43 protein-coding genes and 3 pseudogenes are annotated in these 45009 nt (G+C 72.6%); 29 read left to right on the plus strand and 17 right to left on the minus strand.

The annotated features are described in order from the left end of the window. Positions 1-96: 96 nt before the first annotated feature. The 6 genes and pseudogenes from ABZV94_RS20335 to ABZV94_RS20360 all read left to right on the plus strand — a co-directional run. A pseudogene (locus ABZV94_RS20335) lies at positions 97-453 on the plus strand (hypothetical protein); the annotation flags it as partial. A 202-nt stretch (positions 454-655) separates the two neighbouring features. Further along, positions 656-997, plus strand: coding sequence for a hypothetical protein (locus ABZV94_RS20340; RefSeq protein WP_356342098.1), 342 nt, complete (start codon positions 656-658; stop codon positions 995-997). A 137-nt stretch (positions 998-1134) separates the two neighbouring features. Beyond that, positions 1135-1743: an RNA polymerase sigma factor gene (locus ABZV94_RS20345; RefSeq protein WP_356342014.1), complete on the plus strand. Its 609-nt coding sequence runs from the start codon at positions 1135-1137 to the stop codon at positions 1741-1743. 366 nt (positions 1744-2109) lie between these two features. Next, a complete protein-coding gene (locus ABZV94_RS20350) occupies positions 2110-2871 on the plus strand; it encodes a hypothetical protein (protein WP_356342016.1) in 762 nt (253 codons plus the stop codon). A 293-nt stretch (positions 2872-3164) separates the two neighbouring features. Then, positions 3165-3827: an RNA polymerase sigma factor gene (locus ABZV94_RS20355; protein ID WP_356342018.1), complete on the plus strand. Its 663-nt coding sequence runs from the start codon at positions 3165-3167 to the stop codon at positions 3825-3827. Further along, a complete protein-coding gene (locus ABZV94_RS20360) occupies positions 3827-5002 on the plus strand; it encodes a hypothetical protein (RefSeq protein ID WP_356342021.1) in 1176 nt (391 codons plus the stop codon). Before ABZV94_RS20355 ends, ABZV94_RS20360 begins: the two co-directional genes overlap by 1 nt. A gap of 224 nt (positions 5003-5226) precedes the next feature. On the opposite strand, the gene ABZV94_RS20365 is transcribed toward ABZV94_RS20360, so the two are convergent. Next, positions 5227-6129 (minus strand): L,D-transpeptidase family protein, encoded by a 903-nt coding sequence (locus ABZV94_RS20365; RefSeq protein ID WP_356342023.1) that lies wholly within the window; start codon positions 6127-6129, stop codon positions 5227-5229. Positions 6130-6210: 81 nt separating this feature from the next. On the opposite strand from ABZV94_RS20365, the gene ABZV94_RS20370 reads away from it, so the two are divergent. Together ABZV94_RS20370 and leuE are read left to right on the plus strand one after the other, a co-directional pair. Continuing rightward, on the plus strand, positions 6211-7803 hold the full coding sequence (locus ABZV94_RS20370) for a methylmalonyl-CoA mutase family protein (protein ID WP_356342025.1): 1593 nt from the start codon (positions 6211-6213) through the stop codon (positions 7801-7803). A gap of 60 nt (positions 7804-7863) precedes the next feature. Next, positions 7864-8514, plus strand: coding sequence for a leucine efflux protein LeuE (gene leuE, locus ABZV94_RS20375; protein WP_356342027.1), 651 nt, complete (start codon positions 7864-7866; stop codon positions 8512-8514). A 15-nt stretch (positions 8515-8529) separates the two neighbouring features. Here the strand turns inward: leuE and ABZV94_RS20380 are convergent, their stop codons facing one another. The 3 genes from ABZV94_RS20380 to ABZV94_RS20390 all read right to left on the minus strand — a co-directional run bounded on the left by ABZV94_RS20380 (position 8530) and on the right by ABZV94_RS20390 (position 12215). Further along, positions 8530-9672 carry an acyltransferase gene (locus tag ABZV94_RS20380; RefSeq protein ID WP_356342029.1) on the minus strand — a complete coding sequence of 381 codons (1143 nt, stop codon included), beginning with the start codon at positions 9670-9672 and terminating at the stop codon, positions 8530-8532. 234 nt (positions 9673-9906) lie between these two features. Further along, positions 9907-11241 carry a polysialyltransferase family glycosyltransferase gene (locus ABZV94_RS20385; RefSeq protein ID WP_356342032.1) on the minus strand — a complete coding sequence of 445 codons (1335 nt, stop codon included), beginning with the start codon at positions 11239-11241 and terminating at the stop codon, positions 9907-9909. Beyond that, entirely contained in the window at positions 11238-12215 is a 978-nt protein-coding gene (locus ABZV94_RS20390; RefSeq protein WP_356342034.1) for a glycosyltransferase family 2 protein, read from the minus strand. Before ABZV94_RS20390 ends, ABZV94_RS20385 begins: the two co-directional genes overlap by 4 nt. Positions 12216-12413: 198 nt before the next feature. Here ABZV94_RS20390 and ABZV94_RS20395 point away from each other — a divergent pair, with 198 nt between their 5' ends. The 5 genes from ABZV94_RS20395 (at position 12414) to ABZV94_RS20415 (ending at position 17774) form a co-directional block, all read left to right on the plus strand. Then, positions 12414-13733, plus strand: a complete 1320-nt coding sequence (locus ABZV94_RS20395) for a DUF6716 putative glycosyltransferase (RefSeq protein WP_356342036.1) — start codon at positions 12414-12416, stop codon at positions 13731-13733. Between the two features lie 23 nt (positions 13734-13756). Then, entirely contained in the window at positions 13757-14986 is a 1230-nt protein-coding gene (locus ABZV94_RS20400) for an N-acylneuraminate cytidylyltransferase (protein ID WP_356342038.1), read from the plus strand. 12 nt (positions 14987-14998) lie between these two features. Next, positions 14999-15937, plus strand: a complete 939-nt coding sequence (locus ABZV94_RS20405; protein WP_356342041.1) for an N-acetylneuraminate synthase family protein — start codon at positions 14999-15001, stop codon at positions 15935-15937. A gap of 35 nt (positions 15938-15972) precedes the next feature. Beyond that, positions 15973-17118, plus strand: a complete 1146-nt coding sequence (locus tag ABZV94_RS20410; RefSeq protein WP_356342043.1) for a hypothetical protein — start codon at positions 15973-15975, stop codon at positions 17116-17118. A 290-nt stretch (positions 17119-17408) separates the two neighbouring features. After that, on the plus strand, positions 17409-17774 hold the full coding sequence (locus ABZV94_RS20415) for a hypothetical protein (RefSeq protein WP_356342044.1): 366 nt from the start codon (positions 17409-17411) through the stop codon (positions 17772-17774). A 24-nt stretch (positions 17775-17798) separates the two neighbouring features. Here ABZV94_RS20415 and ABZV94_RS20420 read toward each other — a convergent pair whose 3' ends face one another. Next, positions 17799-18452, minus strand: a complete 654-nt coding sequence (locus ABZV94_RS20420; RefSeq protein WP_356342047.1) for a class I SAM-dependent methyltransferase — start codon at positions 18450-18452, stop codon at positions 17799-17801. A 232-nt stretch (positions 18453-18684) separates the two neighbouring features. Here ABZV94_RS20420 and ABZV94_RS20425 point away from each other — a divergent pair, with 232 nt between their 5' ends. The 9 genes and pseudogenes from ABZV94_RS20425 to ABZV94_RS20465 all read left to right on the plus strand — a co-directional run bounded on the left by ABZV94_RS20425 (position 18685) and on the right by ABZV94_RS20465 (position 27776). Next, complete coding sequence (locus ABZV94_RS20425; RefSeq protein ID WP_356342049.1) at positions 18685-19920, plus strand: M20 family metallopeptidase; 1236 nt, start codon at positions 18685-18687, stop codon at positions 19918-19920. 300 nt (positions 19921-20220) lie between these two features. Next, a complete protein-coding gene (locus ABZV94_RS20430; RefSeq protein ID WP_356342051.1) occupies positions 20221-21276 on the plus strand; it encodes a BMP family ABC transporter substrate-binding protein in 1056 nt (351 codons plus the stop codon). A gap of 199 nt (positions 21277-21475) precedes the next feature. Continuing rightward, positions 21476-23002 carry an ABC transporter ATP-binding protein gene (locus tag ABZV94_RS20435; protein ID WP_356342100.1) on the plus strand — a complete coding sequence of 509 codons (1527 nt, stop codon included), beginning with the start codon at positions 21476-21478 and terminating at the stop codon, positions 23000-23002. Beyond that, positions 22999-24126: an ABC transporter permease gene (locus ABZV94_RS20440; protein ID WP_356342054.1), complete on the plus strand. Its 1128-nt coding sequence runs from the start codon at positions 22999-23001 to the stop codon at positions 24124-24126. The genes ABZV94_RS20435 and ABZV94_RS20440 overlap by 4 nt, the downstream gene beginning before the upstream one ends. Then, entirely contained in the window at positions 24126-25412 is a 1287-nt protein-coding gene (locus ABZV94_RS20445; protein WP_356342056.1) for an ABC transporter permease, read from the plus strand. The genes ABZV94_RS20440 and ABZV94_RS20445 overlap by 1 nt, the downstream gene beginning before the upstream one ends. Further along, positions 25409-25813: a cytidine deaminase gene (locus ABZV94_RS20450; RefSeq protein ID WP_356342059.1), complete on the plus strand. Its 405-nt coding sequence runs from the start codon at positions 25409-25411 to the stop codon at positions 25811-25813. The genes ABZV94_RS20445 and ABZV94_RS20450 overlap by 4 nt, the downstream gene beginning before the upstream one ends. A gap of 80 nt (positions 25814-25893) precedes the next feature. Continuing rightward, on the plus strand, positions 25894-27171 hold the full coding sequence (locus ABZV94_RS20455; protein ID WP_356342103.1) for a thymidine phosphorylase: 1278 nt from the start codon (positions 25894-25896) through the stop codon (positions 27169-27171). A gap of 104 nt (positions 27172-27275) precedes the next feature. Next, a pseudogene (locus tag ABZV94_RS20460) lies at positions 27276-27356 on the plus strand (Uma2 family endonuclease); the annotation flags it as partial. Positions 27357-27389: 33 nt separating this feature from the next. Further along, on the plus strand, positions 27390-27776 hold the full coding sequence (locus ABZV94_RS20465; protein WP_356342061.1) for an STAS domain-containing protein: 387 nt from the start codon (positions 27390-27392) through the stop codon (positions 27774-27776). Here the strand turns inward: ABZV94_RS20465 and ABZV94_RS20470 are convergent. Further along, positions 27660-28673 (minus strand): sigma-70 family RNA polymerase sigma factor, encoded by a 1014-nt coding sequence (locus tag ABZV94_RS20470; RefSeq protein ID WP_356342064.1) that lies wholly within the window; start codon positions 28671-28673, stop codon positions 27660-27662. The two genes, ABZV94_RS20465 and ABZV94_RS20470, sit on opposite strands and share 117 nt — an antisense overlap. A gap of 180 nt (positions 28674-28853) precedes the next feature. After that, positions 28854-30143 carry an MFS transporter gene (locus ABZV94_RS20475; RefSeq protein ID WP_356342066.1) on the minus strand — a complete coding sequence of 430 codons (1290 nt, stop codon included), beginning with the start codon at positions 30141-30143 and terminating at the stop codon, positions 28854-28856. Positions 30144-30205: 62 nt separating this feature from the next. Between ABZV94_RS20475 and ABZV94_RS20480 the strand changes: the two genes are divergently transcribed. Next, positions 30206-31159, plus strand: a complete 954-nt coding sequence (locus tag ABZV94_RS20480) for a LysR family transcriptional regulator (protein WP_356342068.1) — start codon at positions 30206-30208, stop codon at positions 31157-31159. Between the two features lie 43 nt (positions 31160-31202). Here the strand turns inward: ABZV94_RS20480 and ABZV94_RS20485 are convergent, their stop codons facing one another. Next, on the minus strand, positions 31203-31964 hold the full coding sequence (locus ABZV94_RS20485; protein ID WP_356342071.1) for an alpha/beta hydrolase: 762 nt from the start codon (positions 31962-31964) through the stop codon (positions 31203-31205). Positions 31965-32098: 134 nt separating this feature from the next. Here ABZV94_RS20485 and ABZV94_RS20490 point away from each other — a divergent pair, with 134 nt between their 5' ends. Beyond that, a complete protein-coding gene (locus tag ABZV94_RS20490; protein WP_356342073.1) occupies positions 32099-33262 on the plus strand; it encodes an adenosine deaminase in 1164 nt (387 codons plus the stop codon). A gap of 151 nt (positions 33263-33413) precedes the next feature. Further along, on the plus strand, positions 33414-33797 hold the full coding sequence (locus ABZV94_RS20495) for an ATP-binding protein (RefSeq protein ID WP_356342076.1): 384 nt from the start codon (positions 33414-33416) through the stop codon (positions 33795-33797). Positions 33798-33891: 94 nt separating this feature from the next. On the opposite strand, the gene ABZV94_RS20500 is transcribed toward ABZV94_RS20495, so the two are convergent. The 5 genes from ABZV94_RS20500 to afsQ1 form a co-directional block, all read right to left on the minus strand. Then, positions 33892-34092, minus strand: a complete 201-nt coding sequence (locus tag ABZV94_RS20500) for a PspC domain-containing protein (protein WP_189817805.1) — start codon at positions 34090-34092, stop codon at positions 33892-33894. 109 nt (positions 34093-34201) lie between these two features. Next, a complete protein-coding gene (locus tag ABZV94_RS20505) occupies positions 34202-34765 on the minus strand; it encodes a VanZ family protein (RefSeq protein ID WP_356342078.1) in 564 nt (187 codons plus the stop codon). A gap of 176 nt (positions 34766-34941) precedes the next feature. After that, complete coding sequence (locus ABZV94_RS20510) at positions 34942-35544, minus strand: hypothetical protein (protein ID WP_356342080.1); 603 nt, start codon at positions 35542-35544, stop codon at positions 34942-34944. Then, entirely contained in the window at positions 35541-37130 is a 1590-nt protein-coding gene (locus ABZV94_RS20515) for a HAMP domain-containing sensor histidine kinase (RefSeq protein WP_356342082.1), read from the minus strand. Before ABZV94_RS20515 ends, ABZV94_RS20510 begins: the two co-directional genes overlap by 4 nt. After that, positions 37127-37804 carry a two-component system response regulator AfsQ1 gene (afsQ1, locus tag ABZV94_RS20520; RefSeq protein WP_015493330.1) on the minus strand — a complete coding sequence of 226 codons (678 nt, stop codon included), beginning with the start codon at positions 37802-37804 and terminating at the stop codon, positions 37127-37129. The genes ABZV94_RS20515 and afsQ1 overlap by 4 nt, the downstream gene beginning before the upstream one ends. Positions 37805-38046: 242 nt before the next feature. On the opposite strand from afsQ1, the gene ABZV94_RS20525 reads away from it, so the two are divergent. Beyond that, a complete protein-coding gene (locus ABZV94_RS20525; RefSeq protein ID WP_356342085.1) occupies positions 38047-38781 on the plus strand; it encodes a SigE family RNA polymerase sigma factor in 735 nt (244 codons plus the stop codon). Between the two features lie 172 nt (positions 38782-38953). Here ABZV94_RS20525 and ABZV94_RS20530 read toward each other — a convergent pair whose 3' ends face one another. Next, positions 38954-39586, minus strand: coding sequence for a uridine kinase (locus ABZV94_RS20530; protein ID WP_356342087.1), 633 nt, complete (start codon positions 39584-39586; stop codon positions 38954-38956). A 127-nt stretch (positions 39587-39713) separates the two neighbouring features. Here ABZV94_RS20530 and ABZV94_RS20535 point away from each other — a divergent pair, with 127 nt between their 5' ends. Next, positions 39714-40115, plus strand: a complete 402-nt coding sequence (locus ABZV94_RS20535; RefSeq protein WP_356342089.1) for a hypothetical protein — start codon at positions 39714-39716, stop codon at positions 40113-40115. Between the two features lie 90 nt (positions 40116-40205). Here ABZV94_RS20535 and ABZV94_RS20540 read toward each other — a convergent pair whose 3' ends face one another. Genes ABZV94_RS20540 through deoC form a run of 3 tightly spaced genes read right to left on the minus strand, consistent with a single transcriptional unit; the run spans position 40206 to position 43479 of the window. Further along, positions 40206-41090, minus strand: a complete 885-nt coding sequence (locus tag ABZV94_RS20540; protein WP_356342091.1) for an aldehyde dehydrogenase family protein — start codon at positions 41088-41090, stop codon at positions 40206-40208. Next, the gene (locus ABZV94_RS20545; RefSeq protein WP_356342094.1) at positions 41083-42513 is read right to left on the minus strand and encodes an aldehyde dehydrogenase family protein; all 1431 of its coding nucleotides are present in this window, start codon (positions 42511-42513) and stop codon (positions 41083-41085) included. The genes ABZV94_RS20540 and ABZV94_RS20545 overlap by 8 nt, the downstream gene beginning before the upstream one ends. Positions 42514-42519: 6 nt before the next feature. Continuing rightward, entirely contained in the window at positions 42520-43479 is a 960-nt protein-coding gene (gene deoC / locus ABZV94_RS20550; protein WP_356342105.1) for a deoxyribose-phosphate aldolase, read from the minus strand. A gap of 137 nt (positions 43480-43616) precedes the next feature. On the opposite strand from deoC, the gene ABZV94_RS20555 reads away from it, so the two are divergent. Both ABZV94_RS20555 and ABZV94_RS20560 read left to right on the plus strand, forming a co-directional pair. After that, positions 43617-44291 carry a PH domain-containing protein gene (locus ABZV94_RS20555; protein WP_356342096.1) on the plus strand — a complete coding sequence of 225 codons (675 nt, stop codon included), beginning with the start codon at positions 43617-43619 and terminating at the stop codon, positions 44289-44291. A gap of 345 nt (positions 44292-44636) precedes the next feature. Next, positions 44637-45009, plus strand: a pseudogene (locus ABZV94_RS20560) (hypothetical protein); the annotation flags it as partial.

Here is a 45009-nt window from a genome sequence, read left to right on the forward strand (position 1 = left end):
GTAGGCGCAGACCACCCATGTCTGGTCCGTGGTACTGAACTTGAGGGCGACCTGATTGTGCGGGAGCGCGTTATTCACAATCGTCGCGTCGAGGTCCGGCGCATGCTGGAGTCGGCCCCGGCCGAGCGCACCGCCGGCGCGGTGCGGCCCTGGGCCGACGCCTGCTCGGTCGCCTCGTTGCGCGTCCAGCGGCTGCTCGACCCCGCGGCGGACGGCGCCCCGGCCCCCGACGGCCTCGACGCCGGGCGCGCGGGCGCCACGGCGGGCCTGCCGCCGCTCGTCGCCGCCGAACTGCGCCGCCAGGCCACCGTGCTGGAGATCCTCGCGGGACACGGCGCGCAGGGGCTGCGCCGGGCGCTGGAGGTGTCCGTGGAGGGCCGCCGGGTGCTGCGCGCGGTGGTCTCGCGCCGGGCGCGCGGTGTCGCGGAACCGGGGCGTGAGGGGGCGCTGTGACTTTCGTGCGGCGGACGTGGGGTGGTCCTGCGACGGTTGGCCGAACGTCGGGAGAAACGTTTCGAACAGTGGTGACGGAACCCCGCCCCGGCTCGCTCCTTTCTATGTGACAGCCGAAGTGACGACTCATGTGACAGCTCGTGCGGCCACCCGGTCCCCGGCAGCACCGCAGGAGACGAGGCCCAGTGCCGCGGCCAAGCCCGTGCGGTGGGCGGCGGACGCCGTGGCGACCATGCGCGAGGGCGCGCGGGTACGGCTCGACTACTCGGCGCAGAGCCTGTGGCGGGTGGACCGGATGATCGAGGAGATACGCCGGGAGGGCGCCCCGTACGCGGCCGTCGAGAGCGTGCTGCGCGGCTTCGGCGCCTACGCCGGAGAGGTGATCGTCCGGCAGGCCGGCGCCGAGTGGTGGGCGACCGGTGGCGAGCACTGGGTGCGCACCCCCGACGGCCGGCTGTGGGACCCCATCGACGAGGCCCGCCGCTGCTACGGCGGCCACGGCTCGCTGCGGCTGCTGTGCCGGGACGCGACCGCCCCCGGCTGACCGGCCCCGCCCGGCTGTGACACTTCCGTCGGGGCCGACGCTGATGATCGTGGAGGGCGGGGACACGGCCGGAGCGTGTCGCACCGTGAGGCAGGCGCCACGCAGTGGCCAGGAACTCGGCACGAACGAGGACGGTCTTGGGCCAGGGAGGGGAACCCCGCCGCCCGCAGCCGCGGGACGGTGAGCTGGGCGCGGCCGTCGCGCGGGCCCAGGACGGCGACGAGACCGCGTTCGCCGTGGCCTACCGGATCGTGCAGCCCGGCCTGCTGGGCTATCTGCGGAGCCTGGTCGGCGAGGACGCGGAGGACGTCGCCTCCGAGGCCTGGCTGGAGATCGCGCGCGACCTCGGCCGGTTCCGCGGCGACGGCGCGGGCTTCCGCGGCTGGACCGCGACCATCGCCCGGCACCGCGCGCTGGACCATCTGCGCCGGCAGCGGGTACGGCCCCGGGCGGCGCAGTTGGAGCAGGACGCCCTGGAACTGCCCGGCCGGCACAGCACCCCCGACCAGGCCCTGGAGTCCCTCTCCACCGCACGCGCGCTGGAACTGGTCCGCGCCCTGCCCCGGGACCAGGCCGAGGCGGTGCTGCTGCGGGTGGTCGTCGGCCTCGACGGCCCGGCCGCGGCCCGCGTCCTCGGCAAACGCCCCGGCGCCGTCCGCACGGCCGCCTACCGGGGCCTGCGGCGCCTGGCCCGCCAGCTCGGAACGGAGGGCGCGGATCCGTCGACGCGGGACGAGCCGGGGTGAACGCGCCGGCGGGTGCGGGCCGTATGGAGGGGGCGGGTCGTCGGCCCGCCGGACGCTTCCGGCGGCGCGCGGGGGTGTCCGGCGTCTGGGCTCCGGGGCGTGCGGGGTGGGGTGGTCCGGGGTCCGCTGGGCGCCGGGTCCGAGGCCGACGGGGCCGAGGCCGACGGCGGCCGGTGGTCGTGGCGTACGGCTCCCGGACCGGGGTCACCGGCGGCCGGTGGTCGCGGGCGTACGGCTCCGGGAGCCCTGGGGCCGGGCACGGGGCCGTGGTGGCCGGCAGGTGTGGGCGCCCCGGGCCCCGAAGCATGGGTGCGGGTGGATCGGCGTACGGAGTTCCGGGTGGACCGGATGAGGGCGGGAACGGGCATGGGTGAACGGCACAGCGGCGGCGGGACCGGTCGTCGGCGCGCGCAGCCCGGCGGTGCCGTCGCCGTACCGGACCCGGCCGACGCCTCCGCGCTGGAGCAGCGGTTCGCCGCCGCGCTGCGCGCCGACCGCGTGGACGCCGAGGCCGAGCGCAGCGCCGTCGCCGCCTTCCGGGCCGCGCGCGACGCGGGGGCGCACGACGCGCGGACCCGCGCCCGCGACGACTGGCGGCCCGGGCGGCCCGCGCCCGCCCGCCGCTCGCTGCGGACCACCCTCACGCTCGCGCTGGCGAGCCTCACGTTGGGCGGGGTCGCCGTCGCGGCCATCGGCTCCGCCGGGTCCGGCACGCACGCCACCGACCGGGGCCGGTCCCAGCGGTCCACGCGGCCGGTGGCGAGCGCTCCGCCCGCCCCGGCCGACACCGGGCCGGCCGGGACCTCGGACACCGGCACCGCATCCGCGGACCGCCCGCGGCACCCGGCCACCGCCCGCGACACCCTCGCCCACTGCCGTGCCTACACCCGGGCCGGCGAACGCGGCGACGCTCTGCCGGCGGCGGCTTGGAAGCGGCTCGTCACGGCGGCCGGGGGAGCGCGGAAGGTCACCGCCTACTGCGCCGCCCGCGGGGAGGAGACGCCGGGCACGAACGCCGGCAAGAGCGATACGTCCGGCAACAAGAGCGGCAGCGGCGACAACGGCGGCAGCGGCGACAAGGGCGCCAACGGCAGGGGCGAAAGGAAGGCCCCCGGCGGCAGGGGCTAGGCGCTCACCTGCCCCGCGAAGGCAACGGCCGGGGCCGCCACCCCCCACAGGAGAGGCCCCGGCCGTCGCGCGGACGGGCCGCGCGCGGCCCGTACTTCCTTCAGCGCCGTGGATGCGGTTTCTGTCACACCCCGCCACAGCGCGGCCACATCACGACCCCGTCCCGGCCTCACGCTGCGCACATCCGAACCCGGTCACGAGTTAGTTGCATCTTCTACAGACATGGACGGGCAGCGGTTTCACGCCGTAACGTGCCTTTCGCGCCGACCGAAGACAGGCGTAAAGGGAGTACGGTGCTGGGGGACGACGCGGAGCTGACCGCCGCGGTGCGTGCGGCACAGGACGGAGACGAGACCGCGTTCCGTACGGTGTACCGCGCGGTGCATCCGCGCCTGCTCGGGTACGTCCGCACCCTGGTCGGCGACCTGGACGCCGAGGACGTCGCGTCCGAGGCCTGGCTCCAGATCGCCCGGGACCTGGACCGCTTCAGCGGTGACGCCGACCGGTTCCGCGGCTGGGCCGCCCGGATCGCCCGCAACCGCGCCCTGGACCACATACGCATGCGGGGCCGACGCCCCGCCATAGGCGGCGACGAGACGGAGCTGACCGGCCGCGCCGCCGAGTCCGACACGGCCGGCGAGGCCATCGAGGCCCTGGCCACCGACAGCACCCTCTCCCTGATCGCCCGGCTCCCGCAGGACCAGGCCGAGGCGGTCGTCCTGCGCGTGGTCGTGGGCCTCGACGCCAAGACCGCCGCCGAGACCCTCGGCAAACGCGCGGGCGCCGTCCGGACCGCCGCGCACCGCGGTCTGAAGCGCCTCGCGGAGCTGATCGGCGACGATCCGGAATCGACGGGCGGACTCGACGCGCTCCCACCTCAAAGAGAACCGCGCCGGGGCGCGGTGACGTCCGCAACTGTGACGCATACGCGTACGCGGACGCAGAAGGACATGTGATGGCCGACGAGCAGTACAAGTGGCTGAACCGTGGGACGGCGGAACGCCTGCTGCGCGGTGAGTCACTGGAAGCCGTCGACCCCTCCGCCCGTGACCAGGCCGAACGTCTCTCCCGGGCACTCGGCGCGCTGTCCGCGGAGGCGGCCCCCGCCCCCGGTGAACTCCCCGGCGAGCAGGCCGCCCTGGCCGCGTTCCGCAAGGCCCGCGAGGCCGCCGACGCGGAGCGCACCGCAGCCGCGCACGCCCCCGCCGCCTCCCGCACCCCGGCACGCGGCGCCGACGCCGGCCTGGTCCGCATCGGTGCCCCGGCTCGTACCGGAATCCGCACGCGGCGCCCCCGCTGGGCCCGCCCGGTGCGTCTGGCCCTCGCCGCCGCGGTCGCCGCCGGCACGCTCGGCGGAGTCGCGGTGGCCGCCGGCAGCGGGGTGCTGCCCACGCCCTTCGGCGACGAGCACCCCCGTCCGGCCGCCTCCGTCTCCTCCGACACGACCACCGGGGAGCCGCTCGCCTCACCGTCCGCTCCGGGCGGCGGCACGGGCACGGGCACGCCGGACGGCGGTACGCGCGGGGGCCGCGGCGGCACCGATGACGAGGCCGCCGTACCCGGCGCCGGAGCCCCCTCCGCGACGTCCGGCACCGGCTGGCCCGGTGCCCCGGCGGCCTGTCGTGCGCTGCGGGACGGCAAGGACCTGGACACCGGCCGCAAGCGCGCGCTGGAACACCTGGCGGGCGGTCCCGGCCGCGTGACCGCGTACTGCAAGGTGCTGCTGGGCACCGGCGAGTCCGCCTCCGGCGGCACGGGTGGCGCCAACGGCGGCGGCAGCGGCGAGAACACCACCGGCCAGGGCTCGGACAACGGCAAGGGTGAGGGCAAGGACCGCGGCAAGGGCGGCGGCAAGGGCGGAGGAAAGGGCAAGGCCGACGACGGCCCCGCCGATCCCGACGGCAAGGGCGGCGACAAGGGCGGCGGCAAGCACAGCGGCGAGAGTGAGGGCGGAGGCAACGGCGGCGGCAAGGGCGGAAACAAGGGAGGAAACAAGGGCGACGGCAAGGGCGGTGGCCGGCACCGCGGTGCCGTCGCTCCCGCACCCTCGGCCTTCGCGCCCGCGCACCCCGGCGCACCGCGCAGCGGTTCCGCGACCCCGTCACCGACTCCGACGTACACCGCGCTCTGATCGGCGCATCCTCTGACCTGGGCTTTTGGCAACGCCGAAACTTTCTCGGCGCGAGGTGTGACGTTTCTGGAGCCCGTGACGCAGTAATGAGTGAGCCGACTGGTCATCGGCCGTCGCACGGAGCCGGGGTTCCCCCCGTACCCGCGGCTCGTGCACCTGGCGCGGGCGGGACACGTTCCCCCGGTCCCGCCCGCGCCCCGCAACGCATCCTCGCGGCAGGGCCCTCACCAGGACACGACGACCTTGTCACCGATCCTCACCTGCGCGAAGAGCCGGGCGATCGCCGCCTCGTCCCGGACGTTGACGCATCCGTGGGAGCCGCCCGCGTAACCGCGCGCCGCGAAGTCGTACGAGTAGTGGACCGCCTGGCCACCGCTGAAGAACATCGCGTACGGCATCGGCGAGTGATAGAGAGTCGACACATGGTGCCGTGACTTCCAGTAGACGGTGAACACGCCTTCGCGGGTAGGGGTGTACTGCGCGCCGAACCGCACCGCCATCGTGGACACGGTGCGCCCGTCGATCATCCAGCGCAGGGTCCGGCTGGTCTTGCTGATGCACAGCACCCGCCCGGTCAGACAGCGCGGATCCGGTGCGGCGGCCGGCCGGCCGCTCCCCGGGTACAGCTCCTCCCTGCCCGGCGGACGCGTCATCGCCACCAGCCGCTGCCAGGTGACGGTGTCCGTCGCGCCGGTCCGGGGCAGCCCGCGCTTGCCCTGGAAGCCCTTGACGGCCCGCTCGGTCGCGCCGTCGTACGACCCGTTCGGCCCCACGGCCAGCCAGGCCACCTGGCGCAGCCGCGCCTGGAGTTCCCGCACGGCCGGGCCGTCGTCCCCGCGCGACCACAGCACCCGAGGCGCGGGCACGGCCGGAGCGGAGGCCGTGGCGGCCGGTGTGGCCGTCGGTGCGGCCGTCGGCGGCGCGGCCGGTGCCGTCCGGGCGGTGCCGGGCCCCGGACTGTTCGGACCGCCCCGGACGGTGCCGGGACCTGGACCGCCCGGCACCTCCCGGTGCACCGGCAGGCCCTGTTTCCCATCGGCGCCCGCCGGCTGCACGGTGCACCCGCAGAGCGCGGCGAGTGCGGCGGCCGAGGCGAGCAGAGCGGCAGATCTCCCCGGGATCCTCATGCCCGGGATGCTTCCCCGCGTGACCGCCGCCGAACTACGGGGCATGGTGAGGTGTACCCGTCCTACCGCGCGGAGGCAGCGATGGCACAGCAGTCGGCACGTCAGTCGGAGTCGGGCCTGCCGATCGAGCCGGTCTACGGGCCGGCCGACCTGGCCGGCTGGGACCCGGCCCGGAAACTGGGCGAACCGGGCGCGTACCCGTTCACCCGCGGGGTCTACCCGACCATGTACACCGGCCGGCCCTGGACCATGCGCCAGTACGCGGGCTTCGGCACGGCGGCGGAGTCCAACGCCCGCTACCGGCAGCTGATCGCCCACGGCACCACCGGCCTGTCCGTCGCCTTCGACCTGCCCACCCAGATGGGCCACGACTCCGACGCGCCGATCGCCCACGGCGAGGTCGGCAAGGTGGGCGTGGCGATCGACTCCGTCGAGGACATGCGGGTGCTCTTCGACGGCATCCCGCTGGACCAGGTCTCGACGTCCATGACGATCAACGCGCCCGCCGCGCTGCTCCTGCTGCTGTACCAGCTGGTGGCGGAGGAACAGGGGGTGGCCGCGGACCGGCTGACGGGCACGATCCAGAACGACGTGCTGAAGGAGTACATCGCCCGGGGCACGTACATCTTCCCGCCGAAGCCGTCCCTGCGGCTGACCGCGGACATCTTCCGGTACTGCACCGCCGAGATCCCGAAGTGGAACACGATCTCGATCTCCGGCTACCACATGGCCGAGGCCGGGGCGTCCCCCGTACAGGAGATCGCGTTCACCCTCGCCGACGGCATCGAGTACGTCCGTACGGCGGTCGCGGCCGGCATGGACGTGGACGACTTCGCCCCGCGCCTGTCGTTCTTCTTCGTCGCCCGCACGACCCTGCTGGAGGAGGTCGCGAAGTTCCGCGCCGCGCGCCGGATCTGGGCGCGGGTGATGAGGGAGGAGTTCGGCGCGAAGAACCCCAAGTCGCTGATGCTGCGCTTCCACACCCAGACGGCGGGCGTCCAGCTGACGGCCCAGCAGCCGGAGGTGAACCTGGTCCGGGTCGCCGTCCAGGCCCTGGCGGCGGTCCTCGGCGGCACCCAGTCGCTGCACACCAACTCCTTCGACGAGGCCATCGCGCTGCCGACGGACAAGAGCGCGCGGCTGGCCCTGCGCACCCAGCAGGTGCTGGCGCACGAGACGGACGTGACCGCGACGGTGGACCCGTTCGCCGGTTCCTACGCGGTGGAGCGGATGACGGACGACGTGGAGGAGGCGGCCGTCGACCTGATGCGCAGGGTGGAGGACCTGGGCGGCGCGGTCGCCGCGATCGAACGCGGTTTCCAGAAGGCCGAGATCGAGAAGAACGCCTACCGCATCGCGCAGGAGACCGACTCCGGTGACCGGGTGGTGGTCGGCGTCAACCGCTTCCGGCTGGACGAGGAGGAACCCTACGAGCCGTTGCGGGTGGACCCGGCGATCGAGACGCGCCAGGCCGAACGCCTGGCCCGGCTGCGGGCCGACCGCGACCACGCCGCGGTGACCGCGGCACTGGACGCGCTGCGGAAGGCGGCGGAGGGCGAGGACAACGTCCTGTACCCGATGAAGGAGGCGCTGCGGGCGCGGGCGACGGTGGGGGAGGTCTGCGGGGCGCTCCGCGAGGTGTGGGGGAGCCACGTACCGAGCGACACCTTCTGAGGGTTTCCGCCCGCCGGACCGGGAGGACGCGGTGTCGTACCCCCGTGCGACACTCCCTCCATGTTCGGCGTCATCGACCTCCCCACGTATCTCGCGGGCGTGATCCTGATCGTGCTGCTGCCCGGTCCCAACTCCCTCTACGTCCTCTCCGTGGCCGCCCGCCGCGGTGTGCGGGCCGGCTACACGGCCGCCGCCGGTGTGTGGTGCGGCGACACCGTGCTGATGACGCTGTCCGCCGCCGGGGTCGCCTCGCTGCTCCAGGGGAACGCGCTGCTGTTCGGGATCGTGAAGTACGCGGGCGCCGGATATCTGAGCTGGCTGGCGATCGGCATGCTGCGGGCCGCCCGGCAGATGTGGCGGACCCGGCGGGAGCGGGCCGTCGAGGAGGCCGCGCCCGCCCAGGGCGCCGACGAGCGGCCCTTCCGCCGCGCCCTGGTCGTCAGCCTCTTCAACCCCAAGGCGATCCTCTTCTTCGTCGCCTTCTTCGTGCAGTTCGTCGACCCGGGCTACGCCTACCCGGCCCTCTCCTTCGTCGTCCTCGGCACGTTCGCCCAGCTGGCCAGCGCGCTCTACCTCAGCGCCCTGATATTCGGCGGCACCCGGCTGGCCGCGGCGTTCCGCCGGCGCAGGCGGCTGTCCGCCACCGCCACGTCGGCCGCGGGCGCGCTGTTCCTGGGATTCGCGGTGAAGCTCTCCCTCGCCGGCACGTGACCCCGGGCCCGGTCCTCAGCCGAGGAGGCCCGGCGCAGGCGTACGGGCCTTCTTCAGCGCCCGCTTCAGCCGGAGGCCGAACGGTTTCTCCACGAACCGGTGGATCAGCCACGCCAGCGTCAGCATGACCAGCACGGTCACGGCGAGCGTCGGCCACGGCGGCAGCCCGAGCCCCCGGTGCAGGACCCGGATGACGAACCAGCCCAGGTGCTCGTGGACCAGGTAGAACGGGTACGTCAGCGCCCCGGCCGTGACCAGCCAGCGCCAGGAGGCCCAGCGCGTCCAGCCCACGGCCACCGCGGCCACGGAGGCGAAGGCGAGGGTGACGACGGCGATGATGACGTACGGGCTGCGGTGGAAGTCGCCCTGCGCGCCCGGGTGCCACAGGCCCTGGGTGGCGGTGCCCTGCCCCAGCAGCCAGGACACCGCGACGATGCCCCACAGCAGCAGGTCGCCGCCGAACCGGTGGATCAGGTACAGGGCCAGGCCGCCGACGAAGAAGGGGGCGTACTCGGGCATGACCAGCTGGTCGGTGAGCGCGTTGCCGGAGGTGCGGCACACCACCGCGGCCAGCGTCCACACGCCGCAGAAGAGCACCACCCGGCGGTAGGTGACACCCCGTAGGACGACGAACAGGGCGAACAGGGCGTAGAAGCGGACCTCCACCCACAGCGTCCAGCACACGCCGAGGACGCGGGTCGCGCCCATCGGCTGTTGCAGCATCGTCAGGTTGACCAGGAACTCGTGCGGCCGGACCGGGTGGACGACCACGGGCAGTGCCACGGCCGCCGCGGTGACCAGCACCAGGGCGACCCAGTAGGCGGGGTAGAGGCGGGCGACCCGGGAACGGAAGAAGTCGCCGAGGGTGCGGCCCCAACTGCTCATGCAGATCACGAAACCGCTGATGACGAAGAAGAACTGCACGCCCAGACAGCCGTAGGTGGCGACCTGGGACAGCGTCGGGAAGACATGGGCCGGGGTCTGGTGCCAGGACGCGGAGACCGGGCCGCCGCGTCCGGCGTAGTGGTAGAGGCAGACCATCAGCGCGGCCAGCAGTCGCAGTCCGTCCAACGCGTGCAGACGGTTCCGGCGTTCATCGGTCGTTCCGCGGGCCGGGGGAGCGGGCACGGCGGCAAGGACGGTGGAGGAAACAGGCATGGTTCTCGGCACCCAACCCGACTGGCGTTAATCGTCTTTGTCTTTCTGGTGAAGATCTGCCTCCAAGAGAAATCGTTTCATCGGTCGCTGGGCGCATCACGGACACGACTTGATCGAAAAACCAACGATTCGCCTGCGCGACCGCGCTCGTTCACCTGTCCGTCGATTTTCCTTCCCGCGGTTGGCCGACAGGGCGGGCCCGGACCGGGCCCGCCCTGTCGGCACGGGGGTCGCTCAGCGCCGTACGGCCTTGCGCAGACTGCGCGCCGTGCGCGCCACCCGGCGGACCGTCGCGTTGCGCGGCAGGAACGACAGCTGGGACGGCACCCCGCCCGGCAGGGCCAGCGAGGTCAGCCGCTTGCGTTTGAAGTAGCGCAGGGTCCGCTCGTTCAGGTTCCGCGCCAGCCACCCCTCGGTCTCCGCGCGCAGCCGCGGCAGGATCTTCGGCTGCATCGCGAAGCCCACCGCGCGCACCAGCGCGCCCAGCGTCTCCACGTCCATGCCCTGCCGCTGCTCGGCGACGGCCGCCTTGTCGGTCAGCTCGGGCAGCAGCGCGTCGACGACGGTGACCGGGACGCGGTTGCTGTTCTCGTACGGCGTCAGCCGCTCCAGCAGCAGGTCGGTGCCGACCCGGGCGACCGGGAGGCCGTACAGCGCGGACGCGGTGAGCAGGGCGGTGGAGAAGCAGCCGACGACCAGCGCGGGACGCATCCGCTGGTACAGCACCTCCGCGAGCACCGGGGTGTCCAGCACGGTCAGCTCCACCTTCAGCCGCTCCGCCTCCTGTTCCAGGGAGCGGGTGAAGCGGGCCGGCGCGGACGGGTGCGGCTTGAACACCACGGTGGTGTGGCCGAGCGCGGCAGCGCCCCTCAGCATCCGCACGTGCAGGTTCTCCTCCTGCTCGGCGGTGAGGATGTCCAGCGCGGACAGGTACTGGCCGAGCAGCAGCGCGGGCTCCTCGACGTCCGGCAACTCGTCGCCGAGCGGCGCGAGTTCGGCGAGGACCTTGGTGAAGGCGGCGGTCGGCAGGACCTCGCCCGGCACCCCGAACTCGGTGAGCAGCAGCGGCTTCAGACCCGGCACCAGGTCCAGGTGGAGGACCCGGTCCACGCGGGTGCCGACCAGCGGGTCGATCTTGTTGCGGGTGGGGCCGTAGCTCATCAGGCCGTCGGCGTAGACGGTGACCGGGGCGCCGGTGAAGATCTGCGCGAGCGCCAGCGACGGGTTCACCTGGATCGACTCGACGGCCAGCTCGACGTCGTCGGTGCCGAGCCGCCACTCGTGGCGCAAGTACCGCTCCCACAGCGGCAGGTCGTCGGCGCGGGGCGCCCAGCCACCCGGGTGGAACGGGAAGATCGCCTCGTTGTACGACACCACGTCGTCGAACCGGTCCCGCAGCCGCTCGAAGCCGGGCATCGTGTCCAGCGCCGGTGAGGTCTCGGGCGTGGCCGCGTTGTTGCAGACCAGCAGGATCCGCCGGTCGGCCGGGCGGAAGCAGCCGGAGTCCAGGGCGGCGGCGAGCGTGGCCGTGCCGTACAGCGTCGACGCCTGGAAGATCTGGGTGGTCACGCGGCGGCTCCCGCGGGGGCGGGACGGCGGCGCAGCCGGCGCAGCCGGGTGGCGCGCGGCAGGTCCATGGAGTCCAGCGCCTCGTCGAGCACGTCCTGCGGCATGCGCCGCAGGGCGGCGGCACTCAGGGCTTTCAGTTTCTTCGCCACCGCCGGCTCGAACCTCTCGATGGAGCCCAGGTGATGGGCGATGATCGCGCAATAGGTGCGCACGGCCTTCGGCAGCAGGACGCCGGCCTCCCGGTCCGCCGCCGTCTCCGCGATGACCTGGTCGAACGCCCGGATGAAGTCCAGCTGCCGCACATCGCCGATCTGGGTGAGCGACGAGGCGACCCCGCGCCGGTAGAACACGCCGAGCAGGCTCACCGCCGCGAAGGACTCCGCCTCCCGGTGCAGCTTCCAGATCCACGGCCGGTCCTCGGCCGTGCGCAGCCCGTCGGTGAAGTGCAGCAGCCCCTTGTCCACCAGCCTGCGGTGGTAGATGCCCGCCCACGCGTACGCGTAGTCCACCGAGGTGGACCGGTCGGCGGGCAGGATCGCCTCCCGCGGGCTGAGCACCGTGTTCCGCCGGCCCACCGGCACCCGGTGCACGCTGCGCGCCCGGGCGGTGCACTGCACATGGTCGGTGCGCAGGAAGTCGCAGCCGAGCTCCTCGATGGCGGCGAGCAACCGCGGGTAGTAGCCGGGGGCGAGCCAGTCGTCCCCGTCCAGGAAGGTCAGGTACTCGCCGCGCGCCCGGTCGATCCCGGTGTTGCGCGCGGTCGCCAGCCCTCCGTTCTGCTCGTGCCGGACCACGACCGCGCCCGGCAACTCGCGCTCCGCACGCGCGAGAATCTCTGGTGTCCCGTCGCGCGAGCAGTCGTCGACGAGAATGAATTCGAAGTCCTCACGCGCATTCGACTGCAGACTCCTGAGGGTGTCCGGCGCGTATTGCTGCACGTTGTAGAACGGCACGATGACGGAGAGCTTGACCACGTCAGGGACGTTAGGACGCGGCCCGTCATTCGTCTTGACCGCCTGCTTGATGCCGGGTGAACGGCACGTGGCGAAGCTGTGAACCAGGCTGTTTCCCGCGCCGATCCCGGCCCGATTCGCCATTCGGCGATGTGCTGTTAACCGTTTGTTGCATTCGGGTTGGGCGGAACCTCGGAATGGCTTCCTAGCGTCTCCGGCGTGCCAGCAAGTGCAACGAAGTCCCTGCGGGTCGCCGTCCTCGCGGACTCCGACACCCGGTGGAAGTGGGGCGCGCTCACCGCGCAGCGCCTCACTCCCGCGGCTGCCGAGGTCCGGCTCGACGGCTACCTCCTGCGGGGGCGCGCCACCCCCACCGCCCGCCAGCTGAAGGAAGTCGGCGTCCAGGCCGACTCCCTGCGCGAGGTCACCGGTGCCGAGTTCCTGCGCGCGATGAGCGAGGACCCCGACGACCGGTACGACGTCCTCGTGCTCGCCCTGGTCGGCGGCGGTGTGCAGGCGATGCTGCACGGACTGCGCGCCGCCTGGGGCTCCGGGAAGCGTCCCGTGGTCGTCACCGGCTACGTCGGCGTCGTCTACGAGAAGCTCACCGACGGGCTGCTGCTGCGGCACGGCGCGGACCTCGTCCTCGCCAACTCCCGCCATGACGCGGACCGGTTCCGGGCCGTGTACGAGGGCGTGGGCGCCGACGCCTCCTCGGTCACCGAGGTCGCCCTGCCCTTCCTGGGCGGGGCGCCCTACACCGGGGAACACACCCCGTACACCGTGGTGTTCGCGGCCCAGCCGTCCGTACCGGACAACCGCCGGGACCGCACCTACCTGCTGAACCGCCTCATCGAGCACGCCCGCAAGCACCCCGAGCGGGAGGTGCTGCTCAAGCTGCGCTCCAAGCCCGGCGAGCACACCACCCACATCGAGGAGCTGCCGTACCAGAAACTGGCCCAGGGCCAGGACCTGCCGGCCAACTTCCGCCTGGTGTACGGGCACATGGGCGAGGTGCTGGACCGCACCGACCTGCTGGTCACGGTCAGCTCCACGGCCGCCCTGGAGGCCCTGCACCGCCGCATCCCGACCGCCGTCCTCACCGACCTCGGGGTCCGTGAGGTGCTCGGCAACCACCACTTCACCGGCTCCGGCTGCCTCGCCTCCTGGGACCAGCTCGACGCCGGGCACCGTCCGGTGCCGGACGAGGAGTGGGTGGCCCGGCAGGGGGTCGCCGCCGACGGAACCTACGCCACGGCGTTCGACAGCGCGCGCGAGCGCATCGCCCGGCTGCTGGACCGGCCGGGCGGGCTGCCGCCCCTCACGCCCTACTACACCCCCGAGACCGCGCCCGGCTATCTGCCCGGCATCCTCGCCCGCCACCACCTCGGCCCCGACGGCGTACCGCTGCCCGGAGCGCCCGCCGCCGACAAGGCGCCCGGCCCCGTCCGGCAGATCGTGCGCCGGGCCGCGCGCGGCGCCTACCGGCACGGCGTCCAGCGGGTCGCCCCCGTGATCCGGCGGATGGGCGAGCTGTGACCTCACCCCAAGGAGAAGACCCCATGTCCCACTCGGCAGCGGGCCCAGGCGCTTCGGTCCGCCGGGTGCTCGCGGTGATCCCCGCGCGCGGCGGCTCCAAGGGCGTGCCCGCGAAGAACCTCGCCCCGGTGGGCGGTGTCCCGCTGGTGGCCCGCGCGGTGCGCGAGTGCCGGGCGAGCCGGCTGGTGACCGACGTCGTCGTCTCCACCGACGACCAGGCCATCGCCGCCGCAGCCCGGGAGGCCGGCGCCGAGGTCGTGCTGCGGCCCGCCGCCATCGCCGGGGACACCGCCACCTCCGAGGCCGCGGTCCTGCACGCCATGGACATCCACGAGGCGCTGCACGGCGCCTGTGTCGACGTGGTCCTGCTCGTGCAGTGCACCAGCCCCTTCCTCGTCCGCGAGGACATCGACGGGGTCGCCGCCGCGGTCGCCGAGAACGGCGCCGACACCGCCGTCACCGTGGCGCCCTTCCACGGCTTCGTCTGGCGCGAGGCCGACGAACCCACCGAGGGCGGTCGCGGCGTCAACCACGACAAGTCCTACCGCCCGCGCCGCCAGGACCGCCCCCAGGACTTCCTGGAGACCGGCGCCGCCTACGCGATGGACGCGGCCGGCTTCCGCGAGCACCGCCACCGCTTCTTCGGCCACACCGAGCTGGTCCGCACCGACCCGGCCCGGGTGCTGGAGATCGACGACCCGCACGACCTGGCCCGCGCCCGCGCCCTCGCGCCCCTCTTCGACGCGGACCGCCCCGGCGCGCTGCCGACCGCCGGCGACGTGGACGCGGTCGTACTCGACTTCGACGGCACCCAGACCGACGACCGGGTGCTGATCGACTCCGACGGACGGGAGTTCGTCGCCGTGCACCGCGGCGACGGCCTCGGCATCGCGGCCCTCCGCAGGAGCGGCCTGAAGCTGCTGATCCTGTCCACGGAACAGAACCCGGTCGTCGCCGCCCGCGCACGGAAGCTGCGGATCCCCGTGCTGCACGGCATCGACCGGAAAGACCTCGCGCTGAAGCAGTGGTGCGAGGAGCAGGGCATCGCGCCGGAGCGCGTGCTCTACGTCGGCAACGACGTCAACGACCTGCCGTGCTTCGCCCTCGTGGGCTGGCCCGTGGCGGTCGCGAGCGCTCACGACGTCGTACGCGGCGCCGCACGCGCGGTCACCACCGTCCCCGGCGGTGACGGCGCGATCCGAGAGATCGCCAGCTGGATCCTCGGCCCCTCTCTCGATTCCCTCCCCAAGTAAGGACACCCCCTGATGAGCACCAACTCCCGTCTGCGCACCTTCGGTTCGCGCGAGGTCGGCCCCGGCGAGCCCGTCTACATCTGCGGCGAGATCGGCATCAACCACAACGGTGAGCTGGAGAACGCCTTCAAGCTGATCGACGTCGCCGCCGAGGCCGGCTGCGACGCCGTCAAGTTCCAGAAGCGCACCCCCGAGATCTGCACCCCGCGCGACCAGTGGGACATCGAGCGCGACACCCCCTGGGGCCGGATGACCTACATCGACTACCGCCACCGGGTGGAGTTCGGCGAGGACGAGTACCGCCAGATCGACGCGTACTGCAAGGAGAAGGGGATCGACTGGTTCGCCTCCCCGTGGGACACCGAGGCCGTCGCCTTCCTGGAGAAGTTCGACGTGCCCGCCCACAAGGTGGCCTCCGCCTCCCTGACGGACGACGAGCTGCTGCGCGCCCTGCGCGCCACGGGCCGCTCCGTCATCCTCTCGACGGGCATGTCCACCCCGCGCCAGACCCGCCACGCCGTGGAGGTCCTGGGCTCGGACAACATCCTCCTGTGCCACGCCACCTCCACCTACCCGGCCAAGGCCGAGGAGCTGAACCTCCGCGTGATCAACACGCTGGAGAAGGAGTACCCGAACGTCCCGATCGGCTACTCCGGCCACGAGACGGGCCTGCAGACCACGCTGGCGGCGGTCGCGCTGGGCGCCACGTTCGTCGAGCGCCACATCACCCTGGACCGCGCGATGTGGGGCTCCGACCAGGCCGCCTCGGTCGAGCCGCAGGGCCTTCAGCGCCTCGTCCGCGACATCCGCACCATCGAGGCCTCCCTCGGCGACGGCGTCAAGAAGGTCTACGACTCCGAGCTGGGCCCGATGAAGAAGCTGCGCCGCGTCGCCGGCGTCGTCGCCGAGGCGGAGATCGCCGCGGCGGCGGGCGAGCCGGTCTCGGTGTGAATCCAGGTCACTGACGACGGGACGGTCGCACGCCGATGAGCCCCCGCGCCGGCCAGGCCGGCCACCCCGCCCGCACGCTCGCCTTCGTGGAGAGCCCGGTACAGCTGCTGAACGTACTGGAGTGGGCCCACCTGCACGGCCTGCGCGACGCAGGGCCCTCCGACCCGGCCGTCCCGCCGTCCGGGCCCGGCCCGGCGCAGACCGCGCCGCCGGGCTCCGGCGCGGAGCTCACCGTCGTCGTACTGTCCCCGACCGACCCCATGACCCGGGGCCAGCTGCGCCGCATGGCGGACCTGGCCCGGGACGAGGGGTACCGGGTGCGCTGGGAGGAGGCGCGGGGCGGTACGACCGCGCCCTTCCACACCATCGGCGGCCTCGCCGGCTCCCTGCGCCGGGCCGACCGGATCGTCATGGGAGACCCCTTCTCCCGCTACGTACAGCTGCTGCTGACCATCACCCGCGCCCGCGACCTCGTGGTCGTGGACGACGGCACGGCGACGATGGAGTTCGTCGCCCAGCTGGCCCGCGGCGAACGCCTGGTCCGCTGGCACCGCAAGGGCGGCCGGCCCGGCGCCCGTGACCTGCTCTTCGCGCCGGTCTCCTCCTCCGCCCGGCGCCGCCTCACCCCGAGCGACCGCCGGCGCGTCGAGGTCTTCTCCTCCATGCCGGTGACCGACGTCCCCGACGGCGTCACCGTCACCGCCAACGACTTCGCCTGGACCCGCGCCCGCTTCGGGCCGCCGCGCATCACCCAGAGCGCCGACCTGGTCGGCACCTCCCTGGTGGAGACCGGGGTCGTGGACGGCGACCGCTACCTGGAGGCCGTCCGGAACCTGGCCAAGGCCCACGGCGCCACCCGCTACTTCGCCCACCGCCGCGAGAGCGCCGAGAAACTGCACCGCCTGGCCGCCGAGACGGGCCTGGAGATAGTCCGCCCGGACCTCCCCCTGGAACTGATCGCCCGCCGCGGCCCGATCGGCCGGACGATCCTCAGCTTCCCCTCCACCGTCGTCCACACCCTGCCGCTGGCCCTGGCCGGCACGGGCGTCCGTGTGGCGGTCTGCGACATCGACCCGACCTGGCTCACCGACACCGCCTCCCCCCGCGCCCAGGGCTTCCTGTCCGGCGTGACCGGCACGGCGCGGGACGTCCACCGGCTGGCGGCGGTGAGCCCGGCGTAGCCGTGGTTCGCCGCGACGCCCGCTGACCGGGGCATGAGTACGGATACTCAGGCGCCCGGTCATCACATCTCGGTAGGCTCCTTCACCTCGTGCAGGGGACCCGCACGAGACGGCGGGGGGACCGCCGGAAACGGGGACACGGGGAGACCATCACGCATGGCGTGGGACGAGTGGGAGCGACTGAACACTTCTAGGCGACCGGACCCCGGAGAACACCAGTGGCGACCGTCCGACCGATTGCGTCGGCGCTCTCCGCGTCGATCGCTCTGACCGCTCTCAGCGGATGCGGGGTGACCTCCCCCAAGGCATCCGACGACGTCACGTACGCCGGCACCAGTACGTCACGGGACGCCGCCGACCAGATGCAGCAGGTGTCCAGCGGGCTGTACGACCTGGCCGGAGTCAAGGGGAAGGCCTCCGACGGCGGCCCCGGCGTCCAGGAGTGCGGGGGTCTGCCGAAGCACGGCTGGAAGATCGTCCAGTACGGTCCCGACACCAGCCGGAACAAGAACCTGGTCCTGATCGCCGACAACGACGAGCAGAAGGCCGGCGTGCACATCACCCGGATGAAGAAGAGGAACCCACCGAAGCTGAGCCTGATGGTCATCTCCGGCTGCTACCAGGTCCCCGACGGCCAGGAGGTCGAGCACTTCTAGGGCCCGCCTCGCACCCGCCCCGCCTCACCCCCGGCGGGCCAGCACGAACCCCCGCGGTCGGGTCTCCTCCTCGGTCGGCTCCCGCAGGACCGTCGCCACCAGGTCCAGGCCGGCCCCCGTCAGCGCCTCGGCGACCTGCTCCGGTGTGCGCCAGTAGTAGTCGAGGTCGATGTCGTGGCCGAACCGCTCCGCCAGGTGCAGCCGGCCCGGCTCGGTGCCGGACTGGAAGCCGAGCAGGGCGTGGCCGCCGGGGACCAGGGTGCGGCGGAACTCCGCGCAGGCCGTCGGCAGCTCCTCGTCGGGCAGGTGGATGGTCGAGTACAGGGCGAGCACGCCGCCCAGGGAGGCGTCGGGAAGATCCAGTGCGGTCATCGAACCGACGTGGAAGCGCAGGGTGGGGTACGCCGCACGGGCCAGCGTCACCATCGCGGGGGAGAGGTCCACCCCGAACACCGGCACCCCCTGCTCGTGCAGCAGCGCGGTGACGTGCCCGGGCCCGCTGCCCAGGTCGGCGACGGGGGCCGTGCCGTTCGCCGTGACCAGCTCGGCGAAGGTCCTGATCAGGGTGCGGTCCAGCGGGTGGATCTCGCCGGGAGGGAAGCGGGCGCCGTACTCCTTGGCGATCGTGTCGTAGGAGGTACGGGTCGTCCGGAGGAAGTCCGTGGTCGCATCGCTCACGTCGGCGGACCCTACCGGCAGGGAGCCGCGGCGGGGTCCGGTTCGTGGACATCGCGCGCGTGACCCCGGGGAGGCGTGGTATCCGTGGAAGAGGAAACAGAGGTTTTACCCACCAGAGTTCACCGCCATGCGTCCGCCGGTCAGATTTTATTCCCCTAACGGGCTGAACTTTTGTTGATCGAGGGGTAGTTGACCAGCCGGGCGTCCTACCCTTCAGAGGGTGAAGCAATTGATGTCCCTAGAGTCCGAGGCCGGCCTCCCGGGGGATGTGCTCCCCGGCGTGCTGAGCGAGTCCCTGCACGCCGAGCTCGTCGCCTTCCGTCGCGACTTGCACATGCACCCCGAGCTGGGCAACCAGGAGTTCCGTACGACCGCCGCGATCAAGGAGCGGCTGGAGCAGGCCGGGCTGAAGCCCCGCGTGCTGAGCACGGGCACGGGACTCGTCTGTGACATCGGTCTCGCGGAGGGTGAGCAGCCGTCCGTACCCCTGCTGGCCCTGCGCGCCGACATCGACGCCCTGCCCATCCCGGACACCAAGAGCGACTGCCCGTACCGGTCGACCGTCCCGGACCGGGCGCACGCGTGCGGTCACGACGTGCACACCACCGTCGTCCTCGGCACCGGACTGGTCCTCGCCGACCTGCACGCCAAGGGCCTGCTGCCCCGCCCGGTGCGGCTGCTCTTCCAGCCCGCCGAGGAAGTGCTGCCCGGCGGCGCCCTGGACGCCATCGAGGACGGCGCGCTGACCGGCGTCAGCCGCATCCTCGCCGTGCACTGCGACCCCAAGGTGGAGGCCGGGAAGATCGGGCTGCGGCACGGGCCGATCACCAGCGCCTGCGACCGCCTGGAGATCGCGCTCGACGGCCCCGGCGGGCACACCGCCCGCCCGCACCTGACCACCGACCTGGTGACCGCCGCCGCCCGGGTCGCCGTCGACGTCCCCGCGCTGATCGCCCGCCGGGTCGACACCCGCGTCGGTCTCGCCCTCACCTGGGGCCGGATCGAGTCCGGCCACGCCCCGAACGTGATCCCGCAGCACGCGGAGCTGTCCGGGACCGTGCGCTGCCTGGACCTGGAGGCCTGGCGGCAGGCCCCCGACATCGTGCACGCGGCCATCGACGAGGTCGCCACCCTGCACCGGGCCAAGTCGGAGATCACCTACATGCGCGGGGTGCCGCCCGTCGTCAACGACCGGGAGTCCACCGAGCTGCTGCGCCGGGCCATGGTCGCGCGGCGCGGCATGAAGTCCGTCGAGAGCACCGAGCAGAGCCTCGGCGGCGAGGACTTCTCCTGGTACCTGGAGCACGTGCCCGGCGCGCTGGCCCGGCTCGGGGTGCGCCGGCCCGGCGAGCGCACGGTGCGCGATCTCCACCAGGGCGATTTCGACGCCGACGAGCACGCGATCACGGTGGGTGTGGAGCTGTTCACGGCCGCCGCGTTCCTGGACGTCAACGGGTCGCAGCGCTGAGCGGTCGGCCTCCCGGGAGCCCGTCCGCGGGCGGTCGGGGGGCCGCTGCCCGGCCAGGCGCAACACGGATGCAAGCCAATCGTGCACTGTCCGCAACAGTGCTGTGAGAGGACCAAGACACCGAGTTCAGGCAGTGTTTGCCTCGAATCGATAACGGCTTCGCGAGAGGGTTTTTTGCGACATCTACGCGCGTTACGATGCCGCGAAGCCGACGCCGCCGGGGCGTCTCGGCTGGAGCACCGACACGGTGCTCACATCAAGCGCCGCCAAGGCGCTCAGGTCAGGTGAAGGAGCCTTCCCGTGCGCCGGGTAGCCAAGCTTTCCGCTGCGTGTATCGCGTCCGCAGCACTCGCCATGACTGCCACTGCCTGTGGCAGCACCTCCTCCGACAACGAGACGGGCTCGTCCGCCTCGGGTGGCGGCAAGGGCGTCAAGGTCGGTCTGGCCTTCGACGTCGGCGGCCGTGGCGACCGCTCGTTCAACGACTCCGCCGCGCGCGGTGTCGACAAGGCCAAGAAGGAGTTCGGCGGCGACGTCAAGGAGCTGACCGCGAAGACCTCGGACACCGAGGCCGACCGCGAGCAGCGCCTGTCGGACCTGGCCGACGCGGGGTACAACCCCGTCATCGGTGTCGGCTACGCCTACGCCGCCTCGATGGACAAGGTCGCCAAGAAGTACCCGAAGACCACCTTCGGCATCGTCGACTCGGTGGTGCAGGGCAACAACGTCGACAGCATCACCTTCACCGAGGAGCAGGGCTCCTACCTGGCCGGTGTCGCGGCCGCGCTGAAGACCAAGACGAAGCACGTCGGCTTCATCGGCGGTGTCGACGTCCCGCTGATCAAGAAGTTCGAGGCGGGTTACGTCCAGGGCGTCAAGGACACCAACCCGAAGATCAAGGTCGACACGCAGTACCTGTCCCACGGCTCGGACACCTCCGGCTTCGCCAGCCCCGACAAGGGCAAGGAGGCCGCGCAGGGCATGCTCGACAACGGCGCGGACGTCATCTACTCGGCGGCCGGCTCCTCCGGCAACGGCGCCATCGAGGCCGTGGCCGGCAAGAAGGGCGCCTGGGCCATCGGCGTGGACTCGGACCAGTACACCATCCCGGGTCTGGCCAAGTACAAGAACTCGATCCTGACCTCGGTCGTCAAGAACGTCGACGTCGGTGTCTACGACCTGGTCAAGTCGGTCCACGACGGCAAGCCGCTGACCGGCACCAACACCTACTCGCTCGCCAAGGACGGCGTCTCGCTGGCCACCAGCGGTGGCTTCATCGACGACATAAAGGCGAAGCTGGACGCGGCGCAGAAGAAGATCGTCGACGGCTCGATCAAGGTCAAGACCACCCCGTGACCTGATGGGTCCCGCCGGACCCCGGCTCGGCGGGGGCGCCCTTCGGAGCCCCCGCCGAGCCATAACAATGTGTCAACTCTACGCGTGTAGCGCGGAGTTGCCGCGCTAGCGTCGCCGACGCCTGCCACCTCCCCTACGCAGCCCCTTTCCCCGAGGAGAGTGCGCCATCAACGCGTCCAGCCCTCCCGCTGCCGTCGAACTGCGCGGCATCACCAAGCGTTTCCCCGGCGTCGTCGCCAACCGCGACATCGACATCACGGTCCGCACGGGCACCGTCCACGCCCTGTGCGGTGAGAACGGCGCCGGCAAGTCCACCCTGATGAAGATCCTCTACGGCATGCAGCAGCCGGACGAGGGCACCATCACCGTGAACGGCGAACAGGTCGTCTTCCACGACCCCGGCGACGCCATCGCCCGCGGCATCGGCATGGTGCACCAGCACTTCATGCTCGCCGACAACCTCACCGTGCTGGAGAACGTCGTCCTCGGCGCGGAGAAACTGCACGGCATCGGGGGCAGGGCACGCGCCCGGATCAAGGAGATCTCCGACGCCTACGGCCTCGGCGTCCGCCCCGACGCCCTGGTCGAGGAACTCGGCGTCGCCGACCGCCAGCGCGTGGAGATCCTCAAGGTCCTCTACCGCGGCGCCAAGACCCTCATCCTGGACGAGCCCACCGCCGTCCTCGTGCCGCAGGAGGTCGACGCCCTCTTCGACAACCTGCGCGAGCTCAAGGCCGAGGGCCTCACCGTCATCTTCATCTCGCACAAGCTGGGCGAGGTGCTCTCCGTCGCCGACGAGATCACCGTCATCCGGCGCGGCACCACCGTCGGCACCGTCGACCCGCGCGGCACCACCCCCAAGCAGCTCGCCGAGCTGATGGTCGGCAGCGAGCTGCCCACCCCGGAGACCCAGGAGTCCACGGTCACGGACGTCCCGATGCTCACGGTGGACGGGCTGCACCTCGCGCAGACCGACCTCGACGGCATCGAGCGGATCATCCTGGACGAGATCTCCTTCACCATCCACAAGGGCGAGGTCCTCGGCATCGCCGGCGTGGAGGGCAACGGCCAGTCCGAACTGGTCGAGGCGATCATGGGCATGCGCCGCCCCGACGCCGGCGTCGTCACCCTCGACGGCACCGACATCTCCCACGCACCCACCCGCGACCGCCGCGAGTCCGGCATCGGCTACATCCCCGAGGACCGCCACCGCCACGGCCTGCTGCTGGAAGCGCCGCTGTGGGAGAACCGCATCCTCGGCCACGTCACCGAGAAGCCCAACTCGCGCGGCGGACTGCTCGACCTCAAGGCCGCCCGCGCCGACACCCAGCGCATCGTCGAGGCCTACGACGTCCGCACCCCCGGCATCGACGTCACCGCCGCCTCCCTGTCCGGCGGCAACCAGCAAAAGCTGATCGTCGGCCGGGAGATGAGCCACAACCCCAAGCTGCTCATCGCCGCCCACCCCACCCGCGGTGTGGACGTCGGCGCGCAGGCGGCCATCTGGGACTACATCCGCGAGGCCCGCCGCGAGGGCCTGGCCGTGCTGCTGATCTCCGCCGACCTGGACGAGCTGATCGGGCTGTCCGACACCCTGCGGGTGATGTACCGCGGCCGTCTGGTCGCCGACGCCGACCCCGCCACGATCACCCCCGAAGAACTGGGCTCCGCCATGACGGGTGCGGCCACCGGCCACCTGGAGCACACAGAGGACGACGCGCGATGAACAAGCTGACCTCACGGATCGACAAGGAGCGGCTGCTCCTCGGCGTCGCCGCGCCGCTGCTGGCGGTCGTCGCCGCGCTCGTCGTCACCACCCTGGTGATCCTCGCGACCGGCAAGAACCCCGGCGACGCCTTCAGCGACATGGTGACCTACGGCTTCGCCAGCGACAGCCAGGTCTACATCCTGAACAAGGCGACGACCTACTACCTCGCGGGTGTCGCGGTGGCCATCGGCTTCCGCATGAACCTGTTCAACATCGGTGTCGACGGCCAGTACCGGCTCGCCGCGTTCATCGCCGCCGTCCTCGGCGGGGCGCTCACCGTGCCCGGCTGGATCGCCATCCCGCTGATCATCCTCTGCGCCATGGCGACCGGCGCCCTGTGGGCGGCCATCGCCGGCGTCCTGAAGGTGACCCGGGGCGTCAGCGAGGTCATCGCGACCATCATGCTGAACTCCATCGCCACCGCGGTCATCGCCTACCTGCTCCAGCCCGGCAAGCTCGGCCAGCTGGACCAGGCCGGCACCCTCGTCTCCACCAAGCCGCTGCCGTCGTCCTCGTACTTCTTCAGCTTCGACACCGGCCCGGCCGGCGAGCTGTGGGGCTTCATCGTCATCGCCGTGCTCGTTGGCGTCGCGTACTGGTTCGTGCTCGGCCGCACCCGGTTCGGCTTCGACCTGCGCACCGTCGGCCAGTCCGAGACCGCCGCCGCCGCGAGCGGTGTCGGGGTGAAGAAGATGGTCGCCACCAGCATGATCATCTCGGGTGCGGTGGCGGGTCTGATCGGCATGCCGACCCTGCTGAACGACAGCCACCAGTTCAGCAACGACTTCCCGGCCGGCATCGGCTTCACCGGCATCGCCATCGCCCTGCTCGGCCGCAACCACCCGGTCGGCATCGCGCTCGGCGCACTGCTCTGGGGCTTCCTGGAGCGCACCACCAACCACCTGGAATTCCAGGGCTACGACAAGGAAATCCTCGGCGTCATCCAGGGCGTCATCGTGCTGTGCGTCGTCATCGCCTACGAGGTCGTACGCCGCTACGGGCTCAAGCGCCAGCAGCAGCGCGTCGGCGCCGAACTCGCCGCCCAGGCCGCCGCCCCGACGAAGAAGCAGGAGGTGGCGTGATGACTGCCACGATGACCGACGCGCCGCCGCCGGCGGCTCCCAAGGCGGCGGGCGCGCCGCAGCGCTCCGGCCGCTCCCTCGGCCTCATCCTCATGATCGTCGCGGGCGCGCTGCTGCTCGTCGCCGCCGTCCGCGTGATCACCGGCGCCAACCAGCTCGACTCCGCCGGCCAGGTCGCCGCCGCCCTCGGCCTCGCCGTACCGATCGGCCTCGCCGGCCTCGCCGGCCTGTGGTCGGAGCGGGCCGGCGTGGTCAACATCGGCCTCGAAGGCATGATGATCCTCGGCACCTTCGGCGCCGGCTGGGTCGGCTGGCAGTCCAGCCCCTGGCTCGGCCTGCTGTGCGGCATCGCCTTCGGCGTCCTCGGCGGCCTGGTGCACGCCGTCGCCACCGTCACCTTCGGCGTCGACCACATCGTCTCCGGTGTCGCCGTCAACCTGCTCGCGCTCGGCGCCACCCAGTACCTGGCCAAGCTGTTCTTCGCCGACGGCAAGGCCGCGGAGGCGGGCGGCAACCCCAAGCAGTCCCCGCCCGCGGACACGCTGCCCGACGTCACCGTGCCCGGCCTCTCGGACGGCCTCGCCTCGATCGAGAAGCACCACTGGTTCCTGGTCTCCGACCTCGCCGGCATCATCGGCGGCCTGATCACCAACCTGTCCGTGGTGACGATCATCGCCGTGCTGCTGTTCGTCGGCAGCTGGTGGCTGCTGTGGCGCACCCCGTTCGGGCTGCGGCTGCGCTCCTGCGGTGAGAACCCGGTCGCCGCCGAGTCGCTCGGCGTCAACGTCTACCAGTACAAGTACGCGGCCGTGGCCATCTCCGGCGGCCTCGCCGGCCTCGGCGGCGCCTTCCTCGCGCTGGTCACCTCGCACACCTACCTGGAGGGCCAGACCGGCGGCCGCGGCTACATCGGTCTCGCCGCCATGATCTTCGGCAACTGGCGCCCGGGCGGCCTCGCCATGGGCGCGGGCCTGTTCGGCTACTCCGACGCGCTCCAGCTGCGCAACGGCGGCGTGACCGTCCACGCCCTTCTGCTGCTGCTGGTCGTCCTGCTCGCGCTGCTGGCCGGCTGGAAGCTCTACAAGAAGGCCCTGGTGCAGGGCGTGGTCAGTGCCGTCATGGCCGCGCTGGTCCTCGTCTGGTACCTGCTCACCGACGAGGTCCCGAGCGACTTCGTCGGCGCCACCCCGTACGTCGTCACCCTGCTGGTGCTGTCGCTGTCCGCGCAGCGCCTGCGGATGCCGAAGGCGGACGGCATGCGCTACCGGAAGGGCCAGGGCAAGTGACCGGGCACGCCGCCGACTTCGACTGGGAGGCCCTGCGCGCCGAGGCGCGGGACGCCATGACCCACGCCTACGCCCCGTACTCCGGCTATCCCGTCGGCGTGGCGGCCCTGGTGGACGACGGCCGCACGGTCACCGGCTGCAACGTGGAGAACGCCTCCTACGGCCTCGGCCTGTGCGCCGAGTGCGGGCTGGTCTCCCAGCTCCAGCGCACGGGGGGCGGCCGGCTGACGCACTTCACCTGCGTCGACCGCACCGGTGCCCTGCTGGTCCCGTGCGGCCGCTGCCGCCAGCTGCTCTACGAGTTCGGCGGCCCCGACCTGCTGCTGGACACCCCGGCGGGCGTCCTCCCGCTCTCCGAGATGCTGCCCCAGGCCTTCGGCCCGGACCATCTCACCCAGTAAGGCCGTACGGCCCCCCTGCCCCGCTCGCAGGGGGGCCGCGCACTTCGCACCTCCCGGAAGGAACCACACCCGCCATGGCCATGGACGCCATCTCCGTCATCCGCACCAAGCGGGACCGCGGTGAGCTGACCGACGAGCAGATCGACTGGGTCATCGACGCGTACACCCGGGGCGAGGTCGCCGACGAGCAGATGTCCGCGCTCGCCATGGCGATCCTGCTGAACGGCATGAACCGCCGCGAGATCGCCCGCTGGACCGCGGCCATGATCGCCTCCGGCGAGCGCATGGACTTCTCCTCGCTGTCCCGCCCGACGGCCGACAAGCACTCCACCGGCGGCGTCGGCGACAAGATCACCCTTCCGCTGGCCCCGCTCGTCGCCGCCTGCGGCGCGGCCGTCCCGCAGCTCTCCGGCCGGGGCCTCGGCCACACCGGCGGCACCCTGGACAAGCTGGAGTCGATCCCCGGCTGGCGCGCGCTGCTCTCCAACGAGGAGATGCTGAACGTCCTGGACACCACGGGTGCGGTGATCTGCGCCGCGGGCGACGGTCTGGCCCCCGCCGACAAGAAGCTCTACGCGCTGCGCGACGTCACCGGCACGGTCGAGGCCATCCCGCTGATCGCCTCCTCGATCATGTCCAAGAAGATCGCCGAGGGCACCGGCTCGCTGGTCCTGGACGTGAAGGTGGGCACCGGCGCCTTCATGAAGACCATCGAGGACGCCCGCGAGCTGGCCTCCACGATGGTCGGCCTCGGCACCGACCACGGCGTGAAGACGGTCGCGCTGCTGACGGACATGTCCACCCCGCTCGGCCTGACCGCGGGCAACGCGCTGGAGGTCCGCGAGTCGGTCGAGGTCCTGGCCGGTGGCGGCCCCGCCGACGTCGTGGAACTGACCATCGCCCTGGCCCGCGAGATGCTCGACGCGGCCGGGATCAAGGACGCCGACCCCGCGAAGGCGCTCGCCGACGGCTCGGCGATGGACGTCTGGCGCCGGATGATCGCGGCGCAGGGCGGCGACCCGGACGCGCCGCTGCCCATCGCGAAGGAGCAGCACGTCGTCAAGGCCCCGGCCTCCGGCGTCCTGACCCGCCTCGACGCGTACGACATCGGGGTCGGTGCCTGGCGCCTCGGCGCCGGCCGGGCCCGCAAGGAGGACCCGGTGCAGGCGGGCGCGGGCATCGAGCTGCACGCCAAGCCGGGCGACACGGTCACCGAGGGCCAGCCCCTGCTGACCCTGCACACCGACACCCCCGAGCGCTTCGACTACGCGCTCCAGGCGGTGGCGGGTTCCTACGACATCGCGGCCCCGGGCACGGCCTTCCAGGCCACGCCGGTGGTACGGGAACGTATCGCCTGACCTGGGGATTTCCCTTTCGGGTGAACGGGACCGGTGGGCCTCCACCGGTCCCGTTCCGCATGCTGGGATCGGTGACGACGCACCGATAGGAGACCGCCGCGAGGGCACTCACCGTCAGCCAGGATCCCGACCAGTACTGGGACGACCTCGTCCGGTACTGGGAGGAGATGGAATGGCCCGCCGGGCCGGACCGGCACCCGGCCCGGTACCACCCCCCGATGAGTTCCGCCCGCTCCGCCGGTCTACCGCACGTGGATGCCGAGACCCCCGCCGTGCTGGTGCTGCCCGGGCCCGTTCGTCGGGATGACGTGCCGGGGCTGTGCGCCGATGTGCGGGCACTGCTGGAAGCCGGCGGGACCCGGGTGGTCGTGTGCGACGTGGGCGGGCTCGGGCCGCCGGGACTGGCGGTCGTCGACCTGCTGGCCCGGCTGGAGCTGACCGCCCGCCGGGCCGGCGGGCGGATACGGCTGCGGGACCCCGACCCCGCGCTACACGCCCTTCTCGGCCTCGTCGGACTCCGCTTCCAGGTGGAGGGGCAGACCGAAGAGGGGGAACCAGCGCTGGGTGTCGAGGAAGCAGTGGAATCCGGTGATCCGGCCGTCTGAGATCTCCAGCACCTGCACCGCCCACGGGCTGAACCCGCCGTTCTCCGGGTCCGGCTTGTAGTGCGCGAAGCCCGGCAGGCCGTTGGCCTGGACCGGCAGCAGCCGGGAACCGGCGCAGGAGGCACCCATGGTGGTCATGAAGCCCGTGATGTCCGCGGTGCCGCGCAGCCACAGGTCGAACGGCGGCATCGTCATGATGGCGTCCTCGTGCAGCAGCGCCGTCAGCGCCGTCATGTCATAGCCCTCGAACGCCGTGACGTAGCGCTCCAGCAGCTTCTGCTGCTCCTCGTCCAGCGGATCGGACACCGCTCCCTCGGCACCCGCGTCCCCGCGCTCGGCGAGCGTGGCCCGGGCCCGCTGCAGGGCGCTGTTCACCGAGGCGACCGTGGTGTCCAGCAGCTCGGCCACCTCGCTCGCCTTCCAGGCCAGCACCTCCCGCAGGATCAGCACCGCCCGCTGCTTGGGCGGCAGCTGCTGGAGGGCCGCCATGAAGGCGAGCCGGATCGACTCCTTGGCGACCGCCGCCTCCGCGGGGTCCTGGACGGTCGGCAGCACGCGCGCGTCGGGCACCGGCTCCAGCCAGGTGTTGTCCGGGCGCGGGGTGAGCGCCGCCTGCGCGAGCGGGGTCGCCTCCGACAGGTCCACCGGACGGGCCCGCTTGCTGCCCGCCGCCAGCATGTCCAGGCACACGTTCGTCGCGATCCGGTACAGCCACGAGCGCAGGCTGGAACGGCCCTCGAACTTGTCGTAGCTGCGCCAGGCCCGCACCAGGGTGTCCTGCACCGCGTCCTCGGCCTCGAAGGAGGAACCGAGCATCCGGTAGCAGTACCCGGTCAGCTCGGTCCGGTGCTTCTCCAGTGCGACGTCCAGATCCGGCGTCGCCGTGCTGTTGCCCATCGTCCACCCACCCCTGTGGCCGTCCCTGTAGCGCGCCTTCGCGCCCCAGCACTTGGGAAGCTACCGCAGCCCACTGACAATGGCCCCCGGAGTGGGAAAAAGACCAGCTCAGAACGGTCACTCAAGGAAGCTGAGCGGCGTGCGCGGCCTCAGTGCGCGCCCACCGGCTCCCGGCCGGTCTCAGTGCGCGCCCACCGGCTCCGGGCCGGCCGCCGCCCGGGCCGCCCGCGAGCCCAGGACGGTGATCGTGACGACGCCGAGGACCGCGAGGAGGCCGACCCCGACCGTGCCCGCCCAGCCGTTCGCGTGGAACGCCAGCGCGCCGACGGTGCTTCCGGCGCTGGAGCCGATGTAGTACGCGGACTGGTACAGCGCCGACGCCTGGGCCCGGCCGCGGGTGGCCGTCTTGCTCACCGCCGAGGAGGCCACCGCGTGCCCGGCGAAGAAGCCCGCCGTGATCAGCACCAGGCCCGCAAGGACCAGCACCAGGGAGGCGGTCAGGGACAGCAGCAGGCCCGCCGCCGTCGTACCGCCCGCCAGATACAGCGCCCCCCGGCGGCCGAAACGGCCCACCAGCCGGCCCGCGGCCGACGCGGAGACCGTACCCACCAGGTAGACCAGGAAGATCGAGCCCACGATGCCCTGCGGCAGCCCGAACGGCGCCGCCGTCAGCCGGTAGCCGATCACCGTGTAGACACCGCCGAACACCGTCATGAACAGCGCGCCGATCGCGTACAGGCGCCGCAGCAGCGGGTCGGAGAGGTGGCCGCGGACGGTGCCGAGCAGGAGCCGCGGGCGCAGCGAACCCGCCGTGAAGTGCCTCGGCGCCGGCAGCAGCAGCCGGAACGCCACCGCGCAGGCGACCGCGAGCGCGCCGATCACCCCGACCGACACCCGCCAGCCCCACTCCTGCGCGACCCAGCCGGTGATCACCCGGCCGCTCATGCCGCCCACGCTGTTGCCGGCCACGAACAGTCCGATCGCCGTGACCAGCGCCTTCGGCCGCACCTCCTCCGCCAGGTACGCCTGCGCCGAGGCGGGCAGCCCGGCCAGCGCCGCGCCCTGGAGCGCCCGCAGGACCACCAGCGCGCCCAGCGACGGCGCGAAGGGCACGAGCATGCCGACGGTGACGGCGACGGCCAGCGACGCGGTCATCACCGTGCGGCGCCCGAACCGCTCCGACAGCGCGCTCATCGGCAGGACGAACAGCGCCAGCCCGCCGGTCGCGGCGGCCACGGTCCAGCTCGCCTCGCTCGCCGCGACCCCGAACTCCCCGGAGATCAGCGGCAGCAGGGCCTGGGTGGAGTACAGGAGGGCGAAGGTCGCGACTCCGGCCAGGAACAGGGCGAGGCTCATCCGGCGGTAGCCGGGGCCGCCCGGGGTCAGCCGGGAGTCGGAGTCGGAGTCGGTGGTACGGACGGACGGAACGGCGCCCACGCCGGTGGACGCCCCGGTACTGGCGGGAGACATACCTCGACCGTAGAGACGCCCCGCTCATGCGTCCAATGCATGGAATCGCCATAATCGTTCCCATGGCGCATCAGCAGAGCTCACAGACTCGACTGTCACCGTCCAGTGACATAGAAGACATGGCGCTGTTGCTCGCGCCCCGCCTCGCCTACTTCGCCGGCGTGGCCCGCACCGAGCACGTCACCCGGGCCGCGCGGGAGCTGGACGTCCCCCAGTCCACCCTGTCCCGCGCGATGGTCCGCCTGGAGCAGGACCTGGGCGTCGACCTGTTCGCCCGCCACGGCCGCTCGGTCTCCCTGACCACCGCCGGCCGCACCTTCCTGGCGTCCGTCGAGCGGGCCCTCGCCGAGGTCGCGCGCGCCGCCGAGGAGGTCCGCGCGGACGCCGACCCGGCCACCGGCAAGGTCGCCTTCGGCTTCCTGCACACCATGGGCGCGGAAACCGTACCCGGCCTGCTGCACGCCTTCCGCGCCGACCACCCGCGCGTGCGCTTCAGCCTCGTCCAGAACTACGGCGAGGCCATGCTGGAAGGACTGCGCGCCGGTGAACTCGACCTCTGCCTCACCTCACCGGTCCCCGACGCCCCCGACCTGGTCGCCCGCCGCCTGGACGAGCAGAAGCTGCGCCTGGTCGTCCCCGCGGACCACCGCCTGGCGGCCCGCCGCCGCGTCCGCCTGGCGGAAGCGGCCGAGGAGACCTTCGTCACCCTGGAGCCGGGCTACGGCCTCCGCCGCATCACGGACGACCTCTGCCGGGAGGCCGGCTTCAAGCCCCGCATCGCCTTCGAGGGGGAGGAGGCGGAGACGCTGCGGGGCCTGGTGGCGGCGGGCCTGGGGGTCGCCCTGCTGCCGCCGCCGACGGTCCCGCGCCCGGGGGTGGTGGAGCTGACGGTGACGGCCCCGAGGGCGGTGAGGGAGATCGGTGTGGCCTGGCCGGCCGACCGCCCGGACACCCCGCCGGTGGCCGCGTTCAAGAAGTTCCTGCTCTCCCGGAGGGGCAACCTGCTGCCCGCCTAGAAGGGGTGGCGACGCACCGGAACCCGGCCGGAAGCACCCGGTCCTACCGCTTCCACGACGTGCCGAACCCCGCGGCCAGCGGCATCCTCAGGCCGATCGGCGGCGGCGCGGCCAACGCGTCCTCCACCGGGCGGGACACCGAGTGCCCGAACAGCGCGCCCATCACGAAGTCCACCGTCAGGGACAGCACTTCGTGCCGGTACCCGTGCAACCCGTGCCCGTCGGAGTGCACTTCGAACCGGCACACCTCCCGGTTCGCCTTCTTCGCCCGCGCCGCGTACCGGAACGACAGCTCGGGATCGGTCCGTTCGTCGTTCGTGCCGTGGGCGATCAGCACCCGCCGCCCGGCCAGCTGCTTCACCGGCTCGGCCGGCGCGGCGACGTCCTCCTCCGGCAGCCACGGCGCCAGCGCCACCACGGAGTTGACCGCCTCGTGCCCGCCGGCCCGGAGCGCCGCACGCCCGCCCATGTCCACGCCCACCAGGCACACGGGAACGTCCCCGTACCGTCGTACGACCTCGTCGGCGGCCCACTCGGCATCCGCCGCCGGGTGGGCCTCGCTGCCGTTCCAGCCGCGGTAGCGGTACCGCACGGGATGGACGGCCAGCCCCTCGGCCCGGCCCGCGCGGGCGAGCGCGCGGCCCAGGGAGCGCACGAGGGTCAGCGCCCGGACAGGGGACGGCCGGCGGACGGAGGCCTCCTGCCCGCCGGGGAGCAGCAGCACCGCTCCGCTCACCGACGTCGGCTCCGCGCCGACCGCCTTCCCCAGCCCGGCCGTTCGGACCGGCGTCGCTTGCTGTCCCATGACAGAACAGTGTCAGAAGGCGCGGTGTACGAAACCCGTACGCGCGGTCACCGTTGCGTATCGACGGAGGAGAGCCGGAAAACCGCTGACGCGCGCAGCGGGCCCTCTACGCGCGTAGGAGTTAGAGTGCGGAAATGACGAGCCAGACCGCACCGACCGGGCACGCCCCCACCGCGGACCAGATCCGCCGGGCGCCCAAGGTACTGCTGCACGATCATCTCGACGGCGGGCTCCGGCCGGGCACCGTCGTGGACCTCGCACGGGAGACCGGGTACGCCGGCCTTCCCGAGACCGATCCGGACAAGCTGGGCCTCTGGTTCCAGGAGGCCGCCGACTCCGGCTCGCTGGAACGGTATCTGGAGACCTTCCGGCACACCGTCGGCGTCCTGCAGACCAGGCAGGCCCTGATCCGGGTCGCCCGGGAGTGCGCCGAGGACCTCGCCGAGGACGGGGTCGTCTACGCCGAGGTCCGCTACGCGCCCGAGCAGCACCTCGACGGGGGGCTGGCCCTGGAGGAGGTCGTCGAAGCCGTCAACGAGGGGTTCCGGCAGGGGGAGCGGCTCGCCCGCGAGAACGGCCGCCGGATCCGGGTCGGCGCCCTGCTGACCGCCATGCGGCACGCCGCGCGCTCCCTGGAGATCGCCGAACTCGCCAACCGCTACCGGGACTCGGGCGTGGTCGGCTTCGACATCGCCGGTGCCGAGGCCGGCTATCCGCCCACCCGGCACCTGGACGCCTTCGAGTACCTCAAGCGCGAGAACAACCACTTCACCATCCACGCCGGCGAGGCCTTCGGGCTGCCGTCCATCTGGCAGGCGCTCCAGTGGTGCGGTGCCGACCGGCTCGGACACGGGGTGCGGATCATCGACGACATCGAGGTCCGCGAGGACGGCTCGGTGAAGCTGGGCCGGCTCGCCTCCTACGTGCGGGACAAGCGGATCCCGCTGGAGCTGTGCCCCAGCTCCAACCTCCAGACCGGCGCCGCGCCCTCCTACGCCGAGCACCCCATCGGGCTGCTGCGCCGGCTGCACTTCCGGGCCACCGTGAACACCGACAACCGGCTGATGTCGCACACCACGATGAGCCGGGAATTCGAGCACCTCGTCGAGGCGTTCGGCTACACGCTCGACGATCTTCAGTGGTTCTCCGTCAATGCGATGAAATCAGCGTTCATTCCTTTCGATGAACGACTCGCGATGATCAATGACGTCATCAAGCCCGGATATGCGGAACTGAAATCCGAATGGCTGTTCCGGCAGACCGCGTCTACCAGCGGTTCTGCCGGTTCTGACGGGTAGCGGCCCGGTCCTCGCCGGATCGGAGTGCGGGCGCACTTTCACAAGGCGTCCGCATTTCGGTGTTTGCGGGGTGCGGCCGGGGATGTTTACGGTCGTGGACCGCTCAGATCGTTCGTGATCTCCCGTCTCCGCATGCAAGGACGCATTCACCATGAAGCAGTCTGCTGCCAGGACCCTCGGTGTCGCCGCCCTCGGCGCCGCTTTCGCCGCCGCCGGTGCGGGCGCGGCCGACGCCGCCCCGGTCGGCCCGGACGCCGGCCAGACGCTGAACACCGTCACCAAGACGCTGCCGCCCGAGCAGGTCATCGAGGCGCTGCCGGACAGCGGTGCCGTGAAGACGCTGAAGCCCGTGGCCAAGCGGGGTGTCGCCGCGGCTCTGCCGGCCGTCGGCAAGGGCGCGGCCACCGCGCAGCCGGTCGCCGAGAGCGTCCTCGCCGAGGGGCCGACCAAGCCGGTCGCCGGCCTGCTCGGCGGGCTGCCGCTGCAGGGCCTGCCGACGCACGGGGTGCCGATCAACGGCATCCCGGTCGGCTGAGTCCGGCTTCCGTCCGACGCGCGCGGGGCGCTCCGGTATGTCCGGACGCGCCCCTGTGGCATGTCCGGGCCCGTGCGCGCGCCGGCGTCCGGGCTCACCAGGCGGTGCGGGCCTTGTCCTCCGACGGCAGCAGCAGCCACAGCGCTATGTAGAGCAGGAACTGCGGGCCCGGCAGCAGGCAGGACACCAGGAAGATCACCCGCATCGTGGTGGCCGAGGTGCCGAAGCGCCGGGCCAGTCCGGCGCAGACTCCGCCGATCACGCGGCCGTGGGTGGGGCGGGCAAGGGCGGTCATGTCGGCTCCTCCGTGGTCGTCGGCTCGCTCACGAGCCGGTGGCGGGCCCCGGTGCGGGGCCCCTCAACTGCCTTCAACGGTACGGAGACGAAGGGGACGAAGCATCACTCTAAGGGGCGATCCCGACCCTGGGAATCGTCGGGGTGCGGCCCTGAGACTGCTCCTCCTGGACGGAGGCCGCCGGCTCGGGCGCACCGGGTTCCCGCGCGTCGCGTCGTCGCAGCCGGGCGCGGGCCGCCGGTACGACGGCCAGGTGGGCCAGCACGACGCCCGCCGTGTTCAGCAGCAGCGAGTCGACGTCCACGACCCTGCCCGGCACGCCGGTCTGCAACAGGGCGATGCCGAGGGAGACGAGGGCGCCGGCCGCGGCCGTGCGGATCAGGGACGCGACCGGGGAGGCGGTGAGCCTGCCGTGCGCCATCGGCAGCAGCACGCCCAGCGGGGCGAGCAGCGCGATTCCCTCGCCGAGGGGTCTGACCGCCTGCGGCCAGCCCAGCGCCAGGTCGGCCCGGATGCCGGCCAGCGGGCGCAGGTTCGGGGGCATCACCCAGGGGACGTCCAGGGGGCGCAGCATCAGCCAGGCGACGAGGGCGAGATGTGCGACGAGGAGGACACCTCCCGTCACACGGATGCGGATCGCGGCGCTGCCGCCGATGGAGCCTTGACGCTGCACGACCCCCTAGACGCGGGGGCGGGCCCGATTGGTTCCGCCGTGGAAACGTTTTGGCTTGTTGCCGTGCGGGGTGGCCGGGCCGGGTGGGTCCGCTTGCCGGTCCCTCGGCTCACTTGCCCACGACGCGACCCCGCGCCGAAGGGCAACCGGGACGTCCCCCAAGCGAGGCGCGGCGGCTACGCGTCCGGTACCCCGCTCGACGGCGGCTGGGTCGTGCCCGGGTGGTCGCGGACCTCGTCCGTGCAGGCGTAGCGGCGCAAGGGGCCCGGGGCGGGGCCGGCCAGGATGACCGAGCCGTCGTCCTCCGTCGCCGCCGAGTCGGACAGGGTGCACACCAGCTGGGCCAGGGCGTAGGAGGTGAGCCGGGACGGCGCCGTGCTCAGCCGGAGCGTGTCCTCCGGGTCCTTCCGGCCGGGCCCGCTCACCCGCAGGCCGCCCGGCACGTGCGTCGTGTAGCCCGCGGAGCGCTCCGCGGCGGACGGCGACGTGGCCAGCTGGTCCAGCAGTCCCTGCGCCACGATCACCCGGCGCCGGGCGTCCGGGGTGCCCTCGGGGACCCGCACCGTGCGGTCGACGGCCACCAGGGACGCCCCGCACAGCAGGAACACCTGCACCGGCACCCCGCGCGAGGACTGCGCGGACACGTCGGGCCCGGCCAGCGAGCAGGGCACCCGGGACGGCGCCGGCCCGAAGTCGGTCGGCACCTCCGTGGCCCGGATGCCGCAGCCGGTGAGCAGCACGCCCAGGAGGGGCAGCGCCAGCAGGCGTCGTACGGTCATGACCCCTCCTTCCCCGATCCGTGCTGGCCGCTCTCGCCGCCCTTGGTGTCCGTGCCGTCCTCCTCCGTCAGCCGGGAGGCGTCCCGTGGCAGCCGGAGCGTGAACACCGCTCCGCCGTCGGGTGAGTTGGCCGCGGTGATCTCGCCGCCGTGGATGTGGGCGTTCTCCAGGGCGATGGACAGGCCGAGCCCGCTGCCCTCCGAGCGCGGGCGGGAGGCGCTCGCCTTGTAGAAGCGGTCGAAGACGTGCGGGAGGACGTCCTCGGGGATGCCGGGCCCGTGGTCGCGGACCTGGATCTCGACCGAGTCGTCCGCCTCCCGGACCGACACCCGCACCGGCGACCCGCCGTGCTTGAGGGCGTTGCCGATCAGGTTGGCGAGGATGACGTCCAGGCGGCGTGGGTCCAGCCGGGCGTGGAGGCCGCGCTCGGCGTCCAGCTCGACCGCGTCCAGCCAGGCGCGGGCGTCGATGCACGCGGTGATCTGGTCGGCGACGTCGACGTCGTCCAGGACCAGCCGGGCGGTGCCCGCGTCGAAGCGGGTGACCTCCATCAGGTTCTCGACGAGGTCGTTCAGCCGCCGGGTCTCGCTGACCACGAGCCGGACGGCGGGCTCGATCATCGGGTCCATGCTGCCGGTCTCCGCCTCCAGCTCCTCCTCCAGCACCTCCGTGACGGCGGTGATGGCGGTGAGCGGCGTGCGCAGTTCATGGCTCATGTCGGCGACGAAGCGGCGGGAGGCCTCGTCCCGCGCGGCCATCTCCGCGACCCGCTGTTCCAGCGCCTCGGCCGCGTTGTTGAACGTCCGGGACAGATCGGCGAGTTCGTCGGTGCCGGACACCCGCAGCCGGGTGTCCAGCCTGCCCTCGCCGAGCCGCCGGGCGGCCACGCCCAGCCGGTGCACCGGCTTCAGCACGGTCGTCGCGGCGGCCTGCGCGAGCAGCGCGGCGCCGATCAGGGCGAGTCCGGTGGCGATGCCCAGCGACCAGGCCAGCGAGTTGAGGTCCTTCGCCTCCGGCTCCAGGGACTTCGCCATGTAGCCGGTCGGGCCGCCGCCGATCACGCGCGTACCGGCCACCAGGTAGGGCGTGCCGTGGTCCACGACCCGCTGCCAGTACAGGTGGTACGGCTCCTTGTTGGAGTCGGTCACGCTCTGCCGCCTGGTCACCGCGGCCCGCAGCGACGGGGGCACGTCCTCCAGCGAGAAGCCGTTGATGCCGCCCGAGTTGCCGTACACGGTCTTGCCGTCGGCGTCCTGGGCGACCAGGAGCACGCTGAAGTGCTGGCTGCTGGCGGCCATCTGGCCGGCCGCGCGCTGCACCTGGTCCTGCGTCGGGTGTTCCGGCAGCGCGCCCGCGCGGTTCTGCATCTCCTGCCGGAAGTCGCGCAGCACCGCGTCCTGGGCGCGGGTGAGCACGGCCTCCCGGTTGAGCCAGTAGGCGATGCCGGACGCCGACACGGCGGCCGTGAGGGCCACCAGCCCGAAGACGACGACCAGGCGCAGCCTGAGGCTGGTGAACCTGAGCCGCGACAGACTTCCCTTGCGCCCCGCGGCCCAGCCGCGCAGCCCCCCTTGCGTATCGGTCACTGAGGGGCGTCCAGGCGGTAGCCGACACCACGGACGGTACGGATGAGCGTCGGTGACGACGGCACGTCCTCCACCTTCGCGCGCAGCCGCTGCACACACGCGTCGACCAGGCGCGAGTCACCGAGGTAGTCGTGTTCCCACACCAGCCGCAGCAGCTGCTGCCGGGACAGCGCCTGACCGGGCCGCCGGCTCAGCTCCAGCAGCAGCCGCAGCTCGGTCGGCGTCAGCTGGAGGTCCTCGCCGTTCTTCGTGACGGTCATCGCCGACCGGTCGATGACGAGGTTGCCGAAAGTCGCCGAGTCGCTGGACTCGCGTTCCCCGCGGCGCAGCACGGCCCGGATCCGGGCGTCCAGCACCCGCCCCTGGACCGGCTTGACGACATAGTCGTCGGCGCCGGACTCCAGCCCGACCACGACGTCGATGTCGTCGCTGCGCGCGGTCAGCAGGATGATCGGCAGCTGGTCCGTGCGCCGGATGCGCCGGCACACCTCGAACCCGTCGATGCCGGGCAGCATCACGTCCAGCACGACGAGGTCCGGCCGCTGCTCGCGCAGCAGCTTCAGACCGTCCTCGCCGCTGGCAGCGGTGGCCACCCGGTGTCCCTGGCGCGTCAGGGAGAGCTCCAGGGCCGTACGGATGGCGTCGTCGTCCTCGATCAGCAACAGGGAAGGCACGGGCTCATTCTGGCCCATGGAGGGGCCGCCGTACGACCTGCCGGCACCAGGCCATCCGTAACGCCACCGCCTGTGCGCGGTGGGTGACCTGCCTGGGCGGAACCCCTGTGACAGGTCTGTGACAGTCGGCAGACACGGCCATGAAGTCACCCCGGCAGTCTTTTGGGCACGGGCAAGGCCGCCGGCCGGAACCAGCCCAGGGCAAGACGGAGTCACCGGAAGTCCACGACGGGGAGCGCGAGATGAACACGCTGCACAGCATCAGCACCAGCGCAGTGGTCACGCGTCTGCACGACGTGCACCGGGGACCGGAGAAGTCCGGTGCCGTGAGCGGGCGGGGGTGCGCTCGCGGCACCGGGCGTCAGCACACCGCGTACATGGCGGTGGTTGACACACGGGGGGAAGCTCACGGGGGAGCCGCGTACAGGGAGGACTCGGGGGAGCGCCGTTCGCTGACCGAAGCGGAGTTCACCGCCTACGTCCAGGAGCGCCGCGCCTCCCTGTACGCCACCGCCTACCACCTGACCGGTGACCGCTTCGAGGCCGAGGACCTGCTGCAGAGCGCGCTGTTCTCGACGTACCGGGCCTGGGACCGGATCAGCGACAAGGCCGCGGTCGGCGGGTACCTCCGCCGCACCATGACCAACCTGCACATCAGCGCCTGGCGGCGCCGCAAGCTCAACGAGTACCCGACCGAGGAACTGCCGGAGACGCCCGGCGAGACGGACGCGATGCGCGGCACCGAACTGCGCGCGGTCCTGTGGCAGGCGCTGTCCCGGCTGCCCGAACTCCAGCGCACCATGCTGGTCCTGCGCTACTACGAGGGCCGCACGGACCCGGAGATCGCGGACATCCTCGGCATCAGTGTCGGCACGGTGAAGTCCAGCATCTGGCGCTCGCTGCGCCGGCTGCGCGAGGACGAGGTCCTCAGCTTCGGCCGTGACGAGGAGGACGCCTTCGGCGAACTGGTCGCCTGAGGCCCTGGGGGACGACGGGGGAAAACGGGGGGCCACTGGGGGGTGGGCCTTCGGGGAAACACGGGGGACAACGGGGGACAACGGGGGAACGGGGGGAGCAACGGGAACGGGGTCGGCGGGCCGGGGGGGCCTGCCGACCCCGTTCCGCGTGCGTACGGGGTGCGTACGAGCGTTACGCCGCCGTCCGCTGCCGTACCTGCCGGCCCGCCGCCGCGGCCAGCCGGCCCAGCGCCTCGTCCCGGTCGCAGGGGTGCGCGCCGAGCGACACCTGGCGGGCGACGATGGACCGCTCGGCGCGCATCAGCCGCCAGCCGCGGCGCAGCAGGAACGGCACCGACTTGCGGCCCTCCTTCAGATCGCGCAGGAAGCGCCGCCGGAAGGTGGTGACCGGACCCCGGGACAGGCACAGCGCGTCCGCGAGCAGGCCCCGTTCCCGGCAGCGCTCGACGATCTCCGCGGCGAAGATGCCCTCCGCGATGAACAGCGGGGTACGCCCGATGTGCAGCGTCTCCTCGCCGGTACGGGCGCTCAGCCCGATGTCGTACACCGGCACCGGCGTCGACCCCGTGGCGCACAGCCGGGCGATGGCCTCGACCGCGACGTCCGCGTCCCACGACTGCGGGTGGTCCCAGTCGATGTCCGAACTCCCCTCCACCAGGGGCAGAGTCGGATCGTCACCCTCCTTGTAGAAGTCGTCCAGGCGCAGCACGGGGAGCCCGGAACGGGCGGCGACGAGGGACTTGCCCGAGCCCGAGGGACCGCACAGCAGCACGACACGGGCGGGAGACGGGGGATGAATGCTCACGGAACACCAGTTTGACGCATGGGGGGCGCCCTGCCGACCCCGCGGGTCGGCTTTTGAGCGTGAGTCTCACCTCAACTACCCTACGTGTCGACATCCTTACCCTGCGCACCAGAAGGTGGCACCAGCGATGGCCCGACACACCTCCCCCCTGCACTCCACCGCGCAGCGCGCCCTGATCGTCCTCGCGACCGCCGGAGCGGCCCTGGGCGCGGGGGCGGCGACGGCGTCCGCCGACTCGGTCCCCGGCGTGGGCCTCAACTACCGCCCCGTCGACATGGGCAACATCGACCCGCAGGCAGGCGTGCGCGCCCTGACCGGCATGGTGGGCTACGTGACCGGTCCGGTCGCCGGCCTCAAGCCCAACCCGCTCGCGGGCACGGGTGTGGACCCGCTCGACAACGGCGTGGGCACCCAGCTGGCCGACTTCAAGCCGGTCGGCTCCCAGATGCTGACGCGTCCGCTGGCCCAGGCGCCCTCGCTGGGCAGCGTCCCGGTGGTGGGGCAGGTCCTGGGGTCCCTGGGCCGCTGAAAGCGCCGCCCACGGGGCGCGGGGAACTGCGCGACCGGCCGCAACGCCCTCGCGGCCGGCAGGTGTCCGCAGTTCCCCGCCCGGGGTCCGTCAGTAGGAAGAGCCGCCGGCGCCCAGCGACCCCGTCGGATGCCACACCGTCTTCGTCTCCAGGAACGCCGTCATCCGCTCGATCCCCGGCGTCTCGAAGTAATCCACAGCCTGTGGACGGAGTACCCGCTTCAGATTGTCGGCCGCGGCGATCTCCAGCTCCTTCGCCAGCACCTCGTCCGCGCCCGCGAGGTCGATCGCGTTGACGTCCTGGTGGGCGGCCAGCGGCGCCGCGATCTCCGCCGTACGGCCGGACAGGACGTTGACGACACCGCCGGGGACGTCGGAGGTGGCCAGCACCTCGCCCAGGGACAGGGCCGGCAGCGGGGCCTTCTCGGAGGCGATCACGACCGCCGTGTTGCCGGTGGCGATCACCGGGGCCACGACCGACACCAGGCCGAGGAAGGACGACTCCTGCGGGGCCAGCACGGCGACCACGCCGGTCGGCTCCGGGGAGGAGAGGTTGAAGTACGGGCCCGCGACCGGGTTGGCGCCGCCGATCACCTGGGCGATCTTGTCCGTCCAGCCCGCGTACCAGACCCAGCGGTCGATCGTCGCGTCCACGACGGCCGCCGCCTTCGACTTCGACAGGCCCTCCGCGTCCGCGACCTCCCGGACGAACTGCTCCCTGCGGCCCTCCAGCATCTCCGCGACGCGGTAGAGGACCTGGCCGCGGTTGTAGGCGGTCGCGCCGGACCAGCCGCCGAACGCCTTGCGCGCGGCGACCACCGCGTCACGGGCGTCCTTGCGGGAGGACAGCGGAGCGTTGGCCAGCCAGTTGCCCTTCGAGTCCTGCACCTCGTACACCCGGCCGCTCTCGGAACGCGGGAACTTCCCGCCGACGTACAGCTTGTAGGTCTTGAACACACTGAGTCGGTCAGACATCGAGGTACGCCTCCAGGCCGTGGCGGCCGCCCTCGCGGCCGAAGCCCGACTCCTTGTAGCCGCCGAAGGGCGAGGTCGGGTCGAACTTGTTGAACGTGTTGGACCAGACGACACCCGCGCGCAGCTTGTTCGCGACGGCCAGGATGCGCGAGCCCTTCTCGGTCCAGATGCCGGCCGAGAGGCCGTACTGGGTGTTGTTGGCCTTGGCGACGGCCTCGTCGGGCGTACGGAAGGTGAGGACCGACAGCACCGGGCCGAAGATCTCGTCGCGGGCGATGGTGTGCGCCTGGGTGACGTTCGTGAACAGCGTCGGGGCGAACCAGTAGCCGGCGGAGGGGAGTTCACAGGCCGGGGACCAGCGCTCGGCGCCCTCCGCCTCGCCCCGCTCGGCCAGCGCGGTGATCCGGGCCAGCTGCTCGGCGGAGTTGATCGCGCCGATGTCGGTGTTCTTGTCCAGCGGGTCGCCGAGGCGGAGCGTGGACAGGCGGCGCTTGAGGGAGTCCAGCAGCTCGTCCAGGATCGACTCCTGGACCAGCAGGCGCGAGCCCGCGCAGCAGACCTGGCCCTGGTTGAAGAAGATGCCGTTGACGATGCCCTCGACGGCCTGGTCGATCGGCGCGTCGTCGAAGACGATGTTGGCGCCCTTGCCGCCCAGTTCGAGGGTGAGCTTCTTGCCGGTGCCGGCGACCGTCCGGGCGATCTCCTTGCCGACGGCCGTCGAGCCGGTGAAGGCGACCTTGTTCACGTCGGGGTGCGCGACCAGCGCGGCGCCCGCGTCGCCGTAGCCCGGGAGGATGTTGACGACACCCTTGGGCAGGCCGGCCTGGCGGCAGATGTCCGCGAAGAACAGCGCGGACAGCGGGGTCGTCTCGGCGGGCTTCAGGACCACCGTGTTGCCGGTCGCGAGGGCCGGGGCGATCTTCCACGCCAGCATCAGCAGCGGGAAGTTCCACGGGATGACCTGGCCGGCCACGCCCAGCGGCTTCGGGTCCGGACCGAAACCGGCGTGGCCGAGCTTGTCGGCCCAGCCCGCGTAGTAGAAGAAGTGGGCGGCAACCAGCGGGAGGTCCGCGTCGCGGGTCTCCTTGATCGGCTTGCCGTTGTCCAGCGTCTCCAGGACCGCCAGCTCGCGGCTGCGCTCCTGGATGATCCGGGCGATGCGGAACAGGTACTTGGCGCGCTCGGAGCCGGGCAGCGCGGACCACTTCTCGAACGCCTTGCGGGCGGCCCTGACGGCACGGTCGACGTCCTCGGCGCCGGCCTGGGCCACCTCGGAGAGGACTTCCTCGGTCGAGGGGGAGACCGTCTTGAAGACCCTGCCGTCGGCGGCCTCGGTGAACTCGCCGTCGATGAACAGGCCGTACGAGGGCGCGATGTCGACGATCGCGCGGGACTCGGGGGCGGGTGCGTACTCGAATGCCATGGGGGATCAGTCCACCGTCACGTAGTCGGGACCGGAGTAGCGGCCGGTGGCCAGCTTCTGGCGCTGCATCAGCAGGTCGTTCAGGAGCGAGGAGGCGCCGAAGCGGAACCAGTGGTTGTCCAGCCAGTCCTCGCCCGCGGTCTCGTTGACCAGGACCAGGAACTTGATCGCGTCCTTGCTGGTGCGGATGCCGCCGGCCGGCTTCACGCCGACCTGGACGCCGGTCTGGGCCCGGAAGTCGCGGACCGCCTCCAGCATGAGGAGGGTGTTCGCGGGCGTGGCGTTGACGGCGACCTTGCCCGTCGACGTCTTGATGAAGTCGGCGCCGGCCAGCATGCCGAGCCAGGAGGCGCGGCGGATGTTGTCGTACGTCGACAGCTCGCCGGTCTCGAAGATGACCTTCAGGCGGGCGCTCGTCCCGCAGGCCTCCTTCACGGCGACGATCTCGTCGTACACCTTCAGGTACTTGCCGGCGAGGAACGCGCCCCGGTCGATGACCATGTCGATCTCGTCGGCGCCGGCGGCGACGGCGTCGCGCACGTCGGCCAGCTTCACGTCGAGCGCGGCACGGCCGGCCGGGAAGGCGGTGGCCACCGAGGCGACCTTCACGCCGGACCCGGCGACGGCCTCCTTGGCGACGGCCACCATGTCGGGGTAGACGCAGACCGCGGCCGTCGTCGGGGTCGTACGGTCCGTGGGGTCGGGGTGGACCGCCTTGGCGCCGAGCGCCCGGACCTTGCCCGGGGTGTCCGCGCCTTCCAGCGTCGTCAGGTCGACCATCGAGATGGCGAGGTCGATGGCGTACGCCTTCGCGGTGGTCTTGATGGAACGGGTGCCGAGGGACGCGGCGCGCGCCTCCAGGCCGACCGCGTCGACGCCGGGCAGCCCGTGGAGGAAGCGGCGCAGCGTGCTGTCGGACGCGGTGACGTCAGCGAGAGCGTGAGCTGTGGGTGCGGTAGTGGGCATGGTCACCAGACGAGCATATCTACGCGCGTAGCGGCTGTACACCCCCGGTGCTCGTCTCCGCAGTGCGAGATCACGGATGGGCGCCGGTTCCCGGGCGCGTGGCCGGCCCGCGGACGGCGTCGTGCAGAATCGGGGCCATGACCACCCCCGACCACCCGTCACCCGCGCCGCAGCCCCCTGCGCCCGTCGCCAAGGACCGCATCTACCGCTCCCCCCTGGGGCTGGTGGGTGGCGCGCTGCTGCTCCTGGTCGTCCTCTGGCTGGGCTTCGACGCCCTGACCAAGGGCCACGGCCGGACCCCGTGGCTGGCGCTGGCCGGGATGATCCTGATCGTGCCGCTGGTCCTCGCCTTCACCCTCCGCCCGGCGGTGTTCGCGGGCGAGGACCGGCTGCGCGTCCGCAACCCGTTCCGGGTGATCACCCTGCCCTGGGGCGAGATCGCCGGCCTGCGCTCCGGCTACTCCAACGAGGTCATCGCCAAGTCCGGCACCAAGTACCAGCTGTGGGCCATCCCCGTCTCGCTGCGGGCCCGCAAGAAGGCGATCCGCCGGCAGCAGCGGGCGGCGGCGGACGCGGCCCGGGGCCGGGCGCCGGGCGGCTTCGGCCTCGGCGGGTTCGGCGCGCGCGGCCCCGAGACCGGGCAGACCCGGGCGCAGACCGACCAGATCATGGCCGACCTGGGGGACATGCTGGAGCGGCGCGGGGACGCCGAGTCGGCGCAGGGCGAGATCACCGTGCGCTGGGCCTACGAGGTGGCCGCACCGGCGGTCGCCGGAGCGGTGCTGCTGGCGATCTTGCTGGCGGTGGGCTGAGAGAGCCTCGGACGGCCGAAGGCCGCCTGCCGCTCGTGTGCGGGGCCGACTGCACCCTGCCGCCGTTTGTGTGCGGGGCCGGCCGGCTGGGCCCGGGCGCGCCGCCGGGTGCTTCTCGGCGCCGGGCCGTGCTGCGCGCTTCGCCCTGCCTTCTCGTTCCCGGGCTGAGGGCCGTGCCCCCGGGGTGACCTGCCCGGCCGGGCGGCCCGGCTCCTTCGCGGCGGCGCCCGTGCCGACAGCCGCGACCGGGATGCCCGCCGCGGCCGTACCGGCGGCGGGAGACGCGCCCAGGCGGCCGGCGGCCGGTCCCCCAACCCTTCGCCGCCGTCGAGTGTCTGGACAACCATGAGTACGACCCCCGGACCGCCGCTGCCCCCCGCGGACCTGCCCGCCGGCTGCCCCGCGTGGAGCGGTGAGCACCCCCGCCGCTGGCTCGACGCGCTCCCACCGCGCTGGGTGCCGCTGCCCTCCCGGACCGGGCACCTGATGACCGCCTTCGTGGTCGCGGCGGGGATCACCGGGCTGCTGGCACTGCCCGCCGGATGGCGCCCGTGGGCGGCGGCCCTGCTGGCGCTGCACGGGCTGTGGCTGTGCGTGCGCCCGGAGATCGTGCCGGTGTCGGCGCCGGTGTCGGCGGCGCTGCTGGTCGCGCTGCGGCCCGGGGCGCTGTGGCCGGCCGCCCTGATCGTCCTGGCGTCGGTCTGGGCGGTGGCCGTAC

It is taken from the genome of Streptomyces sp. NPDC004658, assembly GCF_040609555.1.
GTDB lineage: Bacteria > Actinomycetota > Actinomycetes > Streptomycetales > Streptomycetaceae > Streptomyces.

Excerpts from the sequence above, each read along its gene's own strand:
- ABZV94_RS20470 (WP_356342064.1), bottom strand. The coding sequence starts at position 28,673 with ATGGGCAACAGCACGGCGACGCCGGATCTGGACGTCGCACTGGAGAAG.
- ABZV94_RS20440 (WP_356342054.1), top strand. The coding sequence starts at position 22,999 with ATGAACAAGCTGACCTCACGGATCGACAAGGAGCGGCTGCTCCTCGGC.
- ABZV94_RS20400 (WP_356342038.1), top strand. The coding sequence starts at position 13,757 with ATGTCCCACTCGGCAGCGGGCCCAGGCGCTTCGGTCCGCCGGGTGCTC.
- ABZV94_RS20525 (WP_356342085.1), top strand. The coding sequence starts at position 38,047 with ATGAACACGCTGCACAGCATCAGCACCAGCGCAGTGGTCACGCGTCTG.
- ABZV94_RS20555 (WP_356342096.1), top strand. The coding sequence starts at position 43,617 with ATGACCACCCCCGACCACCCGTCACCCGCGCCGCAGCCCCCTGCGCCC.
- ABZV94_RS20480 (WP_356342068.1), top strand. The coding sequence starts at position 30,206 with ATGGCGCATCAGCAGAGCTCACAGACTCGACTGTCACCGTCCAGTGAC.
- ABZV94_RS20540 (WP_356342091.1), bottom strand. The coding sequence starts at position 41,090 with ATGTCTGACCGACTCAGTGTGTTCAAGACCTACAAGCTGTACGTCGGC.
- ABZV94_RS20360 (WP_356342021.1), top strand. The coding sequence starts at position 3,827 with ATGGCCGACGAGCAGTACAAGTGGCTGAACCGTGGGACGGCGGAACGC.
- ABZV94_RS20370 (WP_356342025.1), top strand. The coding sequence starts at position 6,211 with ATGGCACAGCAGTCGGCACGTCAGTCGGAGTCGGGCCTGCCGATCGAG.
- ABZV94_RS20425 (WP_356342049.1), top strand. The coding sequence starts at position 18,685 with ATGTCCCTAGAGTCCGAGGCCGGCCTCCCGGGGGATGTGCTCCCCGGC.
- ABZV94_RS20490 (WP_356342073.1), top strand. The coding sequence starts at position 32,099 with ATGACGAGCCAGACCGCACCGACCGGGCACGCCCCCACCGCGGACCAG.
- ABZV94_RS20455 (WP_356342103.1), top strand. The coding sequence starts at position 25,894 with ATGGACGCCATCTCCGTCATCCGCACCAAGCGGGACCGCGGTGAGCTG.
- ABZV94_RS20365 (WP_356342023.1), bottom strand. The coding sequence starts at position 6,129 with ATGAGGATCCCGGGGAGATCTGCCGCTCTGCTCGCCTCGGCCGCCGCA.
- ABZV94_RS20545 (WP_356342094.1), bottom strand. The coding sequence starts at position 42,513 with ATGGCATTCGAGTACGCACCCGCCCCCGAGTCCCGCGCGATCGTCGAC.
- ABZV94_RS20535 (WP_356342089.1), top strand. The coding sequence starts at position 39,714 with ATGGCCCGACACACCTCCCCCCTGCACTCCACCGCGCAGCGCGCCCTG.
- ABZV94_RS20445 (WP_356342056.1), top strand. The coding sequence starts at position 24,126 with ATGACTGCCACGATGACCGACGCGCCGCCGCCGGCGGCTCCCAAGGCG.
- ABZV94_RS20475 (WP_356342066.1), bottom strand. The coding sequence starts at position 30,143 with ATGTCTCCCGCCAGTACCGGGGCGTCCACCGGCGTGGGCGCCGTTCCG.
- ABZV94_RS20510 (WP_356342080.1), bottom strand. The coding sequence starts at position 35,544 with ATGACCGTACGACGCCTGCTGGCGCTGCCCCTCCTGGGCGTGCTGCTC.
- leuE (WP_356342027.1), top strand. The coding sequence starts at position 7,864 with ATGTTCGGCGTCATCGACCTCCCCACGTATCTCGCGGGCGTGATCCTG.
- ABZV94_RS20500 (WP_189817805.1), bottom strand. The coding sequence starts at position 34,092 with ATGACCGCCCTTGCCCGCCCCACCCACGGCCGCGTGATCGGCGGAGTC.
- ABZV94_RS20410 (WP_356342043.1), top strand. The coding sequence starts at position 15,973 with ATGAGCCCCCGCGCCGGCCAGGCCGGCCACCCCGCCCGCACGCTCGCC.
- ABZV94_RS20485 (WP_356342071.1), bottom strand. The coding sequence starts at position 31,964 with ATGGGACAGCAAGCGACGCCGGTCCGAACGGCCGGGCTGGGGAAGGCG.
- ABZV94_RS20405 (WP_356342041.1), top strand. The coding sequence starts at position 14,999 with ATGAGCACCAACTCCCGTCTGCGCACCTTCGGTTCGCGCGAGGTCGGC.
- ABZV94_RS20350 (WP_356342016.1), top strand. The coding sequence starts at position 2,110 with ATGGGTGAACGGCACAGCGGCGGCGGGACCGGTCGTCGGCGCGCGCAG.
- deoC (WP_356342105.1), bottom strand. The coding sequence starts at position 43,479 with ATGCCCACTACCGCACCCACAGCTCACGCTCTCGCTGACGTCACCGCG.
- ABZV94_RS20495 (WP_356342076.1), top strand. The coding sequence starts at position 33,414 with ATGAAGCAGTCTGCTGCCAGGACCCTCGGTGTCGCCGCCCTCGGCGCC.
- ABZV94_RS20380 (WP_356342029.1), bottom strand. The coding sequence starts at position 9,672 with ATGCCTGTTTCCTCCACCGTCCTTGCCGCCGTGCCCGCTCCCCCGGCC.
- ABZV94_RS20465 (WP_356342061.1), top strand. The coding sequence starts at position 27,390 with ATGAGTTCCGCCCGCTCCGCCGGTCTACCGCACGTGGATGCCGAGACC.